This is a genomic window from Psychrobacter sp. NZS113, from assembly GCF_015864825.1.
GTDB lineage: Bacteria > Pseudomonadota > Gammaproteobacteria > Pseudomonadales > Moraxellaceae > Psychrobacter.
This window is the reverse complement of the sequence record NZ_JADYWL010000003.1, coordinates 230,686-288,356: the sequence shown is the minus strand read 5'-3', so window position 1 is coordinate 288,356 and position 57,671 is coordinate 230,686. Positions and strand designations below refer to the sequence as shown.

Here is a 57,671-nt window from a genome sequence, read left to right as displayed (position 1 = left end):
TGATGGTTTATTTTGGGAACTGGTACGCTGATTTGCTCTATAGCGCTATGCGAATGGCGACATCAGACAGTGATAATGAACAGTCAAAAAACAAAAGCTCAAAAGAGAAAAAATCGCTACCTATCGCTAAATGGCAGGCATATCTAGAGCAGCAACTCATCAAGTTACAAGCTTTTGAAAAAGACCTCGTTGCCAATCAAACCAGATTACTAAAATGCTGGTTTCATGTCGACATTGAAACCCTCCAGTCACGGCTGAATGACAAAGACGCTGATCCACATTTTCTGTATCAAATTGACTGGAACAGTCAAAAAGTTATCGAAAAATTTAACGAAGTTGCGGCAGCCTTATTACGACAGCAAGATGACTGGATCGTCATCGATGGTGATGATAAATCACAAGCAACTGATCGCTTTTGTCATGAAGTGCTACATGCGATGCAAACTGCACTAGTGAGTAGTAAAGTAAGCTCGTCTGAAACAGCTAAAAAACAAAAATCATCCGATAAATCAGAATCTAATGACCAGACAAATCAAGCCTTGGATCTGAATACATTTAAATCGGTAAAAATACCCAAGCAATTAAAGACCATTGTTGATGTAGACATAGATAAGTCTGACTACCGCAAAGAACTGGCAGAAAAGCAAGCGCGTTTCGCTGAATTGCTACGTGCGCGCAATGGTCGGCATGTGGTATTTGCCTTTGAAGGTATGGATGCTGCTGGCAAGGGTGGGGCAATTAAGAGATTGGTCGCGCCGCTCGACCCACGTGAGTATCAAGTCTATAACATTAGCGCGCCAATGCTGTATGAACTACAACACCCTTATCTATGGCGCTTTTGGACAAGGTTGCCTAACGAGCAAACCGATCATATAAGTCGTGTCGCCATCTTTGACCGGACTTGGTATGGACGTGTGTTGGTTGAGCGTATCGAAGGGTTTGCAACGCGCGATGAATGGCAGCGCGCTTATGATGAGATCAATCGTTTTGAGGCGGACTTAGTAACTGCTGGCACGATCGTTATCAAGTACTGGCTGGCTATTGATAAAAAAGAACAGCTTAAGCGTTTTGAAGAGCGTCAAGAGACGCCGCACAAACAATTTAAACTAACGGATGATGATTGGCGAAACCGTGATAAGTGGTCTGATTATGTGCAATCCGCCGCTGATATGTTGACGTACACGGATACCAAAAATGCTTCTTGGTGTGTCATCGCTACGAATGAAAAACGCCAAGCACGATTGGACGTATTAGATCATGCTATTGAACAATTATCTCTAGCATATGATAGCTAGTACTTGCTTTTATACTGACCTTTATACTTGGTTGACTTGTACTACTTTTAAATTGAATCGACTATAGTCAGCCATAAAATAATAGAGTTATATTGTTCAAATACTGGCAGTTACAAATCTCGCAATATCATCATGCATTATGCGCTCATATTTAATATAATAGAGCGCGTAATAGCTTCTGCTAAATAACAATTCTGATTTAGCAAATATCGTGTTTTGGTTATTTGATACAGATACCTTAATAATTACGACAAAAATTGTTACAATAGCCACTACTAGTAGTACCATAAATATCACTATGAAATATCTAAGCCGCAAGATGCTGTAATCAGACGATTTGGCAATATTACTTGCGGCTTTGTGACATGTTGAGGGATGTGTTTTTTGCCTTGACCATAGTTAGTTTAAGACCATTTAAAAGCATGTTGCGTGCTTTATATATGCTACAACAGGCATTATGAGTAGCAGCGCAATGTTATCAACCTCATATAATTTCAATCAGCTTACGCAGGACGTATTAACGTATGGGTATTAGCAGCAGTTCTACAGAGTCAGTCAAAACCGTTGGCTCTATGAGAATAAATCTATTTTTTGCCATTTTACTGATTGCGATGACTTCCTACTTTTTGTGGTGGGGTCTAGATTACACAATGCGTCAACAGACCACGCTATTTATTGTAGCGACTGCCTTTGGTGTCTTTATGGCATTCAATATCGGCGGTAACGATGTTGCCAACTCTTTTGGTACGTCAGTGGGTGCAGGGACGCTGACTATCCCTCAAGCATTGGGTATTGCCGCGATATTTGAAGTATCGGGGGCAGTCCTCGCAGGCGGTGAAGTCACTGACACGATTCGGAGTGGAATTGTCGATCTAGATGGTCTATCCGTGACGCCCAATCAGTTTATCTATGTCATGCTTTCCGCATTGATTGCTGCGGCATTTTGGCTGTTATTTGCGACCAAAAAGGGCTTGCCCGTCTCGACCACTCACTCCATTATTGGTGGTGTGATTGGTAGCTCCATTGTCTTAGGTATCACGTTAGGTGGTACTGATATGGCGTTATCAACGGTAGACTGGGGCACGGTTGGAACGATCGCTATTTCTTGGGTGTTATCACCGTTACTAGGTGGCATCCTGTCCTATCTCTTGTATGGGCAAATCAAGAAAAACATCATTGAATATAATGATAAAACAGAAGCTTATATTGCGACGCTAAAAGGCAATAAAAAAGTCTTAAAGCAAAATCATCGAGAGTTTCTGGATGGTTTGACAGAGTCTGAGCAGTTGGCCTATACGTCAGCTATGTTACGCGATCAAGAAATCTACAAAGATGATGATTGTGACGTTGAAGACTTAGAGACTGATTACTATAAAAAGCTTTATGATATCGAGAACGAGCGCAGTAGCCTTGATACGCTAAAAGCCCTTAAGCAATGGGTTCCTATTATTGCTGCGGCAGGTGGTGCAGTGATGAGCTCTTTGGTTGTCTTTAAAGGCTTGAAGAACGTCAATAATGGCCTGACCACCTTGCAGGGTTTCTTGATTATGGGCATGATAGCGGCGCTAGTATGGCTAGCGACCTATATCTATACCAAAAGTATCCGCGGTAAGCATAAGGAAGATTTGACCAAAGCGACATTTATTATGTTTAGTTGGATGCAGGTCTTTACGGCATCCGCATTTGCTTTCAGTCATGGCTCAAACGATATCGCCAACGCTGTCGGTCCTTTTGCGGCTATTATGGATGTGATTCGTACCAATAGCATTGCCACAGAAGCGGCAGTGCCACCTGCTGTGATGCTAACCTTTGGTGTTTCATTGATTGTCGGTCTATGGTTTATCGGTAAAGAAGTGATTCAGACAGTGGGTACGAACTTGGCAAAAATGCATCCTGCTTCTGGCTTCTCCGCTGAACTGGCTGCTGCTGCTGTTGTTATGGGTGCATCAACTATGGGTTTACCTGTATCGAGCACGCATACGCTAGTAGGTGCGGTACTGGGTATTGGTATTGTCAATAAGGATACCAACTGGAAGCTTATGAGACCGATTGGTTTGGCTTGGATCGTTACGCTTCCTGCAGCGGCCACCATGTCTGCTATCAGTTATGTCATATTGAGCAATGTTTTCTAATATTCGGCTAATCTGCTTAGTTAGTTAGTTAGTTAGTTAGTTAGTTAGTTAGTTAGTTAGTTAGTTAGTTAGTTAGTTAGTGAATGCATCTTTATGACTAAGTTCTTATAGCTAAGTTTAATACAATAAAAAACGCTTATCGGCACTATGCTGATAAGCGTTTTTTTATATAGCCAATCCTCTATAAATTGGATACGGTGTCAATCTCGCTTAGTCTACGACTTGTAGTACTTTCACTCGCCTTCCTTGTATCCAAATTATATTTAACCGACTATATCCATTTAAGATTTAATCAGTGCCAAACTGTTGGCGTTTTTTGGCAAAGAAGCGATCTAAGCGATCCATTGCGTCTTCTAATTCATGTAAATTAGGTAGGAATACTAAGCGAAAATGATCCGGTTTATCCCAGTTAAATCCAGTACCTTGTACCATTAAGACATTTTCTTCAATCAGTAAGTCCATCATAAAGTCCATATCATCTTTGATAGGGTAGACGTCAGGATCTATCTTTGGAAAACAGTAGAACGCACCTTGAGGCATGGTGCACGAAATACCTTTGATAGCGTTGAGACGTGAAACAGCCATTTCGCGCTGTTTATACAAACGACCTGTCTTGGAAGTGAGTTCTTTCATACTTTGGTGGCCACCCATCGCTGTTTGGATGGCATACTGCCCCTGAACATTAGAACACAAGCGCATGGATGCGAGCATGTCTAATCCTTCGATGAAGTCTGTTGCGTGTTGCTTGCGACCAGATACCATCATCCAGCCCGCACGGAAACCAGCGATACGGTGCGACTTTGATAAGCCATTATATGAAAGGACCAGCACGTCGTCAGTCAGCGTGCTCATTGGCGTATGTACGGTATCATCATAAAGAATACGATCATAAATCTCATCGGCCATAATGATGAGATCGTGCTCTTTAGCGACGTCGATAATTTGTAATAGCAGCTCATCGCTATAAAGCGCACCAGTCGGGTTATTGGGGTTAATAACCACGATGCCCTTTGTTTTGCTGGTAATCTTAGACTTGATGTCTTCGATATCAGGGTGCCAGTTGTCTTCTTCGTTGCAACGATAGTGCACTGCGGTACCACCAGACAGATTGGCTGCTGCTGTCCACAGCGGGTAGTCCGGCATTGGAATGAGCACTTCATCACCATCATTCATCAACGCTTGCATGGTCATGACAATCAGCTCAGACACGCCATTACCCAAATACACATCACGCACATCAACAGCTGATAACAATCCTTTTGATTGATAATATTGCAATACCGCTTTACGTGCAGAAAAAATCCCTTGAGAGTCTGAATATCCTGTCGCTTCTGCTAAGTTCATCGCCACATCACGTAAAATTTCATGCGGCGCTTCTAGACCGAACGGTGCTGGATTGCCAACATTTAGTTTTAATATGCGCTTGCCTTCCGCTTCCATTCTATTTGCAGTCTGTAGTAGGGGACCACGGATGTCATAACAAACGTTTTGTAATTTATCAGATTTTTTGATTGTATTCATAGAGTGACCACTCTTAGGGTTATTTTGTGAGTTTTTTCGAGCATTAGGTGTTGTAGAGACTGTTTTCGATTGATTTTGGTCTGTATGGTTGGGCTGCATGTCTACAGGTAAAGAAGTAGATATATCGTCATTCTTGCCTGAGCTACCTCTTGTTGATTTTATTGTCGCACTGACTTCGCTCTGAAGTTCGCCACGTAGCAGATAGCCTTCGCTACAGCCTAGGATGCGTGCTAATGTCGGCAGCTTAGACGAGACAATACCGTTCGTGCCACGCTCCCAGTTAGAGATAGCGCCACGACTTACTTTTGCTCCTGCTGCTGTCATCGCTTGTGCCAATTGTTCAGCGGTAAAACCTTTACCGCGGCGCAACTGTACAAGTCGCTCAGCTTGTGTATTTTTATTCTTATCGCTAGCCATAATCAGTTAAGCCTGTGTTCATCAATAGGTTTGTAATAAACGGATTACTTTGATTAAAGAGTAATGTTTATGTACTAATGCAAGATATTATTGCATAAATAATAGTAATGCAAGTTAACTTTGAAGTTTTTAGAAAAATGAAAGTAAATCTTGCATTTATGAATATGTGAGACAGTTTTATACTAAAATGACACATGATTACCTATTACTAATTGCTTTATCAACATAATATTATTGTAATATATACCTTGAATATTGGAGCAGTAACCAATAGATAGGGCGCATCGTTTTTATAAAGCAATAACGATAAAACTCAAATAGTAGAAACATAAAATATTAGATAAAACCTATCTAACTAAGGGTAAATTATGCAAGATAATCAACTTAGCAAAGAAGAAATTAGCCAGTTAACAGAAGCTGACTGGAAAGAGCGTTTAAGCGCTGACGAATATCATGTGCTGCGTGAGAAAGGCACAGAGCGTCCGTTCACAGGTGTTTATAATGATGCGACCGATGATGGCGTTTATCGTTGTAAAGGTTGCGGTGCCAGCTTATTTGATTCTACCAATAAATTTGATGCTAGCTGCGGTTGGCCAAGTTTTGACCAAGGAATCGATAACAGCGCGATTGAAGAGCATGTCGATAACTCGCTGGGCATGACTCGCACAGAAGTAACCTGCAGCAACTGCGGCGCGCATTTGGGTCATGTATTCCCTGATGGGCCGAGTGAGACAACAGGCATGCGTTACTGCATCAACTCAGTCTCTATTGATTTAGATAAATCTGAGAAGTAGTTGTCAGCTGGTCAGATAAGCTTAGAAGTATAAAAAGGAAGCATTTTGCTTCCTTTTTATTTGTTGGCACTCTTTTTATTTATTGGTAGTATGGTTGTGGTTGCTACTAAGGATATAGTAACGCTTAAAAAACAATTAAAATAACGATGCAATCAATTTAAGGATAGATGATGAGTACTATTTATGATTTTACGGTTGAGCGCATGGATGGTACGACACAAGAATTTTCTGACTATAAAGGTAAGGTGCTACTAATCGTCAATACCGCCAGTAAATGTGGATTTACGCCGCAGTTCGAAGGGCTAGAGTCGTTATATCAACAGTATAAAGATCAAGGACTGGTGGTTATCGGTTTTCCTTGTAATCAATTTGGTAGCCAAGATCCAGGCAGCAATGATGAGATTGGTGCGTTTTGTCAAAAAAACTATGGTGTTAGCTTTTCAATGATGGCAAAGGTTGATGTGAATGGGGAAGGTGCTCATCCGATCTACGAATGGCTCAAAGAGCAAAAGGGCGGTGTGCTCACAAATGGCATCAAATGGAATTTTACCAAGTTTTTAATTGGTAGTAATGGACAAGTCATTGACCGCTATGCACCAACGACCAAGCCAGAAGCCATTAAAAATGATATTGATCAAGCATTAGCCAATAAATAAGTATCGAACTCAAAAAACATTGGTTTTTTATAAAAATATAAAACTAATAAAAACATATGCTTGCTAGAAATTTCGATAAAAATGCAAAAAATATGCGAAAAACTCGAAAATACTGTTTGACACCCAACTGTAAATCTATATAATACACACCCACAGCAGCAGAGCTTAGTGACAAACTTAAGAGCTCAGTTGATGTTGAATAAATTGCATAGCAATTGTTCGCGGGTGATTAGCTCAGTTGGTAGAGCGTCTGCCTTACACGCAGAATGTCGGCGGTTCGAATCCGTCATCACCCACCACTACTTTAGCGAAGTGGACCTCTTCATAAAGGTGAAATGCTAAAGAGACCTAAGCAGCGGTAGTTCAGTTGGTTAGAATACCGGCCTGTCACGCCGGGGGTCGCGGGTTCGAGTCCCGTCCGCTGCGCCATATTTAAAACGAATTTAAACTCTCGAGTTTAAGCAAGTTTCGCCTCAAACATTAGATTGTTTGAGGTTTTTTTGTGTCTGTAATATCACTTAAAACTCAGATTGGTGTGGTTAGACTTCTGAATAGAGAAGAGTAGGCTATCTAAAGTATTTATGTCCTAATGCTGTCCTTATCCTGTGCCTACCTATTCTATTTTGCTACTTGAACGCATCTCGCATTTTACGATTGTTCGAAGAGAAATATTACTTCTTTTATTTCTATTTAAGGTTTGATCAGGTAATCTTTCTCATTTCTAAGTTTGAATGACGCCTAACTTTCAACATAGGCTGGCTGGCAAACAAGACAATCACACCAACTAATGAAAACACACCAAAGGCGTAGAATGCAGTAGTAGCACCATACCGATCCACAATCAAACCAGTAAAGATGACAGGCACACTAAGCCCTATATATGCCATCAAAAAATAGCCTGCACTCGCGCGTGCCTGCTCATTGCCAGCCGAGCGTGCGACTCCTAGCATACCTCCTAAATAGACAAAGCCATAACAACTACTGCTAGCTAAGAAAGCAGCCAAAAGAATCACTGGAAGATTGGCGTTCAACGTTCCCCAAGCCAATAAAGCATAAGCTGGCAGTAAGATTAAGAGGCCCAGCTTACTTGAAACTTGAGGGTCAAGTTTTCGGGCGATTGGTTGAACGATCAATCCGCAACTGATGGCTAACATAGAGGATATCCCTGCATACTTAGCGAGTCCATGCGTGGCCAGTACTGAGGGAATAACTGACAACACCAATCCTGTCGTCGCCCAACAAATCAAAATACCGCTGCCATACCAAATGACTTCACGGTTAAAATAAGGTAGCCGTAGCATAGATGTGGGCAAATTAGTGTGTTTAGGTGCTGTCTCTGGTAATTGATATAACAAAAACATAGCGAATATCCCGCTCGCTAGCAGTAAGAAAAAACTGGCTGGCTGATCGGTTTCATAAAATATCAAAGAAACTGTCGTCAATACAGGGCCAAGACCAAAACCTATCGTCGTACTGGCCGTCACCCACGCTGTCGCACGCATCGTATCTGATGAGCCAAGCAGCTCAATCATATAGGCAGTCGCCGTAGCAGCCATTAGAGCCGTTCCCACACCAAGTATGAATCGTACTACTGCTAACGCTCGTGTGTAAGGATAAAATAGCATGAGAGCCGTCGCTGTTATTGATAACGATAAAGCTATTAAAATTGTCTTGCGCCGTCCAATTCGATCAGACAATCCGCCAAAAGCCAACAATACAGGTATGACGCCTAATACATAAAAGGAAAAGGCTATCGTAGTTGCTAGTACGCCATAGCCATCATTGTGTGCGTAAACGGCATAAAGCGGCCCTTGGATATTGACGCTTGTCGTTATTACGCATAAGGCAAAGGCCAGATATTTATTATATTTTTTCGTGGTCATATATCGCTGCTTTTTGAATAATAATCGTTGAATTGACTGAGGTTAGTGCGATTCACAATAGAATCACACCTACCTCTACATCGTTTACGTTCAATGATTAAAACAAAAGCGCAGTAGGTTATCTATATACAATCCAGTACAATTAGACAGAACTGTTTGGTCTATAGAACCGATACAGTTCGAAAATCAAATCAATATATTGTCTCATCTGCAATTTTGAGACAAGACATCCATAGAAGCTGACCTACCAAAAACAGTAAAAAATATGAATAAGAAGCTAACACGTATCGAAGTTGTCATGGCTGACGTAAAAGAGAAAATAGCGACCGTTATCTATATGCCAGAATCACGTCTGCCGTCTGTACGGGCAGCCGCTAAAAGCTATGGATTCTCGCCATCTACCGTGGTTGAAGCCTACGAGCGCCTGCAAACGGAGGGAATTATCTACTCTCGACCTGGTGCAGGGTTTTATGTGGCAGAGACGACGGCACCGCTATCATTGACAGATATAGCGCCAAAAATTGACCGAGTGGTAGATCCATTGTGGGTATCACGGCAGTCGCTGGAGCCACCCGATGGTGCGCTGAAACCAGGCTGCGGTTGGCTACCAGCGGATTGGCTGTTTGAAGCAGGTATGCGCCGTGGTCTACGAAATGTGGCAAAGGCTGACGCGTCCATTATCAGTGAATATGCAACGCCGCTAGGACTGTTAGCATTGCGCCAACTACTCACGCGGCGTATGGCAGGATTGAGTATCAATGCAGAACCGTCACAGATAATACTGACGGATTCGGGCACTCAAGCGATAGATTTGATTTTTCGATTTTTACTGACACCAGGTGATACGGTCGTCGTCGATGATCCTTGTTATTTTAACTTTCGAGCACAACTGCTAGCTCATCGAGTCAAAGTGGTTGGCGTCCCTTATATGCCAAACGGGCCAGATGTAGAGGCCTTTGCAGCGATTTTAGATGAGCATAAGCCGCGCCTGTACATTACCAACGCTGCTATTCACAATCCTACTGGCGCAACGTTATCACCTGCCACGGCATACCGTGTATTACAGTTGGGCCAAGCGGCTGGTTTGTACATTATCGAAGACGATATTTTTGCAGACTTTGAAGTTAAGCCTGCAGCGAGATTGGCAGCTTTGGATGGGTTATCACGAGTATTCTATATCGGCAGTTTTTCTAAAACGTTATCCGCATCCCTACGCTGTGGTTATATTGCAGCGCCTATGGAATGGGTCGAGAGCTTGGTAGATTTAAAGATAGCGACTGGTTTTGGTGGCAGTCAGTTAGCAGCGGCGGTTGTGTTCTCAGCGTTGACTGATAGCGGCTACCGTAAGCATATGAATGATATCCATATTCGGCTGGCAAGCGCGCGTACTCATACGCTACCAAGACTGGCTAAATTAGGCATCGTACCGTGGCTGCTTCCACAAGCAGGTATGTTCCTATGGTGCCGATTGCCTGAGAATAACAATGCGACCGAATTGGCCAATCGCTGTTTATCAAAAGGTGTGGTATTGGCACCGGGCAATGTTTTTAGTCAGTCGGACAATGCTGAAAACTTTATGCGGTTCAATGTGGCACAGATGAATCATTCAAAAGTTTTCGAGGTGTTGGCTCAATCGATGACTTAGTGCGCTGCCTAAATATCAAGTGGTTAATATGAAACCTATGATAAGGGGGTATAAGTTGCCTTGTTTCTCAATATTTCAACTTTTATATGATGTTTTTTAAACGAATTTAAACTTTTGAGTTTAAGCAATTTTCGCCTCAAGTATTAGTTTGCTTGAGGTTTTTTTGTGCCTGCTGTGTCTGCTCAAATGCCTTTTTTGTATAGGCCTTTTCTTTTAATCTTCTTTACTAAAACTTCTACGCATCAAATTTCCGCCTTACGGGTGTATATCTTGTGGATGAAAATCATAGAATCAACAATATATTAGCAAGCAATCCTTTTGTAATGTTAGTAAATAAAAAAGTAAATTTTTGTTGCGATAATATTGCTGTTGCATTAGTATCTTCGAATTATACTAAACAATTGTTATTGCCGCAGTGAGTCTGTTATTAGCAATAACTTGTCGCAGATGACTACTATGCGCAGACTAATAATTTAATGATCGACCAGTTATCTTTATAACTAATACCCCTTCTCTTGAGTAAGACATATGCTTGGATTCAAAATAAAGCGAAAACTAGACTTTTACCTAAGCGTATCTCTATTTGTATTTATACTAATAAGTATGACTACAAAATATGCTGGTATAGGATTCCCTAAAGAAGTCTCCCTCTTTTACACGACAGGTATTTTAGGTCTTCATGACAATATGCGTCACACTAAACACCTAACGCTTGATAATGTCGCGGGTAAAACAGAGACTCAAGTTTTTGCATGCGGTTATTCATTTTTTGATAACGGAAGAAGTAGTAATTGTGGTAACAGTTCTTATAAACCCTATCTAAATAAAGAAGCGACCATAGGATGGTATATACAAGATAAGTTTTTAATATTCAAAAACAATGTACCTCAAGTGGTAACTGTAGAAGTCGATGATAAGGTGATTATTAGTTACACGGATACTCTCAGAAAAATAAATAGCAAGAATAAACTTTATAGATTTATGATTTTATTTGCTTTTCCATTTTCAGTGTTTATGTACTGGCTATTTAGTAAAGTGGGTAAAAAACCGATTAGTAGTTAATGAATAAACACTTCATCACATTGGGTAGCGATTAGGGAAGGGCAAATACTTAGCTCGTAAACTGTTGCAAGATCAAAAGTCATTACAACAAAGAAAAACTCATTATTTTGGGGGATTTCTCAAAATGACGTGTTAGATAACTTTTATAAGAAATAATTTATGTTCAAAAATCTCAGAAAATTTAGCGATTTATCGAAATCTCAAAAAATTCATATCGTTATTCTCTTATTAACATTATTTTTTTTCCCATCGAAACTTCTTTTAGAGTGGAGTGGTAGAAATTTTCCTTTAAAGTCCGAGCTGCATTATAGTGAAGGGATATTAGACTATGAAGGGTTTGGCGTCACTCTAAAATCTATAGAAGAACCTAGTAAAGATATTGTTTTTAGTTGCCATTATACAGCTTTCACGACTAGAGATTCTGGCAGTTGTATGGATCGTAAGAATATTGAACCTTATTTAGATAAACCTGCAAAGATAGGCTGGTATTTTCAACCCGATTTTTTAGGGTTTAGTAATGATTTCCCACAGCTAGTAACCTTGGAAGTTGAGGGGGATCAGAAAAGATATTATAAAAAAACATTAAAATTTACTAAAGATGCAAACATGATTTTTTTAGGCATAACTTTATTTATAAATATTTTTTGGTTATGGATTTTTATGAAAATTGTTTATCCAAAAGACGTAATTTACGAAGAAAAATAATTTCCAAAGCACATTAAAGTCAGATACTCATAGCTAGTTTGAATGATAGATAGCCCTATAAAAAGTAAGAAACTCATTGACGCTCATTTTTTACTTTATTTAGTGAGTATATTGTAAGAATATCATCACATTCTTAGTTGTGAACCAGTATTTACTTTGACCCGTAAAAAAACCGCCTTTAATAAAAGACGGTTTTTTTGTATTAGCTTACTATTAGACAGTCTATTTATACTAGTCTTGTAGATAGCTTAATAGGCGCATAAATTCAATGTACATCCACACTAGTGTGGCAAGTATACCAATACTGAATAGCCACTCGTAGTCTTCTGAGATGCCCATTGCCACACCGCGGTCGATATTATCGAAGTCTAATAGCAGTGTGAAAGAAGCAATAACAATAACGAATAAGCTAAAGCCAATAGCGATAACGCCACCTTCAAACAAGAAAGGTAAGCTTGAGCCAAATGCTAAAGAAAGTACCCATTGAGCTACATAAACCAACATGATGGCGATAACGGCTGAGGTCACGATTGAACGGAACTTTTGAGTAACTTTCACCAGACCCGAACGATATAGCCCTAACATAACGGCTGCTGTGACAAAGGTTGCACACATAGCAGTCACTGGCACGCTTGGATACATTCTCATAAAGAACAGTGAAATGCCGCCTAAAAATATACCTTCTAGTAGTGCATAAGGTACAGCTAAAGTTTTAGCTTTTTGTGGCTTAAAAGTGATGAAAAGAGCGAGAACGAATGCAGCAATCATGCTACCAAAGGCTGCCATCGTGATAAAACCCTGCGATAGACCTGCCATAAGGGCATAAAAGAAAAAACCCACACCAGTGATAGCTGATAGCCCAAGTAATAGACTGGTCTTTTGAATAACGCCCTTGACCGTCATTGGATTCCCGCCGATCGCAAGTTCTGCGCGACTGACAATAGGATTGGCCATATATATGTCCCTAATAATAAAATATAAATGAGTTAGATAACAGCTACTTTAGCAAATCCGCCATTATTGTCAACTGTGTTTGCGTGACGGCCATAAAGGCCTCACGACATTCTGCAGTTGCTTATAGAATTATAATAATGTGATGCTGTGTAGCTAAATAAACACGTTTAAAAGTAACGTATGATGGCTTTTATATGGGGTCGATTACGACAGTTAACAACGATAATTCATAAACATGCTAGTCTAAGCGCTCATTTATCGCTATCATTACCTAGTATTTTACCGTTATACCGAGCCGTTTTATGGAAAACTCAGCGCAGTCAGCCAGATTGCCACACTTACATGAGTCAGAGCTGTTTCACGCTATCAAAAACCCTGCTTTTAGGCGTATCGGATTGATGGGCCGTGCAGGCAAGCGTAGTGTCACCCAAAGCCTCGTGCAGATTGCCCAAACGATCAATGATATGAATCTCACATTGATTATGGATGTAAAGACAGCCAACTTACCAACATTGAATCTCACTGAGATTGAAAAAGTTAAAATCGTTAAGCGCAGTCTAATCGGTGAAATTTGCGACTTAGTCATCGTTGTCGGTGGGGATGGGTCTATATTGCATGCTGCCGAAGCTTTGGCACGTTACCGTGTTCCTGTGCTGGGCGTTAACCGTGGTCGGCTTGGGTTTTTGGCAGATGTAAAGCCTGATGAGGCGGCGTTTAAGCTACGCCAAGTCTTGATGGGTGATTACCAGCTAGATCATCGGTTCCTGTTGACCATGGAGATACGAGAAGGTCGTAAGATTATCCACGAAGACATGGCGCTCAACGACATCGTATTACATGCTGGTAAATCCGTACACATGATTGATTTTCAGATGAAAATTGACGAGCATGATGTGTACAGACAGCATAGTGATGGCTTGATAGCGGCGACACCGACTGGATCTACCGCTTACGCACTGTCAGGTGGTGGCCCTATTATTCATCCAAGTATGGATGCGATCTGTCTAGTGCCTATGCACCCGCATACGCTATCTAGCAGGCCTATTGTGGTCAGTGGCAATAGTGAGGTGTGTATTCGTATTCACGAAGACAATCGCACGCAGCCGATGGTCAGTGCAGATGGTAAGCCGAGTGTACCACTTGAACAAGAGCAGCGGCTCTATATTCGCAAGCACCCTGATAAGCTCACACTATTGCATCCACCAGGGTTTGACTTTTATGAAGCTTGTCGTACAAAGTTGCACTGGAACGTCCATGCTGAAGAATTCAGTCTGGATGTCGATGATGATATTATGGATGATGACGAATAAGTGCATCCGTTATATAAAAACGTTATATAGAATATGCTATAAAAAATAGTAGTGGAGAGTAGATAAGATGGATAAGCAAACAATATTGGCAAGTTTGACGCTAGAAGTGGCTGATAAGTTTCGTATGGCGATTGAGATAGGTAAGTGGCCTGATGGACGTAAGCTAACCGCTGAACAGCGTGAAACCTGTATGCAAGCCATCATGGTTTGGGAGCATGAGCACCTACCACCTGCTGAGCGTACTGGCTACATTCACAAACCAGTAAAAGACGATGGGTCTGTCGTTGGAGCAGAATGTGATGTTGAGCATGAGCACCATTATCCTAATATGCCGAACCCTAAAGGGGCTGTGCAACCTGTCAAGTTTCGTGATAAATAAGCATTTATTATCGATGTAGATCACAATAAAAAAGCCACGCTATATATAGCGTGGCTTTTTTATTGCTTGATGGTTTATTAAAGTGCAGTCGTATCGACGCTAGGGCGTACTGTTAGTGGGTTTTTTTGCATCAAAAACCCTTGCCAACCCCAATGTAAAAAATTACGAATATTGGCATGATCGGTACCATTAGGGGTTGCTTGAACTTTGGCATAATGCTCACCGAATAGTTTTAGCGTGTCTAATTGATCCAGACCATGGAGCTTAGCAAAGCCAAAAATCTTTGCACTGCCTTCATTTTCACCAGCTGCATTATGTACCATGCCATTAACAAAAGGGGCAGGTGCATAACGATAAAAATCATCAATAAAACTGATGACATCATTGAATCCAATGGCTTTTTTATTCAAACCATTAAGTAGAGCCGATATGTCTGATTGGCGAATACTCATAAATAAATGACCTCAGAGCAGATTAGAAAAGTGAAAATATATCGATTAGCGATTAAAATAGTCTTCGTCATCGAAAGAAGGCGCAAAACTGCCTTGCTCAAGATGTTGCATTTGCGACTGTACAGAACGCTCATGCTGAATACGTTGATAAATCTCTTCGCGGTGTACGGCAATATCTTTAGGTGCATTTACACCGATACGTACTTGATTGCCTTTGACACCTAGGACAGTCACACTGACCTCATCACCAATCATTAGCGTTTCGCCCACGCGGCGTGTCAAAATTAACATGCGTCACACTCCTTATGTCGCATCAACAAATTATTACTCATTAGATTACTTCTCAATTGCAGGACATCACCGCAGCACTAAACATACTATATATCGGCATAACTAAAATAATTAACGTAGTGCCAAGGGCGGTGATGATAGGTAGATTCATTTAGCCCAAATGAAAGCCCATTATAGGGGGCATGGCAGAGACTGTCACGAGTTTTCACAAAACTATTAGGTAACTACTAACGTCAGCAATAATAAAAAATAAAATAGGATCTCAAGAGACCCTATTTAATTGAACGTATTATTGACTGTTATTAGTAACCCATGAGTGGTAACTGCGCCAGCCAAATCTATTATTGTTAATTAAAATAATAGTCCAGTCACTATAAAGAACACATCAGGATTATAGATGGCTATTATAGCCCAGCGATTTTACTTTCGCCATCTTCGCGATCCAAACCAAATGCAGTATGTAATGATTTAACCGCTTTTTCTAAATGCTGGTCTTGAATCAGTACAGAGACTTTGATTTCACTGGTCGATATCATTTGGATATTGATGTTGTTTTCAGCGAGCGTCTGGAACATAAGACTAGCGACGCCAGCGTGCGAGCGCATGCCAACACCCACTAGTGAGACTTTGACGACTTCACTATTACCTAAGACTTCTTTTGCACCAATCTCGTCTTTGACTTCTTCATTCAGCACTTTCATGGTTTTGTCTAAATCAGAGCGATTGACGGTAAAAGTGAAGTCAGTTGTGCCATTGGTCGAGAGGTTTTGTACGATCATATCGATTTCGATATTGGCGCGTCCAATCGGGCTCAAGATAGCAGAGGCAATACCAGGGTGATCAGGTACACCGCGCACTACAATTTTTGCTTCGTCTCGGTTAAAGGCGATACCTGAGATGATTGCCTGTTCCATACTATCTCCTTCGTCTATCGTAATTAAGGTGCCGACATTGTCTTGAAATTCTTGGTCAAAGCTACCGTCTGTGTTTTCATCAAAGCTAGATAGTACACGCAAAGGCACACCATATTTACCAGCGAACTCTACGGAACGAATCTGTAGAATTTTAGAGCCAAGACTTGCCATCTCAAGCATTTCTTCAAAGGTAATTTTTTCAAGTTTCTTAGCTTTTGAGGTGACACGAGGGTCAGTGGTGTAGACGCCATCAACATCGGTATAGATTTGACATTCATCCGCGCCCAAAGCAGCCGCAATAGCGACGCCAGTAGTATCAGAGCCACCGCGCCCTAATGTGGTCGCGTTGCCTTCTTCATCAATACCTTGGAAGCCTGCGACGATGACAATATTGCCAGCATCTAACTGCTCACGAATATTTTTATCATCGATGCTTTCGATACGGGCTTTATTGTGGGCGCTATCCGTCTTAATCGCGACTTGACGGCCAGTAAATGAACGCGCACCGATACCAAGCTCTTTAATCGCCATCGCGAGCAATGAGATAGAGACCTGCTCACCTGTCGAAACCATTTGGTCGTATTCACGAGGATCAGGCTGAGTGCTAATTTGGCGAGCCAGATCGATCAAACGGTTGGTTTCGCCGCTCATGGCAGATACCACAACGACCACTTGATGACCATTGTCATGCCAGCGTTTGACTCGTTTGGCGACGTTTTTGATGCGGTCGATACTGCCCATCGAGGTGCCGCCGTATTTCTGTACTATTAACGCCATAAAAATCTACCTATTATTCATTAATGGCCTTTTGTTATCATCAATGAGAGCCAATGTCGCCATGTGACGCTCAATCAATGTTTGCATAGACAAAGCCGTATTATAAGAGTTGCGCCCTATGCCTTTCATTTATTCAATGGTGCTTTAATGGTACTTATATTCAATAGTGCTTAGCAGTTAATGAATGAACAATGTGTTCAAACGTTGACCTTTATATCATATCTACGTCACCACGTTAAGTGCTAGTGCGGCTTAGACGTATGGCGATTGGTTATAACGGTTATAACCAATCACGTATTGTACATTTTAGGATGCAGCGTTTTGCTCAGTTGGCTCTCTAGTATCTAGCCAAGCTGGTCTGCAATCCAAGCAGGTAGGGCATCGATGACTACTGCACTGTTACCAGATTTCGGTGCGCCGCCTTGAGCATAGTCAGGCTTACCGCCACCTTTACCACCAAGCTCGCCCGCCAAGTGACGAATGATATCACCCGCTTTTACTTTCGCTATGACAGATTTCGCCACACTGGCTGCTAGGGCTAACTGATCGTCTTTATCACCCACCAATACAATCACACTGTCTGGAAGTTTCGATTTGATATCATCCATCAGCGTACGGATTGACTTACCATCGATACCGCTCAACATACTGATAAGTACAGGCGTACCTGCGATAGTCTGCACGTCGTCGAGTAAGTTGGCTGCTTGGGCACTGGCGATTTTTTGTTGCAGGCGCTCTAGTTGTTTTTCTAGATCGCGTTGCTTATCTGCCATGGTACGTACACGCTGTGCAACTTCAGGGCGTTTTACTTTAAGCTGACTGGCAAGCTCGCTCAATTGTTGCTCGCTTTGCTGAATGTTTTTGACCGCATTCATGCCAGTAACGGCTTCAATACGGCGAATACCAGCAGCAATGCCTGACTCGCTCGTGATTTTCAACAGTCCAATATCACCAGTACGCTGTACATGCAAACCGCCACACAGCTCGATAGAGAAGGGCTTGCGTTGACCATCTACGATACTATCTGCACCCATGGTAAGCACGCGAACCTCACTGCCGTACTTTTCGCCAAATAGTGCCATTGCACCGTTTTTCATGGCTTCATCAATCGACATGTTCTCGATACGGGCAGGGGTGTTGGCTTGGATTTGCTCATTGACGAGACGTTCGATACGGCTGATTTCGGCAATACTAACGGGTCTATCATAGGAGAAATCAAAACGTAATACTTCGCTTGATACTAGCGAGCCTTTTTGCGTGACCGCGTCGCCCAATACTTCTCTGAGCGCTGCGTGTAATAGGTGAGTAGCCGAGTGGTTTTTGGCACTCGCCGCACGGATACTAGAAAGTACTTGTGCATCAGCCACTTGCTTAACATTAATCTCACCCATGGTGACAACACCATAGTGAATAATGGCTTGACCAGATTTTTTGGTATCTTGAACTTCAAAGACACCGGATGCGGTACGAATTTCGCCCAGCTCACCAACCTGACCACCACCTTCGGCATAAAATGGGGTACGGTCAAGTACCACCACACCTTCCATACCTTCATTTAAGCTGTCTGCTGAATTGCCGTCTTGATAAAGCGCATCAATCGTCACGCCGTCTTCTTCAAGTTGCTCATAACCAATAAAGGTCGTCGGCGTCTCTACTTGAATGACGCTGCTATAATCGACATCGAACTTACCGGCATCACGCGCACGCTCACGTTGTGCTTGCATGTGCTCATCGAACTCAGCTTCATTGATAACAATACCGCGTTCACGAGTGATGTCAGCGGTCAAATCAAGTGGGAAGCCATAAGTGTCATACAGTTTAAAGGCTGCTTCACCAGATAGCGTATCACCATCTTGCAACCCTTCAAGTTCGCTGGCAAGCAAACGTAATCCTTGCGCTAGTGTCTTGGCAAACTGTGTCTCTTCTTTTTGAATGGCATTTTCAATAGCGCTTTGCTTATCTTTTAGCTCAGGATAGGCATGGCCCATTTCGGCAACCAATGGTGCGACCATCTTATAGAAAAAGTCACCATCTGCACCCAGCTTGTTACCATGGCGCACCGCACGGCGGATTACACGGCGTAGCACATAGCCACGGCCTTCGTTACTTGGTGTGACACCATCAGCAATCAAAAAGGCAACGGCACGAATGTGATCGGCGATGACTTTCAATGATGATTGCTGTTCATTGTCAATTTCTAAAATCTCAGCTGCCGCATCCATCAAATGGATAAACAAATCGATCTCGTAGTTGCCATGGACGCCTTGCATGATGGCACTAATACGCTCAAGACCCATACCTGTATCTACGCTAGGTGCTGGTAGTGGTAATAACGTACCGTCTTTTTGACGGTTGAACTGCATAAATACACAGTTCCAAATCTCGATATAGCGGTCACCATCTTCTTCAGGCGTGCCCGGTAGGCCGCCCTCGATATCTGCACCATGATCATAGAAGACTTCGGTACAAGGACCACAAGGACCTGTGTCGCCCATCGTCCAAAAGTTATCTGACGCATACGGCGCGCCTTTATTATCACCAATACGAATGATGCGCTCACTTGGAATACCGATGTTCTTGTTCCAAATATCAAAAGCTTCATCATCGGTTTCATAAATGGTGACATAGAGACGGTCTTTATCAATCGCTAACCAGTCACTCGATGTCAAAAACTCCCAAATATACTCAATACCGGCTTGCTTAAAGTAATCGCCAAACGAGAAGTTACCCAACATTTCAAAGAACGTATGATGCCGGGCAGTGTAGCCAACATTATCTAAGTCATTGTGTTTACCGCCAGCACGTACGCACTTTTGCGAGGACACAGCACGTGTATAGTCACGTGGCTCCATGCCCAAAAACGTCTCTTTAAACTGATTCATACCGGCATTGGTGAATAGCAATGTCGGATCGTTATGCGGAATCAGACTAGATGATGGGACTGTAGTATGCTGCTTGCTTATGAAAAAATCGATAAAGGCTTGGCGAATATCGGCTGAGCGAAATGGCTGGCTCACAGCGGCTCCTTACTGACGGATAGAATTGAGTAGATTAAGTAAAATAATTTTGCAAGCGATTTTAGCACAAACGCCCAAGCTCTTGGTACAAGAGTTACAACTGCAAGGTTATTCTGTGCATATATAGGCAATACTATATAGTCGATTCAATTTAAAAGTAGTACAAGGCAACCGAGTGTAGATGTATATGTGATACTTCAAGCGAGGTTAACGCTGTAATACCTTTATAGTGGAATGGCTATATCAGCCAAATAGCGTGTCAGGATTGTTAATTCTGCTATTGGTAGTGCTTTCACTTGCCTCCATGATTGTATTAAAATTATCTTGAGCTGACTATAGCCAGTATTTTAAAGCATTACAAAATCTGGCTCGCAAATGAATTAGTTGGTCAAAATTGCTGCATCAGTCTCGTCTAATTTATCTTGTATGAGTGGATTGGACTCGATTACTTGTACTGGTAAGTAGCGCAGTTGTAGTTTAATGGGTAAGTATTTGGGAAAGTTTGTCGCCATATCTTGGGTAATTGCTAATTCGATTTGACGGACATCGTATGAGCTAGGCGTTGTCTCCCCGCGAATAACAGCACGTACGACTTGGTTGTCATCGACGGTGTCGAATTGGGTGTTGGTTAGCACGTTGCCCTTATCAATAAAATAGCTATTGATGGTCTCTTTGACATTACTCTCAAATACTTGCTGCTTAGCATTGGTCTGTAGATTGATGGTCAAATAAGTACCCAAGCCACCTAACAATAATAAAGTCACGGCATTACGTCGCAAAAAAGTTAAGTAGGTTTTTGATTTATAGTCGTCATCAACCAAACGTCGAAACCCTAGCAGCCAAAGCACCAATGCATTGGTAAATTGAATCGCAATAATGTTGGTGATGGCTAATAAAAATGCACCGAGTCCGAGCTGTAGCTCACCATTAGCCAATAAAATACCACTAGCAGCAAGTGGTGGCACCAGTGCTGTGGCAACGGCTACGCCCACAACGGCAACCGAGAGATGCGGCGAAACCATCGCATAAGCACCAGCAGTACCACCTGCTAGAGCAATCATTAAGTCCATGGATGTTGGCTGAGTACGCGATAGTATTTCTGCTGTTAAAGGCTGATCTTTGTGTAGCCAGCCCACGATAAAGCCAACCAATATCACCAATGATACACCAATTAGCATGGTAATAAGCGACCTACGCAGTAGCGGCATACGGTGGTCAATAATGGCCAATGCGACACCAGTAATCGGTCCTAGCATCATGGCAACCAGCATGGCGCCAATGACTACCGCTGCTGAGTTGGTCACCAGCCCATAACTGGCAATGATGGCAGACAGTATATTCATGATGAAATACATTTTACTAGGCAGTGCGTTTGCTTCAATCCTGACACGTACTTCTGGATAATCTACCTTTTGATTGCTAAATTGTTCAGCAACAAACTGCTTATAAGACTCCAGTTTGGCTTCTTTTTGTTCTTTAACTTCTTCCTCTTGCGCTTCTTGATCGTTCGCCTCATCTTTGACAGCGTCTTTTACAGTATCCTCTATATTTTTCTGACCGTCTGGTTTTGTGCCAGTTTCAGGCTTATTTGCAATAGTGTTTGTTGATTCGTTGACGGATTGCTCTATATTCGTATTATTTTTTATTGAGCTGTCTTCTATATCACTATCAGAAACCGTTACTTCAGCGTCGGCTTCCTCTTGAGAGGTTTGCTTAGTGCTGTCAGTATCATCCTGAATTTGCTTTGTCGCTTCAGGATTTTCTAGGTGGGTATGTTCAATATCGGTATTATTTGAAACTGCTTCAGTCTCTGGTGTTAAGTTTTCAGTAGAGGATTGTATTTTATCTTCAGACGTTTCAGACTCGGATATTGTGGTATCAGGTGTCTCTAATGTCGCAACTGCTATGTCTGGGCTGACCGACTCTATGATTACTTTTGCTTCAGGATTTTGTGTATCTGCCATCTCCTTATCTAATTCATTTTCATCATGATGCTCTGATTTCTCTGAATTCTCTGAATGCTCTGAATGCTCTGAAGATTCAGCATCTTTTGGGATACTGTCTGGCTCAGAGTTATCAGTCTCATTTTCGACCATAGCTTGTTCTTTTGTAGATTTAGTCATCGCTAATGAGTCTTTGGTAGTACTCGTGTTATTAGACGGTTTTTCTTTAGATGAGGTCATAGCAGGTAACTTTCTTAAAAAGTAAAAGAAAGTCGTTATTGTAATGATAAATAGAGGAAGGTATAGGAGTTTTTTGCGAACAAGAAGGGAAGTTAGTCGGTAACTGATAACAACTGAAAGATAATGTTTATGATATTGAGACTACTAGAATAAAACCTTAATATTAACATGGCTTTTGTTCTAGATCATCTGTTATGGCTACTCTGCGGGTCTATATTAAATACTTACTTTTTTTGTGGGTTTGGTGTATAAAGGTAATATATCCACAATAAAAGTAAGGAGTATCTTATGAACTGGCCATTATTTTCTGTAATTTATTCAATAGCTGCAACGGTTACTATTGGTGTGTTTATAGTTGCCACGCTAGTCACAGGTTTTAATGAGATAGGGCATGTGCAAATAGCAGTCGCATTAGGGATTTTGGTATCTATCCCAGCAGGATTATTCTTTACCAAAAAAGTCGGTAGTATCACTGGCAATGAGCAAGGGTATAAAGTGTAAGATATATTCAGGACGTTCAACTATCATTGATAGTCAGACATAAAAAAAGACCTTGAACTATATCAAGGTCTTTTTTGGTCACTATATTGGTCATTACAATAGAGAGTTATTGAAGTTCGACCACTGCGCCATTCTCAACATTGGCATAAACCTCTAGCACATCCCAGTTGGTCAAACGAACACAACCTGCTGACCCTTGGCGACTGATGCCTTCAGGTACTGGTGAACCATGTAAACCATAAGAAGGTTTAGACAGTCCCATCCAAACAACGCCTACTGGGTTATTTGGTCCTGGTGCGATCATATGTACTTTCTTCTGAGCACCTTCACCGACTGTTGACTTATACCAAGGCATTTTTACTTTATTGATAATCTTAAACGTACCTTTTGGTGAAGGTGTAGCAGCACTACCGACAGTCGTCGGATAGGTAGCAACCAGCTTGTCACCATTGTATGCATACAGGGTTTGGTCTGCTTTGTTAGCAACAATACGGTTGATACGTTGGTTAAGCTCGCCACGGTTGTTCAATACAGTGATAGTTTCACCGACCTTGTACTCTTTGTTCTTATTCAACTTATCAAGGTAGCGTACGTCCATGTGGAAACGTTCGCCGAGCATCTCTTTGATGTCTTGATAATAAAGACCTTTCATTTTTGACTTGGCTTCTGAACCAGAAGGGGTAGTCGCAAAGTTGGTATCAAGATCTGCTTTAGTTAGCGTATAGGTGACCAGTACGGGCTTATTAGCAGGAATGTTTTTGATCAAAGCATCCCATGTTTTTTGGTCCATTTTACCGTTAGCAGTCAAACCTTTCATGGTTTGAAAGTTGACAAGAGCTTTTTTACTGTTCATACCCCAACCACCATCGATAGGACCAGGAGATGCATGGTTCCAATCCAGTAATGCCTGCATCTTGATAGTCATCGCCGAGTTGACTTTCATATTTGGTGACCAGACAGCACTATTCACTTGCTTGGCATAGTTTGATAGGTTCAGAGTAGTGTGTTTTTTACCATCTTTGTCTTCGATATTTTTGATGGTAGGATCATCACTGAAGTCTTGACGTTTTTCGTTCTCAGGCAATTCAAAAGAAAGTGGGTCAGATGAATCGATCGATGAGAGATCGCTAGGAGCAGCAACCGCTTGACCTTCACTTATATCGTCAGTACGATCAGCCTGCTCATCTTTACGCATCAGCTCAGCTGCGCTCATATTATCAGGCGCCGCTGCTTCTGTCTGTGCTTCCTTTGAATCGATTAGCTGCGTCATGTTGTCAGTCGCTGTACGACTGTCTAACGAGTTGCTGCGATTTTCTTGCACATTAAGGCTAACTTTTTTCGCAAGCGAATCCGCTGTACGTACTGGCAATGTGCGAGTCGTATCGGCAGTGGCAGCAATGGCACTAACGCTAACAGCAGCGATAGAAAGGGCGGTAATAATAGGCTTTATTTTCATCATGTTGAATCACTTGTAGTTGGTACTAATGTGGCTATTATGCGCATAATTTGAATGCTTCGCAAACTTTAGACACATCTTTTTTCATTTAATGCTTGCTAAACGTCAACTGCTGACGTATTCACTACAGTTGGGTAATAACTTAGCGAGAGTTTATATAGGGTGATAGCCCATTATAGGACTCAAGCCTCTTACATTTTTCATTATTTCTATAAACACAAAAATGCAAATATTGGCGCTACTTAGTGTTTATGGCTATAATGTATAATTAGAATACTAATTAATAGATTGGCTTTTATTAGAAGCGATTTAACCCACCCACATGTCGTCAACGAACATGTAATCAGCAAGGTATGATATGTCAGAAGACCAAACAATGAGCGCAGAAGAGTTTCAAAACCAGTACTTCAATGACGATAGTCTAGAAGAGGATATGGCGTTTGATTTGGAGTCTGGGCTTCTCGGTGAGGACGATCAATTTGCCAATTTGCATGCAGAGCTAGAAGAAGCGAGAGAGCAGCTCGTCAGTATTCGCGATTTCATTCGTTTTTCAGTCACTCAACTACGCAATTATGATGTGGTTGTCGCCCAAGGTACTACCGATGAATTCGCAGAGGCATCCGCCATTGTATTGCATTCATTATCGCTAGACTGGTCAGCAAATGAGCAGATTCTTGACTGTCGCTTGACGACGTCAGAGAAGCAGTTGGTGCTAAGTTTGCTAGAAGAGCGCATCGCTGAACGTAAGCCACTCAGTTACTTGATTAACTTATCATACTTCTGTGATTTGCCTTTTTATGTCGATGAGCGTGTTTTGATTCCACGTTCACCGATAGCAGAGTTGATTCGTCAGCAGTTTCATCCTTACTTTGAGGTGACTGAATTGGCTAAGCCTCTGGGTACTAGCCCTAATGAGCAAGGCGCAGCATTTTATGATCATGGTCTAGACGTCAAGCAACTGTCACAGCCTGAGCGTATTTTGGATATGTGTACTGGTTCTGGCTGTATCGCTATCGCGCTTGCGACCCGTTTCGTCGATGCATTGGTTGATGCTGTCGATATCGATAAAGGTGCGCTAGAAGTAGCAATGGTCAACGTTGATCATCATGACCTTGGTCATCAAGTGAATGTGATTGAGTCTAATCTATTTGCGAAGATACCTGCTGAAAACCAGTATGAGCTCATCGTGACCAACCCGCCGTATGTCGATGCAGCTATCATGGCTGACTTGCCACCTGAGTTTTTATATGAGCCTGAGCATGCACTAGCTGCTGGTCAAGATGGACTAGATTTGGTACATCGTATCTTGTTTGAAGCACCTGACTATCTAAGCCCAGAAGGTCTGCTAATCTGCGAAGTGGGCGATAGCGAATGGGCATTAAAACAAGCCTATCCTGAAATCCAGCTTGACTGGTTGAAATTTGCCCACGGCGGTCATGGTGTTTTTGCGATTACCTATGACGAGCTTATGACCCATCGTCAGTTGTTTGCTTCTTATGTACAGCTATTAGACAGCATTCAATAGTCAAATATGGGTCGTGATTGGGTACGGATTATCATAACAATCCGCCACTTTCGTTACAGTCACAAACGATGAATAAAATAAGCATAAGTTGCGTTTACTTATTTAAGGATAGATATGGCAGGCAATAGTATCGGACAGGTTTTCACTGTCACTACGTGTGGAGAGTCGCATGGCGCAGGCCTTATGGCTATCGTCGATGGCGTGCCACCTGGTTTGGTTTTATCTGAAGAAGATTTGCAAGTAGATTTAGATCGTCGCAAACCAGGCACGTCTAAGTATTCGACTCAGCGCCGTGAATCTGATGAAGTTGAAATTATCTCTGGCGTATTTGAAGGTAAAACGACCGGTACGTCTATTGGCCTACTGATTCGTAATACCAATCAAAAATCCAAAGACTATAGCGAGATTAAAGATACTTTTCGTCCAGGTCATGCTGACTATACTTATAGTATGAAATATGGCTTTCGCGATTATCGTGGCGGTGGTCGTTCATCAGCACGCGAGACGGCGATGCGCGTCGCGGCTGGTGCTATTGCAAAGAAATATCTACAAGACCGTCTAGGCGTGCAAGTCCGTGGTCATGTGACCCAGATTGGCAATGAATATAGTAACGTCACAGATGCTAGCCAAATTGATTGGGAATTCGTAAATAGCAATCCATTCTTTTGTGCTGACAAAGAAGCGGTGACTCGTTTTGAGTCATTAATCGATAACTTGCGCCGTGAAGGCACTAGTTGCGGTGCGCGTCTAGAAGTTATCGCAAGCGGAGTCCCTGTAGGACTTGGTGAGCCAGTATTTGATCGATTAGATGCAGATATTGCTCATGCCATGATGAGTATCAATGCGGTAAAAGGCGTTGAAGTTGGTGACGGTATGGCAGTGGCTGGGCAGTTCGGTCATAGCTCTCGTGATGAGCTAACGCCAGACGGTTTCACTGCCAATCATGCTGGCGGTATTTTGGGCGGCATCTCATCCGGGCAAGACATTCGTGTCAGTATTGCCCTGAAGCCAACGTCTAGTATTACCACCGCTGGCAAGAGTATCAACACGCAAGGTGAGTCGATCGATATGCTGACCAAGGGTCGTCATGATCCGTGTGTTGGTGTCCGTGCCACGCCTATCGCAGAAGCTATGCTAGCGATTGTGTTGCTTGATCATTATTTGCGTCATCGTGGTCAAAACGGCGATGTAAAGCAGCCGGTAGAGTCGATTACATAGCTTTAGTGTTAGTAGCAACACTAGCACCAGCACCAGTAGCAGTATTTTTATCGTAATGTGATTGAAAAAGTCCTGCGCTGGCTCTAATGATTTCTGATTAGAGTTAGCACAGGGCTTTTTTATGGATGAGTATAAAGTTCTTAAATTGGTGGGTTGCTATCTGATGTAGAGTTGAATAAGTGCTTAAGCTGCTATTTGATAAGCATCAATTGCCACACACCGTTGATGGCGAAACACCAATAACACCTGCTGACTGGGAATAGCGAGCCAGTATCCAAATTCAATACTATCAATGCTTTGATTTGACAAAATCTGTGCGCAATGATGACGACTATATCCTAGCAAGCTCTCAATCAATTGACTTTCGATAAGCTTGTTATTAACAATATGGTTGGTAATAAGTGTGTGTTGCATCGTATTTCTATCCTTAATCTGTCTTACGAATTTGAATAACGCTATCGTAAGACAATGAGATAGAAAACCTGTGTAGGAATGATGGAAGTTTAATGAATTATATTTATCTGAATTTTATTCGCGAGCTAAAGGCAGCGTAATGCTAACCATCACACCAGAGTGTGGATATTTAACAGCGCTACTCTCGCCATTTTCAGAACCTTCATTACTATGCACGTTTTTAATCGCAACATGGCCTCCATGATGTTCAATCACTTGTTTTACTAACGTTAAACCAAGGCCAGTGCCTTTTTTGAGAGTGTTGCCAGAGGTGCTAGGCTGTTGTTGTTTAGCTTCTGTGATTAAGTCTTTATTGAGTGGTGTCTCTGATGACTGGTTGGGCTGGCTTGCTGCGTTATAAGTGGCTTGGCTCTGATGCGATAAACTAAAATAGCGGTCGAAGGCTTTTTTCACGGCATAGTCGGGTAGTAATTTGCCATCGTTAAATATATCAATAGTCACTGTCTGCACTGTATTGTGGATATAAATATTGACCGTGCTTTCAGCAAAATGAATGGCATTATCCAATACGTTCTGTAGCACTTGTACCAACCAGAACTGATCAGCAAAGACACTGGTATTTGCCAATATATTCGGCTGCAAACTTGTGGTGTCAGTGAAGCGTGCATCATCGATATAGATTTCAATAGGTGCTAAAAGCTGCTGCTGCAATTTAGCGGTATTATTTTTTGCAAGGGTTTGTAGTAACGGTAATAGAGGCGTCAGCTGTTGGTTTAGCTTAAAAGTTGGTTGCTCAATTTTGGCAAGTAACAGTAATCGATCGATGAGCTGCTGCATTTTTATGCTCTGTTCACCGATAGTTTGGATAAGCATCTGCCGATCTTCAATGTCTAATGCGCTACTATCAAGACCATCATCCTCTAACAATTCACTGCTGGCACGAATTGCGGTCAACGGGCTTTTCAACTCATGGGTGAGGGTATGGACATAGTCAGTCACATAAGATCGGTTTTCCAATCGATGTTTCATGGATTCAATCGTATCTGTCAGGCTATTGAGCTCATGTCCTAAGTAAAAATAGGGTTTTTTGGTATCCTCAGCCAGCGCACTGGTATATTGGGTAACTAACGTGATGCTTTGCTTAAGCCACCACGCTACCAGTCCTGCCAATATCAGGGCAGCGATACTCATGAACAGTGCCGTGATGAGCATACGATTGCGCGTATCATCCAAATAAGGCAATACGCTAGCGACAGGCTTACCGACGCTGACGATGCCAATCAGATTGCCAGCAGCATCTTTTATAGGCTGCGCCACATACATAATAGTGCCATCGCGCTGATGATGGTCTCGCGTCGTACTTCTTGCGCCATATTGACCTTGTAGGGTCAAGTAGACATCGTTCCAACGACTATAGTCTTGCCCCTCATCGTTGTCAGGGTAAGGCAGAGAGTCATATATAACCTTGCCAGAGCGGTCTGTGACGTATATTCGAAAACTGCTATAGCTTTTATTTTTATAGTCGGGCTCTCTGGTTTTATTCGTCGCTGGCGTGCCAATAAATGCTGAATCCAGTCTTGCTTGATAAGCCTCCTCATATAGCTGCCCAGACGATAATGGCACCTGCAAGCTGACCGCGAGCAATTTACTGGTATCTAATAGCGTGTCTTCGATGACTTGCTGCGCTGTCGGTTTGACGTAGCCAAATAGTTGAGTAAATACAACCACACCGCAAATGGTTAATACCAAAGCAACGGCCAACCAAATTCTAAAAAATATACTCAGATTTAGTAGTCGTTTTGGCTCAGTCGTTTGCTGCGCGGTGCCAATAGGATGTAACTTTGCATACCAGTTACTTTGATTAGCATGAGTATGGTGGTTAACGCTATTATTAGCGTGGTTATCAACGATATCATTCGCTTTATTGGTCATATTTTTATCAGTGTTGCTTGCAGTTATAGAAAGTCAGTACTAAGTAAAATATAGCTAAGCGGGACATAACGCATAACCCAATCCACGGTGCGTATGGATGACATCGATGCTAGCGTCTACCGTAGCCAGCTGCTTACGAATCGATTTGATATGGCTGTCTATCGTTCTTGCCAAGCGATGATCTGGATAGTCACTGACCGCATTTAACAGTTGCTCACGACTGAAGACTTGATTGGGTGCTTGTAATAAGGTCAATAAGATTTTGCGCTCGGTATTGCTCAGCTCTAGCTTTTGCTCTTGCCACATCAATGAGTAATTGAGTGGTTGGTAATGCCAGATGCCAGACTGACATTCAAATGTTAATGCTTGCCCAGACATATTATTAGACGGGTTTTCACTATCTACTGAGGTGGTAGGAGCGGGAGACTGTTGAGACAATAATTGCTCGCGTCGCCAAATGGCTTTTAGGCGAGCGACCAACTCTCGCGGGCTAAAGGGTTTGGCACAGTAATCATCGCCGCCCATCTCCAAGCCCAAAATACGATCGACCTCATCACTGCGTGCGGTCAAAAACACGATAGGAATGTCTTTTAAGGCATCAATATCAGGTGTATGGCGTATTTGTTGACACAAGCTAAGACCATCGCCATCTGGTAAGCCAACATCCAAAATAATAGCTGATAGATCGCTTGCTGCTTTACTATGTAGCATCGGCAGTACGCTACTGGCATTGTCTAGCCATGTAATTTGCCAGCCTTCACGCTTGCAAGTGACCTTGAGCGACATCGCGATGGCGGGGTCATCTTCTACCAGTAAAATATGAGTCATGACGGTATACTTATTTTAGAGAAATGTGTAAAAAATGGCTGCTTGACGTGATGGTTAATAGATAACAATCGCATAGATACTGTCAGTGTCCACTTTGCTAAATACAGTTTGTATTTGAAGGTATGGAAAGACTCCAAAGTTGTTGGGATTATCCTAGCATAAAAGTCCCAGGGCATTTTGTGAATGCTCGTCAAAAGCGATGAAAAATTGATGGAAAAAATGAGAGATGAACTGTTTTTATGTTTCGCGGTGCTGATATGACAGTCGTTGATTAACTGAATGAGTCAAAGCAGACGTTGAACCAATCTATGAACTAATCTTTGTATCAATACTTCAGCATACAAAAAAGCCAACCAAGTTGCGACTCAGTTGGCCTTTTGATTATTAGCAGGACTTGTTTATAAATGTATTATAGGGTGTGTCCTCATTTCAAAAATGGAGGTAAAAATGAGATAAATTGCCGTCAAACGAGAAAATAGTGTAGATAATATCGAGATATTAACCAGCTATTTGACGCTATTTGACGCTATTTGACGCTGTTTGGCAAAATTCAGCCATTTTTAGCCCAGTTAGAGGACTATCGCTTGAATTGAGGACATACCCTAATACCGCCTAGCTCAAACCTTTGCAATTTGCGTAGTACGTAACGGTTGCGGGCCAGTCTGAAAAAATGCCTTTGACCCCAACATCCTGAGCCAGTACATCGATATAAGTCATCATATCACCATCATTATTAATGGCTTTACCTAAGTCAGTATAATACCAGTCGCCACCTGCTGCTAACGGCCCTGAACGCTCAATTGACCAAGTAATAATATCTAAATTAAGTGCTTTGGCTTGTTTGGCATAAGCGGAAGGTATCATTTTACCTGTTGCGTCAGTGGTTACCAGTATCCAAGGTGGTGGGGCAATGGTTTTAATGCCACGTGCTTTTATGTTGGCTAGTGAGTGCTTCCACGTGCTAGGATCATTTTTATCAAATGTTTTGCCGTCTGCGGTCTCATTACTATCATCAATCAAGTAGATAGCATTGGCACCAAAATCAGGCTCGTTTTTAATCCAGTAATCTACATCTTCGATATTAAACGACTGTGCAAACACGTCACTGGCAGCCACGCCTGCATTTTTATAAGTGTCAATCAGCTGCTGACGATAAGCATCTATGCTATAGCCGTTAAATGGCATCGTGACTGCTGGTGCTTTTAGCTCTGGCGTGTGTTTCATACCGAGGCTTTGAGCAAGCTTAATATGTTCTTTTAATATGAGCACTTGACCATTTTGTGAATATAAATCAGTTCGCCATGCAGCCGTTGCATTCATATAATCATTGAGATTGGTAGCTGTTTTATCTGCGGCATCCATTTTGCCTGTGAGGGTCTTGAACTCATTCGCGCTAATGTCTGAAGTTCGGCATTCAATACTATCGGCATTGGTCAGTAGGCCGTTGGCGTCTATCATTGGCGGTATGGTGCACTGTTTGGATAGCGGGGTCGCAAGAATATTAGTAGTGGTATGTAGATCATCTTGTGCATGGCGGCAGACCAGCTCTCCGTCATTGGTAAAAGCCACATCGCATTCTAAGATACCTGCGCCCATTTGCGCTGAGGCAACATAGCTATCATAAGTATGTTCAGGCAATTGCAGCGGTGCACCGCGATGGGCGATAGAAAAGTTCGTTTGGCTAGGTGTTTGCGCACTACAAGCCATTAGCTCATCTTTTAATGGTCCTGCATCCATGTCATTGACCAAATAGAAGGGCCGCACACCATAGGTATAAGCTTGAGGCTTGGCAGGCAAGTTATTTGACAACTGTTTGAGTGATGGCTTAATGGTCTGGTTGGATGTTTGAGTCAATGTGGTACTGCGTATATCATCTGCGGCCATTGACAGGGTGCAAGTGGTCCCTAGTGCTATGGCTATACTGACTGTCTTAACGGTTTTAAATGGCGTTTTTTTTAGTTGATTGAGCCTAGCCACTGAATTATCTAATATTGTCATGTAAACTGTCCCTACAAAAAGTGAAAATAATAAGTACAACATTGCGGTCATTGATTCATCCTTTAAGTTACCCGATAATCTTTAAAAGATGATGACAGGCAAGCAATTGTTACAAAAATATTTCACTCCCAATTTTTAAAACTAAACTATCAAAACTAAGCTATCAAAACTACATTAAGGATCAGTCATGACTGACTATTTAGACACTGTTATCGTTGAGCATAACCCTAGCCAAAAAACCATCAACCGTGCTGTCATTTGGCTTCATGGCTTAGGTGCCAGTGGTCACGATTTTGAGCCTGTGGTACCGCAGCTAGGCTTGGCTGATGATATGGCTGTACGATTTATTTTCCCACATGCACCAAAGCGTGCAGTGACGGTGAATGGCGGTATGGTCATGCCAGCATGGTACGATATTTTAGAGATGAGTCTAGAACGTAAAATCGATGTCGCACAAATTGAAGAGTCTGCCCAACAAATCAATGATTTGATCAGCCGTGAGGTTGAGCGCGGTGTCTCGCCTGAGCATATCGTCATTGCAGGGTTTTCGCAGGGCGGGGCAGTGGCTTATCACGTAGCGCTTGGTTATCCAGAGCGTTTGGCAGGATTGATGACACTCTCGACCTATTTGGCGACGAACGATAACATCGACTATAGTGCTGCTAACAAAGACATGCCTATTTTAATCGAACATGGTAGTCATGATCCGGTAGTTCCTGTTGTTTTGGGTGAGCAAGCACAGCAATTATTGTCTGATAAAGGCTATAACGTGGCATATCATACTTATCCAATGGCACATCAAGTATGTATGCCGCAGATTCAAGCGATTGGTACATGGTTGAACGCAGTACTTGCTTAGACAGTTGAGCTGTAACGTAATGTAATACAGGCCTTATAAAGGTTGAAACCTACCCACAACCTACTATATAATAGTCGACCTTATTGGGGATGTTCTGGCTTCGACGCTGGTAATGAAACTCAATGATGCATGTCGAGAGTATATGTCCTCTCGTTAATCCAACATATATTGTTATAGTCGCAAACGACGAAAATTACGCTCTAGCAGCTTAAACCCTGCTTACTAAGTTGCTGATCACCTACAGTTGGTCAACTAAGTTGAAGCGTCCGCATGTAGGCTCGCCACAAGGGATTGTCTCAATCGCTTGGGTTCAAAAGTAGAGAATCGGCTAATCCATCCTGACTGTCGGATCGGTGCAGACTAAAATTAAAGACAGAAACTAAACATGTAGATTCATGAGCGTAATGCTGGCGGACGCGGGTTCAACTCCCGCCATCTCCACCAAACAACGATACAGGGCTGACCGTCATAGACGGTTAGCCCTTTATTTTGGGCGTTTTTCAGGTATTAAGTTCTATCCCGTCCTATGGCGTTCCATATAGAATGTTGGTATTATTGTTGGTATTGAGCAATACCAACATGGACAATACCAACAAAGGATAGACCCATGCCCCTAACCCATACCGCTATCAATAAGCTACAGCCTAGTAGTATTTCCATTGATACTAAGCGACCTGACAAACACAGTGACGGTAACGGGCTGCAATTATGGGTTCGTTATACAGGTGTTAAGTCATGGATCAGTGCTTACCGCTGGCAAGGTAAGCAGCAAACTCTCACTATTGGCACCTATCCAGTAATGAGCCTTCAAAATGCACGCCAGCGCAATATTGAGATTAAACGTTTAATAGCTGATGGTGTGAATCCGAAAGACCACAAGAAAGAGCAGCAAGCCAGCCAAGACGGTAAAAAGATATTTGATACAGTCGCACAAGATTGGTATGCCGAACGTAAAACCTACCTAGCAGAAAGTACCTTCTCCCGTAATTACTCCGCATACATGCGTGATATTAAGCCTTCTATTGGCCAAAAGAATATAGATGACATAACCGCACCTGATGTCTTAGCTATTGGTAAGGCAGTAGAGGCACGTGGCGCTGGCGAAATGGCGAAGCGTACTATTAGGGAGGTGGGTCAAATATTCAAACACGCTATACGTAACGGACTTGCAATTCATAATCCCGCTACCGACCTTGCAGAAGCTATCAAACCTCGTAAAACTGTGCACCACAGCCGTGTAACCTCTCAACAGCTACCTAAGCTACTTCAGGACATTAACGCCTATGAGGGTGATTTACTGGTCAAGTTGGGCTTATGGTTCATGTGCTATACGTTTGTACGTACCAGTGAGCTCCGCTTTATGGAGTGGTCAGAGATTGACTATAAACACGGTCTATGGCGAATACCTGCTGAGAAGATGAAAGCTAATCGTTTGCATATTGTGCCATTGGCGCCACAAGCAATGGCTATATTGGAGCAGATCAAAGAGTTAGGATTTTCGAATCAATACGTTTTCTTTAATACCTCAACACGTAAGCCTTACAGTCAAAATGCGTTCATTACTGCCTTATGGAGAATGGGCTATAAAGGTCGCATGACTGGTCATGGCTTCCGTGGTCTTGCCAGCACTACATTACATGAAAAAGAATTTATGCACGAAGCGATAGAGCTGCAGCTGGCACATGATAGGGAAAATAAAATCAGCGCAGCCTACAACGGTGCTCAGCACCTACCATACAGAATAGACATGATGCACCAATGGGCAAACTTCATTGATGATGCTTATGCAGGCAAGTTAGATAACGTCATTCATGCCAGCTTCAAACAACAAACACAAAAGCATGGCTAACATCATGCTTTAACTACTATGCAAGGCTAGGACTAATTACCCGAACGCCAGCCGTTTTACACACCCTCAGGCTGGCACTGCCTTGCACCTTCTTCTATTTTTAAGGGTGTGTGTGAGGGTGTAAGTATGCGTTTAAAGGATCTAGTTTCGAAGCTAACAAAGAGTCACATTGTCTTTCCTGACCTTCTATATGGTTTATCTAGTGCTAATAACGAGCCACTTTATGACGTTATTGAGTACCTAGTCAGCACAGGTTTTGACACTCTAAATATATTTTCACTAGGTTCGAGATGTGAGATGTTGCCTAATAAAGATTCCCGAGAGACTATTTATTTTTTCTTAGAGAGTGTTAGGTCTGCAATACCACAAGATAATCTTGATTGGGTTCTTACGGACAAAGATAGCCTTGATGCGCTAACCACCGAGGCAGAGCAGAATTTAATGAGGTTGTTTAGCACAGGATCTCTTATACACTTTAAGGTATCAGAGCTTTTAAGTTTTGCACCTTTAGATGGTTATTTGGGATTTTTGGAGCCTGATGCAGCAAGCGAGGAAGCCACAAGTCCACAAGGAAACAACAGTCTTGCCAGCTATGTTGCGGAGTACACCTTACCCCAAGTGGCTGCCTTGATTCTTCATATCGATTTGGCTGACATAACCACCACTGCAAACAATAGCTATATTCACAATAAAAACGATTATGACGAAAGTGTTTGCGGTAAATTTGAAACCTTACTGCAGTATTTTTCAGCAGAAGCGCTTAATAACAAGATTGAAGAAATGGACTTGCATACTCGGACAGTAACCACATACGGTGGTGACACTAAGACTCATGTTGATCTTGAAAATACTAGTATTAGCGCTCACGAACTTGGCGACTACCTAGGTAGCATAGGGCATGAACTAGGCGACCTGATAGGTACGCAGGGTTCAAGTCATACTCAACTCCCCCCGTATTATAGCCTCCCGTTTTTTGATAACCCTCAACAACAAGACTCTGAGCAGGTTTTAATCCTACAGCAGCAAGTTGCAGACCTGCAAAAAGAACTTATAGCTGTAGAAAGCATGCAAAACAGCTCAGTTATTGAAAATACAACGTCTCCTATAGAGCTAGGAAAGTATCGGAAATTACTAATTGGCTATCCGTTATTGACAGCCCACCATATCGCTTGTCTGATTTCAAACCATAACCCAGTAGGGGAGAATTATCATACTGATGACGATTATAAGCTATATAAGGAAATGGTAGACACCGCAATAGATGCTCGTTTGCTAACAGTCTTCAATGATAAAGGACAAATCCCATCTGGAGAGGTTAAGTGCTGGCTAGCACGCTCTAATTTTATCTACGAAGGTTTTAATGATGATCTAGTTGAATATCTTGATGACGAGGATGATCCACTAGATAGGATTAGAGATGAGATAATGGGAGTTGTGTCCGTTGTCTTTGACGAGAATAAAGAAAAAGATAAAGAGATTGAGCAGCTTGCAGAGGACTATGAAGAGCTGAGGTTGGAGTATGAAATACTATCTAAACAACCAAGAGGAACTGAAAAACCAAGTCAGAAAAGTAACGTTAGAGTAAATCAATCTAATCAGAAAGCTTACTTAGTGACCATAGGATTATTATTAGAATTATTAACTAGCAAGCCAAGAGGTTATATTAAAGAGAATGGGGTTGATGTAGATAAAAAGCCCCCTTTTTCAAGCCAGAACGACATTATCAATGAGATAGTGAATTACTCGATATGGGGGCAGGCAAAAACCAAAGTCGCACAACGCCTTAAAGAAGGAAAGGATGGCTTGCAAGAAAATATAAACGAAATAGAAACAGAATTAAAAGAGTGCTTTGAAACTGCTGGTAAGGTATTTAAAGACGCAAAAAAAGCGTAATTAGATAGCAAATCAAGCATGCTATTTTAAAATAAAATTAGCATCCCAACTGGTATAAACCTGCATATCAGCTGGGATGCTGGCCCCTAGTGCTTACAACATAATGATAACTCTAATTAACAGTACAGCTCAGGAGTTATCAAAATGGCAGGTGATTTAGATTTCAGCGTACAGTTGCGATTACTTAACGAGAATTTCAATGCTGGTGTTAACCAGGCGCGTGATCGATTCAGTCAGTTCACAGAGTCAGTAGAACGCAATCTGGCGCAACTGGCAACCGACACAGACCGCGCGCAAGGTTTATTAACTGGCCTTGGCAACGTGAGTGCAGACAGGCTCACAAGTGAGATAAAAACAGCGGCAGACCAATTAAGACAGATGGGTGCTGGCGCGAACCTTACCCGTGAACAAATTGATACTGCTATGCAAAGCGCAGCACAGCATGTCGCACGTCTTGAAACCAATCTACAAGAAGCACGCCTTGAAGCCACACGCCTAGCTCAGACAGGCGCAAGCCCAAGAGACTTGGAAACAGCGGCACAGAGCGTTAACCGCTTAGAAGCTGAGCTTAACCAAGCACGATCAGCCAGTACATCGCTATCCAATGAGTTAGCAGGTGCGATGAATCGTGCCAGCACCAGTGCAGACAATGCACGTAACGCGCTATATCGAATGGCAAACATCCGAGTACCTGAAACGATACGTGGTGAGATTGAGCAAATCAACCGTACACTGGTTAACTTTCAGCAGAACAGCGGAAGGCCAGCAGCAGAGATTGAAAGGGCTACACGAGCAGCTGAGGAGCAAATCAGACGGCTTGAGCGCGAGCTCAATGGTGTTGATGACACAATAAGAAGGACAGACACAAGTGCAAACAACTTTAGCAGCAACGTTGGTAAGCTTAGAGCTGCTATGGGGGGATTGGCAGGACTACTGGCTGCTGCTGGTATCGGTATCGGTGCCGCTGAAATCATCGAGATGTCAGATGCTTTTGTCACATTGGAAGCAAAGGTAAAACTTGCTACAGGTGAAGGGGCAGCTTTTGTCACAGGCTTTCAAGGTGTAACCGATATTGCAAAGGAAACCTTTACTAGTATTGAAAACACAGGGGAGCTCTTTTCACGTATCACCCAAGCATCTGAGTCACTGGGCTTGGCACAAAGCGAGATACTGTCGGTCACTAAGACCATCAACGAGGCAATCAAGTTATCAGGTGGTAGTGCTGCCAGTGCTGATGCTGCAATCATTCAGCTTGTGCAGGGCTTACAATCAGGCGTAGTGCGTGGTGAAGAATTCAACTCAATCATGGAGCAAGCGCCGCGATTAGCTACAGCAATGGCTGACGGTCTAGGCGTGACCAAAGGCGAACTGCGAGCAATGGCGGCCGCAGGCAAGTTAACAAGTGAAGTCGTCATTGAAGCTGTTAGATCACAAACTAAAACCATCAATGATGAGTTTGCGACACTGCCAACGACTTTTGCAAACTCCGTTCAGAATATGAAAACGACTGTGTTTGAACTCGTTGGTAGCTTAAACGAAACAGTCAACCAATCAGGACGGTTGGCGCAGGGCATACAGTACATTAGTGACGCTATTGATAATATCGACCCCGCGACAATGGCCGCTATCGGACAGTCATTTGACTTTGTATTAGATCAGACCTCTGCTTTATTCACTCTCGTTAAAGACATTTACGGCGCGTTTAGTGACTTAACCTCTATCATCAGTGGCACGGTAGCAGCTGGTAATGATGTAGGCTTAATCACAAAGCTTATGCAGCAGTTTGCAGTAACTACAGGCGTAGTTATTGACGGCATACGTGGGCTATCAATCGCAGCTGACAGTGTTTTTGGCACAATCAGCGGTATTATTGGTAGCGTGTTGATCGGTATTGCTAAGCTCAACGGTGAAACCTCGACAATGGGCGAAGCATTAATTGCCAAGCAGGAAGAGCTATACGCACGCTCAGAACAAAAGATGATGGACTTTCAATCCAAGTCTGCTGCTGCATGGGCTGAAATGAATAAGACAGCTCAAGATAGACTTGATGAGACAGTGGTCCAGGTCGTTAAAAACTACGATGAAATGGTTGCTAAAGGTAGCTATGCCGCTGAAGCGATGGAAGAGCAATATATCAAAGTAGCTGAAGCCAAGATTGCCGCTAACGATATGATTATCACTGATGATATGCGGCTTGAGTTAGCAGGGCAAGATCTGCAAGCATCAATCAGCGAGACAGGTGAGTTAATTATTAAGTCATCAAAAGGCGTGCAAGCTGCCTATCTTGGTGTTGGGCAAAGCTTTGCTGAAGTGGCAATCAAAGCGGAGGAGTCTGGCACATCAATGCGTGAGTCGTTGACCGATGCGGTACCAAAAGCGCAGACTATCGGTGCTGTTGATGACATCATATCTTCTCTTAGTGCGTTAAGCTCACAAGGTAAAATATCGGGTGAGGATTTGGCTTATGGTATCAATTTAGCCAATGAGCGTTACAAAGAGATTGAGGCGAACTTTGCGAGATATGCGGCCAAGAGTATTGCTGACAATGACGGTATTATCACCTCCGAGCTTGAGAAGGCAGCAGCATTGCAAGGCTTGGCGGTACAAGCAACCGAGACAGGCGGCATATTGGTCACACAGGCTGATAAGTCTACTTTAGCAAGCGATCGCACCAAAGAGCAGATTGACGAGCTGGCAGGTGCGGTCGGTATCGGTTTATCTAAAGAGTTTGTAAAGTCTAGCGCCAGTCTTAACGAGCTTGTCAGTGGCTTTGACGACCTAGAAAAGGCAGGTTATGACGCAGGCGGGGCACTCGTTGACTCGCTTATTGCAATGTCAGATAAAGCTAGCAATACGGTTGAAATTGAAGCATTGATTGTTAAATGGAATGAACTCTACAAAGAAGGGAAAATCACTGGTCAGGAGCTTGCTGATGGCTTAGAGGGCATAGAAAGAAGGGCCAATATACTTAAAGATGGTATCAATGGTGTGACTGAGGCATATGGCTTCTTAGGATTAAAAACCCGTGAGGAGCTCGCTAAAGATGCAGGTGCTTACACCGATGCTTATAACATTGTCAAAAAAGACGGACAAGCGACAGCTCAGCAGTTAGAAGAGGTGTTTGAGAAAACAGCAAAAGCCAATATTGCAGCCAACAAAGGTGTTATCGATTCAGTTACGGCGAAAATGGCCGCTGAGCGTGGTGTTACTGTTGCCATTGATGAACAAGGGCGCATCACGTTTGAAAAGGCAGGGCAAGCAGTTACGGCAAATGATCGTATTAGAACGTCAGTAGATAGAGTGGCCACATCACATAGAAGTCTAGCCAGCAGCGCAGGAGCTGCGGGAACGGAAATGGTTAAGGCTGCAAGCAGAACCTTTACCGCTTATGAACAGTTACAGGAGAAAATTAAAGGCGTTAAAGAGGCAATGGCACTTGAAAGTGGTGATGAAACGCTTAGAAACTTGCGGATTTATGGCACTGAAGATATACCAACGCAAGGCAACCAGTTCGGCAGTAAGACGGCTGTTGAGAACTTTCTGAAGTCAGCAGGTCTTAGTGACGATCAGGCAATGGAGGAGGTTAGAAAGCTGTACAACAAGCAAGGAATTCGCAGTGGCGCTCTAAACTTTGGCGAGCTGCAAGGTTATACGGACGGAGAGAAGTTAACCACCGCCGAGCTAACTAAGTTCAAGTCGGCATCCTCTTACCTCTTAGAGCTTGCTGAGAATATACGTTACAGTCAGACCAATAGCAGTTCTAGCAAGATACCCGAATCAGCCTTACAAGCACAGAGTAGCTTGAACAACAAAAACTATGATACGAGCGCAACTGCTGTTAGTGGCCCAATCAAAACAATAGCAGTGCAATTGCAATCGGCGACTGGCACCGTTGATGCAACAATACCGGCAACGCAAGAATCAATGTTTAATATGTTCTTGAAACAGCTAGGTGAAAGCAAGGCAATATCAGGACAGTAATACATTCAACATGCCAGCATAAGAAATGACAAAGAGGTGAGCTTAATAGCTCGCCTTTTTTATTGTCAAAAAAACCATACCAAAATAAAACTGGCATACCAGTTGGGATGCCAGTTCATACCAGTTGGGATGCTGGTAAACCTCCCAGTAGCTAATATTGATAACACTTAATAACGCCAATCAACGGCATTAAACAGGAGATATCAAAATGCTGAATATATCAAACAATCCTCAAAACCCATCGCAATTACACCCACAAGGGCAGACGCGCATTAAGACAGCGGCATCCTTAATAGGTGTTCATCATCAGACACTCCGCCGATGGTGGAAGGTCGAAAAGTTCCCAAGACCGATTGATATCAACGGAATTTTATTATTTAGAAATGCTGACTTATTATCATGGATTGAACGTCAACACTCAGCTAGCAAGGGAGTTTAGTCATGACTACTACAGACATTCCGGTTATTCCTTTCACTGCTAATAACAAGGGCAGCACCAAACTGAAGGCGCAAGAAAACCATTTTAAACATTTACCACCACAAGGCATGAGCCGCGCAAGCCAGCTTTTGCCATTTGTGCCTTTTAGTAAAACTACACTTTTCGAATGGTCAAAAGATGGACGTTTCCCAGCACCAGTGAGACTATCTCCCACCATGACTGCGTGGCGTAATAATGAAGTTATTGCATGGTTGGAAGGACAATCAGCAGAAGTAGAGGGAGCATAACAATGACTACTCCACGGCAAACAGTAACAGCGACCCAGACAGCCACTATCAAAGCGCACCTTATGACTGGCGCGCCCATATCAAAGTGGGATTCTTACGAGCGCTATCAAATCACATGCCTTGCTCAGCGCGTCCATGAATTACGGAGAGCTGGCGTAAAAATACAAGGTAAGTCTGTCACTAAAAATGGTAAGCGCTTTGAGCTTTATTGGATTGAGGAGAAGGACCGTGTCTAAAGTTAATAAGAATAAGAATAAGAATGAAGAACGCAACCAATACGGTCAGGTCAATACACCTAACGATGTTCGCGGAACTGGCAGCGATGAAGCCGATCAAGATATCAGTATTCTTGCCAGCATAAACGAGGTGACGAAAGGCCACCAGGCTAACCATGCTGCTTTAGCTGCCGTTAATGCTGACGATGGCGTATGGCTACCAAACGACTATATTGACAACCTATTAAACGCCCTCACCACGAATGCTAAGGCTATTAATCTACTGGCGCAGCTTGCCGACATGGAAGGCACCGCAGAAGCTGATCAGATTAATGATTATTCAATGGAAGTGTTAGATATTGCTATGAGCGTTACGCTGGCTACTAACAATGCCAAGCCACACCCTGATAGAGCGGACATTAGCGGCACATGGCTTGCTCATGACTATATTAAGCAGATAAAGCAATCGATTGATGGTAATGCTAATGGTTTGGGAACAATGGCCATATTAGCGCGGCTTACTACTGCTGGCATGAACGAAGGCGTCAGTGAGGCATCAATGCGACTGGCTGAGATAAGCGCAAGCATAGGGGAGTTAATCACCAATGACTAATTACATTAAAATTGATATAAAACCTAACCATGGCTCAAATTATAGCTATAAACACTCAAATTTGAGTGTTTATGATATGAATTTGAGTTTTATAAGTAGTATTTCGAGCCCAATTAATCAGATGAAAGACTTTGCTTCAGCAAGCATAACTTTAGGGTTCTTATTTTCTGATGTAACACCGGTTATTACCCATTTTTTGACCAATTGTTTGAAAGTGATTGCACCATTTTCGCAAATGTTTGCATTTGCTAGTCATGGATTAAATGCCAATAGTTTTAGTATTAACAGCTTTACAACAGATTATAAAAAGCGTTATTATGGAGTCCTCTCAAAAAACGTTAGCGGACAAGCCAGCCGTTATTTATTGGCTTTTTTTGTGCCTGATAATAGCCCAGCCTCTCAAGCTGTCACTATACGATCAAGCACCATCCTAAGAGCGCACTTAAGCGACTCAAGGGAGTACTCCCTCATATCTAAGGTGAACACTTCACCGACCGACTATGACGGGTTGACGCTGCAAAATAAAATAGCCGAAAGGCGAATATGCAGGGCGGTTACTAACGTTACCGAGAGTAAGACCCGTCACCCTATATCTTTATTGTATAGCGTGGCATTCACTCAAAAAACGTTAGGAGCTATCCATCATGGGTAATTCAATTCGCACGACCTCAAATACCCAAGCCACTATCAACAGCACACCAGCCCTATTCAAGGCAGGTGACAGCGTTCTATGCCCGTCATTGAGTAATAGCCCTTTTGTGCTAACGAATGATCCACATGGCAAGCGTAATAATTTGACGCTAGAATTTGAAGGTAGTTATTTTTACTATGATGGCAACGGTTACTTTATTAGAGCCAGCGACCATGAAACAGGCGATTTTCAACCAAGCCTATACCACAACACCCCTGCTAATCAGCAAGCAATAAACACCTTGTATGGTAGTTCCCCCAGTACCCAAATCAAACAACGCACAGTAATAGACATAACCGAAGCAGACGACAACGAAGTTATCATCATGTCGTCGCATGAGTTATCAGATATTGCTTGTGACATTGAAAGTGCAGCTATTGTCATAAATGACATCGGCAAGCTATTAGCACTCATTCACTATGAAAAAATAGAAACTTCCACCGCTATATCGATGGCACGCTTAACGCATGATGCCACTGTAACGTGGTGCGAGCTATTAAACAGCCAGTTAGGTTCAATCAAAGAAACTCTAGCAATGACTCGTTACGGCAAGGAGGGTAAATAATGAAAACTTACCCACCGAAGCAAAGCCGTAAGCACGCCAAGCGCAAGAACCACTACCAAAAGTATCACTCTGCGCGCCAACCTTCCAGCCAATGCCGCAAGAAAATAAGCAAGCATGGAGGGAGCCATGACTACCACATTGCGTAAAAAGTACAGCCACAAAAAAGCCCGAGCGATTAGCTCAGGCTTCTTGGAACTGATAAATACTTTCGTGCTTACTCCACGGCAAGGAATAGCAGATAAGCGAACATCATTCAGATCAGTGGTTAAACGTCACGAGAATGATAATAGCACAACTGTCTGCGATATTGAATCCTTCTGGGCTCATAAATCTATGTCAGCATGGTGTATGCAGTGCAGACCTATTGGAGGTGTGCCATGCACTACTACCCACACCATATAGCAGATTTCAATAATGCTACACGGCACTTGGGACGCTTAGAGCGGTCTATCTATCGTGATTGTATTGAAATGTACTACGACACAGAAAGCCCTTTAGATGGAACGGACTTGGAACGTCTCCAGAGACGCTTACTTTGTCACAGCGACGCGGAAAAAGTCGCACTTGATTTTATCCTTAATGAATTCTTTGAGGAAGAAGGTGGTATTTATATGAATGGCCGCTGCGATAGGGAGATTGCCACCTATAAAGCTAGGGATAAAGAGGCAGCCAAGAAGCAAGATGCAGCCAATGAGCGTAAGCGCCGATATAGAGATGATAGGCGTGATATGTTTGCAGGGCTACGTGCTGTAGGCGTTGTACCTGATTTTAATATAAAGATGGATGATTTGCGGGCCCTTTATTCTGAACATTGTCAGGTAGGTGAAAGCTCCCCAAAAGATGACGCAAATGGAACGTCTCGGGAACGTCTCGCGGACGCAAGTGGCACGACTAAAATAGAACCAATAACCAAGAACCAAGAACCATTAACTAATACTAATGGCGATGATGAAAAAGCCCTTAACATTCCTTTTGATGTTTTCTGGAAGACTTACGCTAAGTCAGCAGCTAAAGAGAAGTGCGAGGCCAAGTGGAAATCTCTTAGCAACAAGGTACGTGAGCAGATCATGCAGCACTTGCCAGCATACGTTGCTTCAACACCAACTAAGAAGTTTCGCAAAGACCCTTATACCTATCTGAACGACAAAGGCTGGCTAGACGACATCATTGTTGACGAATCAAGCAGCAATCAGCAGTCAAAGCCGTCTTATAGCAGTATGAATGTAAATGCCAAGTATGAAGATCCAGATTATGACCCTTTGGATGGACTATCGAGCAGAGCAGGAGCACTTCATGAAAATCATTAAAGAGTTATCGCGGATTGAGTTAGGAACGACGGTTATGCGTGAGATATTGGCTGACTGTGACATACATGGCCAGACAGCTCATAGAGATATAGCAGGTAAAGTTAACTGCTGCCAGTGTAACGAAGATAAGCGTGTACGTGACAACGAGGAGCGCCTTAAAACAGACCGTGGCATCATGAGAGCGTTAATGCTAGCTAAAATGAAAAGCAAAGGCGTGAGCGCGAATATGGGGCGATTCAGCGAATGGCGGTATGACTCAGTAAAGGGTGATGACCAGCGTGCCAAGATTGCCCAGCTGCAGCAATATAGTAAGACTATCGACGGTCGCTCGCGCAACATCGTTATTCTTGGGCCTACTGGCACGGGCAAGACGATGTTGGCCAATGCAATAGCGGTCAATCATTACTTGGTCAAAGAGCAGGCGCTACCGAGCGAGTTTAAGAGCTATAACCAACAAGATTTTTATGATCACACTTGTGAGTTGATAACGTCTTTTGATATTGGCGCACAGGCAAGAGGTCATTGGGGTAATTACCAGGTGAGTGAATATAATTACCTTCAGGAGCTTGCTGCAAATGAATTGTTGATTATTGACGACTTGGGAGCGGGCGACGGTCACGAAAAAGACCGCGCGCGCATTGCTCAGATAATCGCCTTACGCTACAACCGAGCGCCGACAGTCATAACCACCAATATGGACATTAAGGGCCTACGTGAGTTCTTAGGCGATAGAGCATGGGATAGATTGCAGCAAAACCTATTGGTGATGCATTGCGACTGGGGTAGCTATAGAACTCAAACGTCAGACATTCAAATTGCAGGAGCTGCCCAATGATTAGCGATCAAAAGAGATTTATCCAAGTTGAGCAGTGCGTACTTAATCAATTGCTTGGTAGAGACGGCGCATTTGATATGGTCAGCGACGTTATTATTGCTCAGGATTTTGACGCACTAAGGCATCAAATCATCTATCAAGCAGTCAGTGATTTGGCGATGAATGGCAAGCCTTACGATCAGGTCATGGTGACGGACCTACTTGAAGAGCGTAACCAACTCAATGAAGGTTGCTGCCCATCGGATTACTTTGCCCAAATGAGTTTGGTGCCGAGTATTACGTTCAGTAGCTTGCGCCACCATGCCCAGTTGGTCAAGAGCCGTTCAATTCGTAGGCAGTCTATTGCTCAGATGATGTACGGCATACAGAAGCTTGAAGAGGGCGATAATCAGACTATTGAGGTTAATAACGAGGTTATGAGTGCTATTGCCAACCTTGAAGTGGGTGATACTGATAACAGCTGCTCTCGAGTAGGTGACTTGATGGGCGGAATGATTGAACGTATCGCAGCTGCTAGGGATGGTGTTAACAATTTCATCTCTACCGGCTTTCCAGAGCTTGATAACCTGATGATGATTGCTGCTGGTAACTTAGTCGTGGTCGCCGCTCGCCCTTCAATGGGTAAGACTGCCTTAGTCATGAACTGGCTTGCACATATCGCCAAGTACCGAGAAGGTGAAGCGGTATTCTTTAGCGTAGAGATGCCACAGGAGCAGGTCATGGACAGACTTGCCAGCGCTGAAGCTAAAGTTGAGCTTACTTCTATCAGGAAAGGTCAGCTAAGTGTGGATGAGTGGGCACGAATGCAGCGCTTTGTCTCAGACCAAGAGAGCATGCCTTTAACCATCGTAGATGAAAAAGACATTAGCATTGCGAAGATACGCACCCACTTGAACCGTATCAAGCGTGAGGCTGGCGGTAAGCTATCTGCGATTGGTATTGATTACCTGCAGATAATGGGCGGGCTTGATGGCCAGTACAAGATTGATAATATCGGCAAAGTCACTCGCACACTAAAAGCATTGGGGCATGAGTTTGGTTGCCCCGTGTTTTTACTGTCACAGTTGAGCCGTGATGTTGAGAAGCGCCCAAATAAGCGCCCTATAATGTCTGATCTACGCGATTCAGGCACGATTGAGCAAGACGCTGACCTTATTACTTTCATTTACCGCAATGACTACTACGAGCAAAAAGAGAAAGGCGGCAGCGCCAAACTTGATGGTTCGGCAGAGGTTATCTTGGCCAAAAGCAGAAATGGACCAACTGGAACCGTAAGATTGGGCTTTGAGGGGCAATATGCACGCTTTGCTAATTACATGCCAATGATGAATGATTTGGATGATATACCAGAGTATGGAGGTTAGTGGTATGGGTGTTATCAAGTTTCAAAAGAAAGAATACGAAGTTGTTACCTCATGTGAGCACAACATCATAAGTATCGACAGGTCTAACAAGTCAATAACCTGTAGAGATTGCAAGGAGGTGCTAGACCCTTTTAATGCAATTATGGATTATTCAGACGCATTGGATGATTATAAAAAGCGGTTAGATAAATATGCGGATGAAGCAGAGAAGCGAGTGGCTAGAAATAATATAGTTGCTCGCAGATTGGAAAGTCGCAAACGAACCAAGTGCCACCATTGTAACAAGATAACTGAAATCAACATCAAAGAGCCAACGCTTTTTGATGTTCATGCAGAGATGCAGGGCAGATAGCGCCGTGATTAATCGTACAGTCGACCAAACTCAATGGCTAAAAATGCGTGATGATGCTAAGGCTGGCAAGCCCAATACGGCAATCAGGTTTAACAATTCAGCATTAACGGTAGATGGCCAGTTGGGATTTGGAAGGAGGGACGCTTGATGGGCTAAGCGATCTAAATTTAGGAACCGTTCAAGAGGGAGTTAGGACAATATAAGTTCTAACCCTCAAAGAGTGTTTAAATTGAGACACGCCACGCTATGCCATATCGCCAATTTAAGCCCGAATAGCTCTTGTAAGGCATACATAGCATAATTAAAAAATACATACCTTAGAACGTCACACAGAGCGTTAAGTTTTAGCAGGAGCAACTATAGACAGAGTATAGACAAATCAATGAGGCGCAATAGCGTGCAGGCAGACGCAAACCTTTATAACTAATGATTGCAGCTACTTGCAACCAGTTGTAGCTACTCGATGCTATCAATAATTTATGACTGAGTTAAGGTGGATTTTTAGGCGGCTTACGTAAGCCATTGGAATGAGTTCGATAGTGAGCAGGATTATAAAGACTTTGCCGATAAACCTTCTTTATCACCACCAAAACCGCAGCACAACCCAAATATATGAAGCATAAGGGTCATGAGCATGTCATATCAAAAACCTACTATAGCGAACTACAAATTACTGATCAGAAACTTACGATCGCAAAAGCATGAAAAGGTTGTTTTTAGAATAGCCGATGATAGCTACCAAGCTAAAAGAATCTGCAAATCAACTTACGTTTCAGGATTGGAGTCGGGTGCAGATTCGTTACCGGTAACGCGTAAAAAACACAAAATGATGTGAAGAGGATGGAATTATGATTAATCAGGACAGACAAGATGACGTACAAGCCAGCAGCCAAAATTTTGACGCCATTATGGCCAAAGTTGGTATTGGAAGCACACCCACTGCCGATATGCCGTTGTTCGATGAAAAGATGGATGCTTATTGCGCTGAGCTCCTGCAGAAGATTACCGGCTGGCAAGAACAGAATAATGAAGATCGACTTCTCTACGCCGATGCCACCAAGACTTATGGGTATGCTATGCGTGAAGCGCTGATAAAGGTGGCTGAGATAAAGCTCTACAATGCTTTGCACGTAGGTGACAGTATCAACGAAGATATGGCATAGAGCTACGTTCACCCACTGAGTGAACGTGCAAACAACGACAAAGCGAGCGACGATATGACTATAGGAAACCCACAAGGCAGCGACTTCACTAAGATGCTGTTTAAACACGACTTCAAAGACATTCTTTGTTCAGTTAGCACTACCAGTGATAACGATGCTATGCGTGACATTTGTAGTAAGCGAATAGTATCTTATGATGGCAATGCTTTCACAGATCAGGATGGTCGCAAGTGGAAGTACGCAGTGCCAATAAAAGTAAGCCGGTTAACTCAGCAAGATTTATAAATGAGTTGTGATGAAATAAGGTTCATCATAGTGATGAACCTGCAAACAGATTATTAAGCGAGGTGACAGGTGATTGAGAAAAATGAACAAACCGAAGGGTTGAACCCAGATGGATTTACCACCCTGGCAGGTGTCGCAAAACTGTACGATGTAAGTACAAGCACATTGAGGCGCTATTGGGATAAAGGAGAGTTTCCAAAGCCGGTCATCTTATTTAGTAAGAATTATTTTAAGAATAGTGATTTGCTGGAATTTAACAGAAGACTTAGCAATAACCCTTGAATGAGATGTGTGAAATAACCGCCATGTATAAATCAGATCAAGCAAGATACGCAATCAAAGATATTGACCCTAGCATCAATACTGACTGGTTGGAGATGCTTACAGTCGATACGGACAGGGTGGAGCTGACCAAAGATGATAATGCACAGATGACCAAGTCATTCATTAGAGGGTTGATGGCAGCCAAGGCAGTTGGTATTGAGTTGCTGGACGACTTAAATCTGTAGCAGTTGCCTTCATCCATCATCATACGCTTAGATTATTGACAGGACATTGACGGATTAGCAAGGCGCAATAGCGTGCAGGCAGGTGAAAGCCCTTACGCCTAACGATTGCAGCCACTTGCGACCAGTTTCAGCTACTCTATGCTGTCAATAAAAAGAACTGTTAAAACACAAGGTAGATGGGCTCAAAATTGAGCGAATCAGGACGTAAAGTTATAGGTATAACGGAAATCGTGACACCCATTACAGCATGTTGGAAATGTTGAGGTTGGCATAAGTTGCTGATACTGAGAATTGTTGAAGAAAGTTGAACCGTGAATTACTAAAAAATACTAATTTTACACTTGAGGATGTTATCAAATGTTATGGTTCAAATGCTTTCTGCAGCAAGCTAAAAGAGTATAGAAAAGTATATCGATGTTTATAAATGTTTATCGGGAAATGGGTTTTGATTTGCTGACACGTTGGATGGCTTAAGATAGCCATCACCATTTTGATCACAGTTGATATGCAAAATATTTTTGCGCTCAACCTGTTATTAATTGTTATGGTTGGAAATAATTTAAAGCCAGCCAAAAAAGTATAATAAAGCACAACAATGAATGTAAGCTAAGCGCCATTTAGGTTTACTTAGAGATACGAGGAGGCATTATGGCAGCACTGAGTACTAAGGTTAAAGCCTATATCGTGAGAGGGCTCGCCACCTATATGACTCCCTCCGAAGTTGTTGATGCCGTCAATCAAGAATTTGACGGATTGAAAGTTACAAGACAGCAGGTTGCAAAGTATGATCCTGAGAAAGCGTCCGGAGTTAATTTGTCTGATAAGTGGCAACAGCTATTCGTAAAGCATCGCAAAGACTTCAACGATGAAATCAACTCTATACCAATTGCCAATAAGGCTTACAGGTTAAAGATGCTTGATAATATGGCGCGAGGGGCACTGGAGTCTAAAAACAGGCCGTTAGCAGCGAAACTATTAGAACAGGCAGCCAAGGAAGTAGGCGAGGCGTTCACCAACAAGCATAAGGTTAACCACGCTTTACAGGGCATCGTAAACCCAACGACACCCAAGCCAACAGTGGTTAGATTTACTGCCCCTGCATTATCTCGCCACGTTGCTAGGGCTATTAGCAAATCTTAGTCCTAGTACTTGGCACTCCCCGAGTTTGGGGGGTGGGTCTTGCTTGGATTTCAAATCTGACCAAGGTGCAACTATCTAGATTAGAAGGCATAAACTACGGGGTTTACGACATGATGGCGAATACCTAGGTCGTTAGGAGGTATTAGCGGCGCAGTCCACCTTTCATCGCCGTGGTAAGGGTTTACCGCTACAGTAAACTTCAGGTTACAACTTCTTATAAAACCTTATACTCAAATCATTAACAATCATTAACATTGAAAGGTTTTATCCAATGTCTACCAGTGATGGAAGTTAAATAAATCAATCACTTAGACCAAACCACCACTGGTGAATGGGATTAAGTCAGCTAACGGCGTAGCAACTCAGCTCTATTTATTCTCAGGTAAGCAAGATTGCCTGTTGTTAAATGTTGTTATTCAAAACCCTTGCAGCTCGCGGAATTACTGAACAATCCCCATTGGGGGGTGTGCTAAAAAATAGCATACCCCAAACCTACGGCAGCTTTTGTACTCAGTGGCAGAAGCAACGACTTTTGATAAGGCAAGAAGTAGAATGATCTTGCCAGCATTTTAAATGTCACCAAGATTTTGATACCTTTCATCTGCATTAGTCGTTTGCATATCAAACCGAGATGCTCAAAAGGTATTACAATTTAACTGACCTAGGAACCATTCACATGAAAGGTATTTATTACACGACTCAAGATATTAAGCAGATATTCCAATGGCGATCAGATGACACATTGGCCCAACGTAGAAAATCAGGTTTTTTACCTGAGCCGGATATTAAGGGCCGGCCTAATAAATGGCTTAAAGTTAAAATTGACGCTATCGTTGGTATTGATACTGATCCGAAAATAAAAGGTGAATGACATACAGGAGGAATACGCGCCATCTTGCCTGCATTTGAAATGCTAGCAAGGGAGGTATTTAGAATGCGGCCCTTGGTTTGGTAGAAATGTCCCATGAAGGCTGGCACGTTACACGGTAACGCCGATATAAGCCCTTTATTATCAGGGTTCCGCATTTGAAATGCGGAATAGGTACGTCCATCCTCACATTGAGGATAGATAAACAACTTCCACCAATGGCGGAAGTTAATTTAAATCAATAACTTACCTTTACCCCTGCTCAAATTTGGGTAGGGGTAATCGCTTCCAAGCTATCAGCAATAAATTAGCCTAGGCAAACTTATTGCGGCTGTAATAGATGATAGACGAGCAAATCCGACCCTTCCTCAAAAGTCGGGAGGGTTCACCATGATGGTTAATGGTAACTTAACCCCCTCAAATTGAGGATGTCTGAAGCGACTAAGCCATGCTCAAAGTTGAGCAAGGGTGGCAAGTTGATAGCACTGTCCAACTTTGGATAGTGATACCAGGCTCATCATGACGATGAACGCTTTAGTTAATTGGCCAATAAAAAACCCACCGGCTAAATGGTGGGTTTTGTTTAACCTCTATAACCTCGCACTGTGCAACGGCAACCTTCTATAGGCTCAAGGAAATGCTGATCAAAGGCGCGGTCCAAATCGCCATTTAATATTTTAAACCCTTTATTGTTGATATCTAAGCAGGTCTGAGTGGTAAAGTTATCGTCAACCACATCAAACTGACCATCAGTAAAGTAGTTATCGGCTTTTAATTTATTGAGAGCGTCAATCCTATATTTCATAAGTGAAAACCATGATTTATAGTATTTTTCGTTATCCCATCTCTTATTATCAATTTTACAGAACTTGCCAGCTTCTATTTTGTACTGTTCATCTACCAACTTATAGATATCGCTGAATTTTTGCGACTTAAGTTTCTCTTCTAGATCATAAAGAAATTGCAACACATCCACATTGGCAAACTTAAAGCGCACTGGACCTGAAGCTAGTTTGTTGCCAGACACTGTGCCAAATAGCTCTTCCAATCTATGCTTTTGCTCATCGTTAAAAGTAGCTTGGTACCACCCCTGTAACCCAAAGAACTCAATCAAGCCGCCAGTGATGTTTTTATCGATTGCATATGTTTCAGTTGGCGGTAACTCAGGCGGTAGTTTAGGTTCTATTTTAGGTTGCTGCTTCCAGTAATCCGACTCATCCATTAAAGACCCACTACTTTTTTTATCTTGTTGTCTTAGCGACTCTTCTTGGCGCTTTATTGCTTGCTGAGCTGCCGGTGAGCTTAATGGCATAATAGATGGACTACTGCAAGTTCGGCATCTTTTATTTTTCCCGCGCCAGATTTCATAAATGACAGCTGGGAAAAAGGCGAACCAAACTAATATTAACGTAATAATTATACTGCCAGCTCTTTTGGGGGCCGTTGTTGATCCGCAGTTACTGCAATAAACTTGTTGTGCCATATTATTCACCAGAAGTTGATTCAATCAATGAAAGTAATTCAAGCTAATCAGTACACTTTTTAATTATTAGGTAATACTGTTCTTGAGCTTTATAAACCTCCATCATATCTCCTGAAATATCAGCTTTAGAGTCAGACATAAACTTTAAATACATGGTTATTTCAGATTCCATAGCTGCCATCAGGTTGGCTTGTGCTCTTGTGAGGCAAGGTGTAACACTGAGTTTATCTACTTCACGCTTTATCGATTGCATGTCCTTAACCACTGCTGGCAAAGCTATTCTAGATGTTCTGCTTGCAATGGCGCTAGCGTCAGTCCATCTACCCATAATCTCATCAAGCTTAGCCCTATCTTCTTTCTCAAAATTAATATTTTGGTATTCAATATCTGGCTGTGGTTCAGATTCTTTAGCTGCGATTATCTGCTGTGCTTTTTCAGGCATTGCTTCAAACTCTAACTGCTGCTGCTGGATTTTTGCCTGTTTTACCTTGTCATTTTCGGCTTGAGCAAGATCGGCACGCAAAGCCTCGGTTTCAGAAGTTCGATCCGCTATCTTTCTAGCAGATTGGGCGCTATTGTAATAGTTAAAGCCAATAATGCTTAAAAGCAATATGACAGCTATAATTATTATTTTCTTAATTTCCATTACACACCATCAGCCAATTTTATATTTACCCAACTTTAACCGATTAGTGAGATTTGAGCAACATCGTTGAGCACCTATAAGCTACGTCAAGCTATTAAGTGTCAATGCAGTTTTTTATATTTATAGTTGGTAATATATTGGAGTCATAATATGGAATGCTTGACGTACATAGCCACCACAGATGCAAGTATAGTAGATGGGTATTAATAATAGAGAATGAACTTGAATTTGAGCGAGTAGGGTAAAATGCTCATATTTAATTACAAAATATTATTGAGCTGATACGGTAGAGTTAGAGGTATTCGATGACGAAAAACGATTGTTGGTATTATGGTTGGTATCGTCTGTTTTAATTTTATTAATAACGTTTGTTATCAATAACTTGAATTGATAGTTTAGTTTCCGCCATCTCCACCAAATATTAAAAATTCGATCACTCAATGTGGTCGGATTTTTTTTGTCTAAATTTTATGTGTTTCTATCTAAAATGACAATGAGCTACCGTTGAGAGCTGGAGTCTAGGAGAGCAAACATTATTTTTTCATCAATTGAGGTCATAATATTCGCTTGTTTTAACCAATAATTCTGATTATTCTTAATTGTGGCCTATTCGGAGTATCAGATGATATACCAATAAGAGTAAGCTGACGTTCAAACAACTACAGGGAATGTATTATGTTAGGAAAAATGATGTATCAGCCATTGCTGATCAGTGGTCTTATTGAACATGCTGCACGCTATCATGGTGATACAGCAGTCGTCTCCAAAGAAGTAGATGGACAGATAACGCATACTGACTGGCTTAGCGTGTCAAACAATTCAAAACGTTTGGCCAATGCGCTGGCTACACTTGGATTAAGGTCCTCAGAACGAATCGCTACGCTGGCTTGGAATAATCATCGTCACTTAGAAGCGTGGTATGCGATTTCGGGTAGTGGTATGGTTTGCCACACCATTAATCCTCGCTTATTCCCCGAACAGCTCAGCTATATTATCAACGATGCTGACGACCGCGTATTGTTCTTTGATGTGACCTTTTTGCCGTTGATTATGGCAATTAAGGAAGACATCAAAGGTGTTGAGCATTTTATTTGCTTGAGCGCTAGAAATGAGAAGGTCGTAGAGCAGTTACCGAATGTACTGTTCTTTGACGAGTTGCTAGCAGCGCATTCTCCTGATTTTGAGTGGCCTCAACTTGATGAGGCTACTGCCAGCTCCTTATGTTATACCTCAGGCACGACAGGCAATCCTAAAGGTATTTTATACACTCATCGCTCTTCTGTACTTCACGCAATGGCATTATGTATGCCTGACGTCTCAGCACTATCTGCGCAAGATGTTTTATTACCAGTAGTACCTATGTTTCATGTCAATGCATGGGGCACTCCTTATGCTGCTGCATTAACAGGTTGCTCTCTCATATTGCCTGGCCCCAATCTAGACGGTGACAGTCTGGTCTCTCTCATTGATGATTATCAGGTAACAGTTGCCTTAGGCGTTCCGACGATTTGGCAAAGCCTATTGACTGCCGCAAAGTCTAAAGGCAGTAAGCTTGAAAGTATGACGCGCACTATCGTTGGTGGCGCAGCGTGTCCACCGTCAGTTATCAAAACATTTAGAGAAGATTTCAACTGCGATGCGGTACATGGCTGGGGCATGACTGAAACCAGTCCGCTTGGGACGATGAATCAAATAAAAGCCAAGCATAAATCACTGAGTAAAGAAGAGATTAATGATTTACGCAAGTCTCAGGGTCGTCCGCCTTATGGCGTTCAGCTACGTCTGATAGACACTGACGAGCCATCCAAGCTTGTAAAAGAAGATGGTCTGTCTCAGGGTCGTTTGCAGATTAAGGGGCACTGGATTATCAATGATTATTACACAGAGAACCCGGACGCCATTACTGAAGACGGTTGGTTCGATACAGGTGATATTGCCACCATTGACGCAGATGGTTATATGAATATCCGTGATCGCTCAAAAGACTTGATAAAATCTGGTGGCGAATGGATATCTTCGGTAGAACTTGAGAACATCGCCGTCGCGCATCCGGAAATAAAAATCGCGGCGGCCATTGCGGCAAAGCATAAAAAGTGGGGCGAGCGTCCAATATTGATCGTTGTAAAAGAAGAAGATTCAGAAATCGATGAAGTGCAAGTACTGAGCTTTTATGAGGATAAAATAGCCAGTTGGCAGATACCAGATAAAGTTATTTTTGTAGAGAGTATATTGCTTAACGGTGCTGGAAAAATGGTGAAAAAGGATTTACGTGATGATCATGGCGATGCCTTATTGAATATATCGTAGTATATTTTGACGGCATAAATATATAAGGTGTTTAGTCAGTGAATTGGTATTGAGAAATGAATGTAATGATAAAGGGCTGACAGTCATAGACTGTTAGCCTTTTGTTTTTTTCAGGTATTGAATAATAAATAAGTTGATGTAAAGACACTATTTTAAGGTTTAGTATTCATCGACGGAAGTAGATTAAATAAAGATTGATAAAAGAACGTCACAGTAATATAGTTCGAATTTATATTATTCATTTTTTGAGGCTTCTATTTATGAAAACTTGGTCAGCATTTTTTATCTCTATATTTATGTTAGCGCCTGTCATGCAGGCAAATGCAAAGAATACGCCTTGTTCTGGCAAGATGGGTGGCATATCGCATTGCCAAGGTGCTAAGTTTGTCTGTAAAAACGGAAAAATCAGTCAGTCTAAAAAATCATGTAGCTAATAAATATTAGGGTCTGTTGAACATTCAAACATTAGGGCTGCTGATCGCTAAAAATGCACCAAACTAGGCGAAAATTGACGATAATGTCGAGACCTTAGCTAGGTTTTCAACAACGTTTGGGGTGGTTTTAGCATCAGCCTTTCAGGGCAGTACTCTTTTTTGCCAATAGATGGCGAAATTGTTTAACCTAGAATGACTAGGCATCAAAAATTTCACTGCATATTGTCTAAAAAATAGTGACTGCCAGCACCACGTTTGAATGTTCAACAGACCCTAATAGCTTAAAAAGATGATTGATATATAGATTGTTCTCTACAAATAAACTAAAAGCTGTTTAATGTAAGTGTTAACGATAAAAACTGCCATAACCTTTATTTTTCAATATCTTGAGACCATAAAAAATCCGATCACTGTATGTGGTCGGATTTTTTTATGGTGTAGTTCATTATCCCAAAGTTTTTCAATAATTAGTTTGTTATAGAAGTCAGGAACTGGTATTTCGACTTTATAGTTGATTCAGTCTAAAAGAGGTACAAGACAACCGAGTGCAGACGTATATGTGATACTTCAAGCGAGGTTAACGCTGTCACTCTTTTATAGAGAATTGACTATAGATAATAAAACTACTTACCTTGATAAACTGGCTTACGCTTTTCTACAAAGGCCGTGACACCTTCAATAAAGTCATCCGTTTTTGCCATCATAGTTTGTTGTTCAACTTCCATATCTAAGGCTTCATTTAACCCCATAAAAGCATGCACGTTGAGCATATGTTTCATTGAAGCCAATGCTTTACCTGGCAACTGACTTAAGCGGTTTGCTAATGCCTGTACGCTCGCGTCTAACTCATCGGCACCAACCACGCTATTTACTAGATTTAAGCGCGCCATATCTTCGGCTTTAAGCTTATCACCCAACATAACCAGTTCAGTAGTTTTAGCTGCGCCAACCAGCTGGTTTAGCAAATAGATACCGCCCGCATCTGGAATCAGGCCAATATTGACAAAGGCTTGTACAAATTTGGCATTATCAGCCGCAATACGGAAATCACAAGTTAAGGCTAAGTTCATGCCTGCGCCAGCTACTGCACCTTCTAACTTGGCAATAATAGGTTTATGAATATTACGCAACTTTAAGCTGACTTCTCCAGCACCTTCTACCATACCTTTTAGCTTGCTTGAAATAATGTCTTTATCTAGACCTTCAGACAGCATTTCTTTGATATCGCCGCCGCTAGAAAAATTGCCACCTGCACCTTGTAAGATAATGACACGCACTTGGTCATCGGCATCGGCCTCACCAAGCGCTTTCAACACACCATTTTTTA

General features: G+C 42.4%; 48 protein-coding genes, 2 tRNA genes, 1 other RNA gene and 1 pseudogene (2 of these 52 only partly in view). 36 read left to right on the top strand and 16 right to left on the bottom strand.

Features of this window, described 5'->3' with window-relative positions; translation table 11 throughout:
• On the top strand, positions 1–1,295 hold the 3' portion of the coding sequence (locus I6E61_RS06225) for an ATPase (protein ID WP_197131556.1). It extends 388 nt beyond the left edge of the window; 1,295 of the gene's 1,683 nt are visible here — the last part of the coding sequence; its start codon lies beyond the left edge, outside the window; it ends in the stop codon at positions 1,293–1,295.
• 524 nt (positions 1,296–1,819) lie between these two features.
• Complete coding sequence (locus I6E61_RS06220; protein ID WP_197131553.1) at positions 1,820–3,427, top strand: inorganic phosphate transporter; 1,608 nt, start codon at positions 1,820–1,822, stop codon at positions 3,425–3,427.
• Positions 3,428–3,715: 288 nt separating this feature from the next.
• On the opposite strand, the gene I6E61_RS06215 is transcribed toward I6E61_RS06220, so the two are convergent.
• Positions 3,716–5,365: an aminotransferase class I/II-fold pyridoxal phosphate-dependent enzyme gene (locus tag I6E61_RS06215; RefSeq protein WP_227685705.1), complete on the bottom strand. Its 1,650-nt coding sequence runs from the start codon at positions 5,363–5,365 to the stop codon at positions 3,716–3,718.
• 368 nt (positions 5,366–5,733) lie between these two features.
• Here I6E61_RS06215 and msrB point away from each other — a divergent pair, with 368 nt between their 5' ends.
• From msrB to I6E61_RS06195, 4 genes are all read left to right on the top strand, one after another.
• Positions 5,734–6,159 (top strand): peptide-methionine (R)-S-oxide reductase MsrB, encoded by a 426-nt coding sequence (gene msrB, locus I6E61_RS06210; RefSeq protein WP_010199314.1) that lies wholly within the window; start codon positions 5,734–5,736, stop codon positions 6,157–6,159.
• 170 nt (positions 6,160–6,329) lie between these two features.
• Positions 6,330–6,815 (top strand): glutathione peroxidase, encoded by a 486-nt coding sequence (locus tag I6E61_RS06205; RefSeq protein ID WP_197131550.1) that lies wholly within the window; start codon positions 6,330–6,332, stop codon positions 6,813–6,815.
• Positions 6,816–7,038: 223 nt separating this feature from the next.
• A tRNA-Val gene (locus I6E61_RS06200) sits at positions 7,039–7,114 on the top strand.
• A gap of 53 nt (positions 7,115–7,167) precedes the next feature.
• Positions 7,168–7,244 (top strand) — tRNA-Asp (locus I6E61_RS06195).
• A 272-nt stretch (positions 7,245–7,516) separates the two neighbouring features.
• Here the strand turns inward: I6E61_RS06195 and I6E61_RS06190 are convergent.
• Positions 7,517–8,698 carry an MFS transporter gene (locus I6E61_RS06190; RefSeq protein ID WP_197131538.1) on the bottom strand — a complete coding sequence of 394 codons (1,182 nt, stop codon included), beginning with the start codon at positions 8,696–8,698 and terminating at the stop codon, positions 7,517–7,519.
• Positions 8,699–8,963: 265 nt separating this feature from the next.
• Between I6E61_RS06190 and I6E61_RS06185 the strand changes: the two genes are divergently transcribed.
• From I6E61_RS06185 to I6E61_RS06175, 3 genes are all read left to right on the top strand, one after another.
• A complete protein-coding gene (locus tag I6E61_RS06185; protein WP_197131536.1) occupies positions 8,964–10,343 on the top strand; it encodes a PLP-dependent aminotransferase family protein in 1,380 nt (459 codons plus the stop codon).
• Positions 10,344–10,946: 603 nt separating this feature from the next.
• A complete protein-coding gene (locus I6E61_RS06180) occupies positions 10,947–11,405 on the top strand; it encodes a hypothetical protein (RefSeq protein ID WP_197131534.1) in 459 nt (152 codons plus the stop codon).
• 159 nt (positions 11,406–11,564) lie between these two features.
• Positions 11,565–12,110: a hypothetical protein gene (locus I6E61_RS06175; RefSeq protein WP_197131532.1), complete on the top strand. Its 546-nt coding sequence runs from the start codon at positions 11,565–11,567 to the stop codon at positions 12,108–12,110.
• Between the two features lie 231 nt (positions 12,111–12,341).
• Here I6E61_RS06175 and I6E61_RS06170 read toward each other — a convergent pair whose 3' ends face one another.
• Positions 12,342–13,064, bottom strand: a complete 723-nt coding sequence (locus I6E61_RS06170) for a Bax inhibitor-1/YccA family protein (protein ID WP_110922643.1) — start codon at positions 13,062–13,064, stop codon at positions 12,342–12,344.
• Positions 13,065–13,366: 302 nt separating this feature from the next.
• Between I6E61_RS06170 and I6E61_RS06165 the strand changes: the two genes are divergently transcribed.
• Both I6E61_RS06165 and I6E61_RS06160 read left to right on the top strand, forming a co-directional pair.
• A complete protein-coding gene (locus tag I6E61_RS06165; protein ID WP_181416247.1) occupies positions 13,367–14,374 on the top strand; it encodes an NAD(+) kinase in 1,008 nt (335 codons plus the stop codon).
• A 67-nt stretch (positions 14,375–14,441) separates the two neighbouring features.
• The gene (locus tag I6E61_RS06160) at positions 14,442–14,753 is read left to right on the top strand and encodes a YeaC family protein (RefSeq protein ID WP_197131530.1); all 312 of its coding nucleotides are present in this window, start codon (positions 14,442–14,444) and stop codon (positions 14,751–14,753) included.
• 77 nt (positions 14,754–14,830) lie between these two features.
• Here the strand turns inward: I6E61_RS06160 and I6E61_RS06155 are convergent, their stop codons facing one another.
• The 5 genes and pseudogenes from I6E61_RS06155 to I6E61_RS06135 all read right to left on the bottom strand — a co-directional run bounded on the left by I6E61_RS06155 (position 14,831) and on the right by I6E61_RS06135 (position 22,387).
• Positions 14,831–15,205 carry a HopJ type III effector protein gene (locus I6E61_RS06155; protein WP_110922646.1) on the bottom strand — a complete coding sequence of 125 codons (375 nt, stop codon included), beginning with the start codon at positions 15,203–15,205 and terminating at the stop codon, positions 14,831–14,833.
• A gap of 123 nt (positions 15,206–15,328) precedes the next feature.
• Positions 15,329–15,496 (bottom strand): annotated as a pseudogene (csrA, locus tag I6E61_RS06150) (carbon storage regulator CsrA); the annotation flags it as partial.
• A gap of 404 nt (positions 15,497–15,900) precedes the next feature.
• A complete protein-coding gene (locus I6E61_RS06145; RefSeq protein WP_110922647.1) occupies positions 15,901–17,187 on the bottom strand; it encodes an aspartate kinase in 1,287 nt (428 codons plus the stop codon).
• Positions 17,188–17,531: 344 nt separating this feature from the next.
• Entirely contained in the window at positions 17,532–20,204 is a 2,673-nt protein-coding gene (gene alaS, locus I6E61_RS06140) for an alanine--tRNA ligase (RefSeq protein WP_197131528.1), read from the bottom strand.
• Between the two features lie 380 nt (positions 20,205–20,584).
• A complete protein-coding gene (locus tag I6E61_RS06135) occupies positions 20,585–22,387 on the bottom strand; it encodes a TIGR00341 family protein (RefSeq protein ID WP_197131525.1) in 1,803 nt (600 codons plus the stop codon).
• A gap of 288 nt (positions 22,388–22,675) precedes the next feature.
• Here I6E61_RS06135 and I6E61_RS06130 point away from each other — a divergent pair, with 288 nt between their 5' ends.
• A complete protein-coding gene (locus I6E61_RS06130) occupies positions 22,676–22,888 on the top strand; it encodes a hypothetical protein (protein WP_197131522.1) in 213 nt (70 codons plus the stop codon).
• Between the two features lie 106 nt (positions 22,889–22,994).
• On the opposite strand, the gene I6E61_RS06125 is transcribed toward I6E61_RS06130, so the two are convergent.
• Positions 22,995–24,347 (bottom strand): L,D-transpeptidase family protein, encoded by a 1,353-nt coding sequence (locus I6E61_RS06125; RefSeq protein WP_227685704.1) that lies wholly within the window; start codon positions 24,345–24,347, stop codon positions 22,995–22,997.
• Positions 24,348–24,702: 355 nt separating this feature from the next.
• Here I6E61_RS06125 and prmB point away from each other — a divergent pair, with 355 nt between their 5' ends.
• On the top strand, positions 24,703–25,869 hold the full coding sequence (prmB, locus tag I6E61_RS06120; RefSeq protein WP_197131519.1) for a 50S ribosomal protein L3 N(5)-glutamine methyltransferase: 1,167 nt from the start codon (positions 24,703–24,705) through the stop codon (positions 25,867–25,869).
• A gap of 114 nt (positions 25,870–25,983) precedes the next feature.
• Positions 25,984–27,087 carry a chorismate synthase gene (gene aroC, locus I6E61_RS06115; RefSeq protein ID WP_197131516.1) on the top strand — a complete coding sequence of 368 codons (1,104 nt, stop codon included), beginning with the start codon at positions 25,984–25,986 and terminating at the stop codon, positions 27,085–27,087.
• 183 nt (positions 27,088–27,270) lie between these two features.
• Here the strand turns inward: aroC and I6E61_RS06110 are convergent, their stop codons facing one another.
• From I6E61_RS06110 to I6E61_RS06095, 4 genes are all read right to left on the bottom strand, one after another.
• The gene (locus tag I6E61_RS06110) at positions 27,271–27,501 is read right to left on the bottom strand and encodes a hypothetical protein (protein ID WP_197131500.1); all 231 of its coding nucleotides are present in this window, start codon (positions 27,499–27,501) and stop codon (positions 27,271–27,273) included.
• A gap of 114 nt (positions 27,502–27,615) precedes the next feature.
• Positions 27,616–29,433: a two-component system sensor histidine kinase CreC gene (creC, locus tag I6E61_RS06105; protein ID WP_197131497.1), complete on the bottom strand. Its 1,818-nt coding sequence runs from the start codon at positions 29,431–29,433 to the stop codon at positions 27,616–27,618.
• Positions 29,434–29,487: 54 nt separating this feature from the next.
• Positions 29,488–30,261 carry a response regulator gene (locus I6E61_RS06100; protein ID WP_197131494.1) on the bottom strand — a complete coding sequence of 258 codons (774 nt, stop codon included), beginning with the start codon at positions 30,259–30,261 and terminating at the stop codon, positions 29,488–29,490.
• A gap of 612 nt (positions 30,262–30,873) precedes the next feature.
• The gene (locus I6E61_RS06095) at positions 30,874–32,259 is read right to left on the bottom strand and encodes a glycerophosphodiester phosphodiesterase family protein (protein ID WP_197131491.1); all 1,386 of its coding nucleotides are present in this window, start codon (positions 32,257–32,259) and stop codon (positions 30,874–30,876) included.
• A gap of 187 nt (positions 32,260–32,446) precedes the next feature.
• On the opposite strand from I6E61_RS06095, the gene I6E61_RS06090 reads away from it, so the two are divergent.
• The 20 genes from I6E61_RS06090 (at position 32,447) to I6E61_RS05995 (ending at position 51,477) form a co-directional block, all read left to right on the top strand.
• Positions 32,447–33,118, top strand: coding sequence for an alpha/beta hydrolase (locus tag I6E61_RS06090; RefSeq protein WP_197131488.1), 672 nt, complete (start codon positions 32,447–32,449; stop codon positions 33,116–33,118).
• A gap of 85 nt (positions 33,119–33,203) precedes the next feature.
• Positions 33,204–33,562, top strand: a transfer-messenger RNA (tmRNA) gene (gene ssrA, locus I6E61_RS06085).
• Positions 33,563–33,725: 163 nt separating this feature from the next.
• Positions 33,726–34,967: an integrase arm-type DNA-binding domain-containing protein gene (locus tag I6E61_RS06080; RefSeq protein WP_197131484.1), complete on the top strand. Its 1,242-nt coding sequence runs from the start codon at positions 33,726–33,728 to the stop codon at positions 34,965–34,967.
• 126 nt (positions 34,968–35,093) lie between these two features.
• A complete protein-coding gene (locus tag I6E61_RS06075) occupies positions 35,094–36,860 on the top strand; it encodes a hypothetical protein (RefSeq protein ID WP_197131482.1) in 1,767 nt (588 codons plus the stop codon).
• Between the two features lie 144 nt (positions 36,861–37,004).
• Positions 37,005–40,841, top strand: a complete 3,837-nt coding sequence (locus tag I6E61_RS06070; RefSeq protein ID WP_197131479.1) for a tape measure protein — start codon at positions 37,005–37,007, stop codon at positions 40,839–40,841.
• 441 nt (positions 40,842–41,282) lie between these two features.
• Positions 41,283–41,567 carry an AlpA family transcriptional regulator gene (locus I6E61_RS06065; protein ID WP_197131462.1) on the top strand — a complete coding sequence of 95 codons (285 nt, stop codon included), beginning with the start codon at positions 41,283–41,285 and terminating at the stop codon, positions 41,565–41,567.
• A gap of 2 nt (positions 41,568–41,569) precedes the next feature.
• Positions 41,570–41,803: a helix-turn-helix domain-containing protein gene (locus I6E61_RS06060; RefSeq protein WP_197131447.1), complete on the top strand. Its 234-nt coding sequence runs from the start codon at positions 41,570–41,572 to the stop codon at positions 41,801–41,803.
• Complete coding sequence (locus I6E61_RS06055; RefSeq protein WP_197131445.1) at positions 41,796–42,395, top strand: hypothetical protein; 600 nt, start codon at positions 41,796–41,798, stop codon at positions 42,393–42,395. Before I6E61_RS06060 ends, I6E61_RS06055 begins: the two co-directional genes overlap by 8 nt.
• Positions 42,388–43,047: a hypothetical protein gene (locus I6E61_RS06050; RefSeq protein ID WP_197131443.1), complete on the top strand. Its 660-nt coding sequence runs from the start codon at positions 42,388–42,390 to the stop codon at positions 43,045–43,047. The genes I6E61_RS06055 and I6E61_RS06050 overlap by 8 nt, the downstream gene beginning before the upstream one ends.
• Positions 43,040–43,651 (top strand): hypothetical protein, encoded by a 612-nt coding sequence (locus I6E61_RS06045; protein WP_197131441.1) that lies wholly within the window; start codon positions 43,040–43,042, stop codon positions 43,649–43,651. The genes I6E61_RS06050 and I6E61_RS06045 overlap by 8 nt, the downstream gene beginning before the upstream one ends.
• Positions 43,652–44,028: 377 nt before the next feature.
• Positions 44,029–44,958, top strand: coding sequence for a YdaU family protein (locus tag I6E61_RS06040; protein WP_197131439.1), 930 nt, complete (start codon positions 44,029–44,031; stop codon positions 44,956–44,958).
• On the top strand, positions 44,945–45,793 hold the full coding sequence (locus I6E61_RS06035; protein WP_197131436.1) for an ATP-binding protein: 849 nt from the start codon (positions 44,945–44,947) through the stop codon (positions 45,791–45,793). Before I6E61_RS06040 ends, I6E61_RS06035 begins: the two co-directional genes overlap by 14 nt.
• Positions 45,790–47,157 carry a replicative DNA helicase gene (locus tag I6E61_RS06030; protein ID WP_197131433.1) on the top strand — a complete coding sequence of 456 codons (1,368 nt, stop codon included), beginning with the start codon at positions 45,790–45,792 and terminating at the stop codon, positions 47,155–47,157. Before I6E61_RS06035 ends, I6E61_RS06030 begins: the two co-directional genes overlap by 4 nt.
• 4 nt (positions 47,158–47,161) lie before the next feature.
• Positions 47,162–47,509, top strand: a complete 348-nt coding sequence (locus I6E61_RS06025; RefSeq protein ID WP_197131431.1) for a hypothetical protein — start codon at positions 47,162–47,164, stop codon at positions 47,507–47,509.
• Between the two features lie 848 nt (positions 47,510–48,357).
• On the top strand, positions 48,358–48,672 hold the full coding sequence (locus I6E61_RS06020; protein WP_197131428.1) for a hypothetical protein: 315 nt from the start codon (positions 48,358–48,360) through the stop codon (positions 48,670–48,672).
• A gap of 54 nt (positions 48,673–48,726) precedes the next feature.
• Positions 48,727–48,957: a hypothetical protein gene (locus tag I6E61_RS06015; RefSeq protein WP_197131425.1), complete on the top strand. Its 231-nt coding sequence runs from the start codon at positions 48,727–48,729 to the stop codon at positions 48,955–48,957.
• A gap of 69 nt (positions 48,958–49,026) precedes the next feature.
• A complete protein-coding gene (locus I6E61_RS06010; RefSeq protein ID WP_197131422.1) occupies positions 49,027–49,239 on the top strand; it encodes an AlpA family transcriptional regulator in 213 nt (70 codons plus the stop codon).
• Between the two features lie 23 nt (positions 49,240–49,262).
• Positions 49,263–49,466, top strand: coding sequence for a hypothetical protein (locus tag I6E61_RS06005; RefSeq protein WP_197131419.1), 204 nt, complete (start codon positions 49,263–49,265; stop codon positions 49,464–49,466).
• Between the two features lie 648 nt (positions 49,467–50,114).
• Entirely contained in the window at positions 50,115–50,606 is a 492-nt protein-coding gene (locus tag I6E61_RS06000; protein ID WP_197131415.1) for a DUF2280 domain-containing protein, read from the top strand.
• A gap of 676 nt (positions 50,607–51,282) precedes the next feature.
• On the top strand, positions 51,283–51,477 hold the full coding sequence (locus I6E61_RS05995; RefSeq protein WP_197131412.1) for a hypothetical protein: 195 nt from the start codon (positions 51,283–51,285) through the stop codon (positions 51,475–51,477).
• Between the two features lie 580 nt (positions 51,478–52,057).
• Here I6E61_RS05995 and I6E61_RS05990 read toward each other — a convergent pair.
• Together I6E61_RS05990 and I6E61_RS05985 are read right to left on the bottom strand one after the other, a co-directional pair.
• Positions 52,058–52,957, bottom strand: coding sequence for a hypothetical protein (locus I6E61_RS05990; protein ID WP_197131409.1), 900 nt, complete (start codon positions 52,955–52,957; stop codon positions 52,058–52,060).
• A gap of 43 nt (positions 52,958–53,000) precedes the next feature.
• Positions 53,001–53,603, bottom strand: coding sequence for a hypothetical protein (locus I6E61_RS05985; RefSeq protein WP_197131406.1), 603 nt, complete (start codon positions 53,601–53,603; stop codon positions 53,001–53,003).
• Positions 53,604–54,278: 675 nt separating this feature from the next.
• On the opposite strand from I6E61_RS05985, the gene I6E61_RS05980 reads away from it, so the two are divergent.
• A complete protein-coding gene (locus I6E61_RS05980) occupies positions 54,279–55,910 on the top strand; it encodes a long-chain fatty acid--CoA ligase (RefSeq protein WP_197131403.1) in 1,632 nt (543 codons plus the stop codon).
• Between the two features lie 260 nt (positions 55,911–56,170).
• Complete coding sequence (locus I6E61_RS05975; protein WP_197131400.1) at positions 56,171–56,344, top strand: hypothetical protein; 174 nt, start codon at positions 56,171–56,173, stop codon at positions 56,342–56,344.
• A gap of 623 nt (positions 56,345–56,967) precedes the next feature.
• Here I6E61_RS05975 and I6E61_RS05970 read toward each other — a convergent pair.
• Positions 56,968–57,671, bottom strand: the 3' portion of a protein-coding gene (locus tag I6E61_RS05970; protein ID WP_197131398.1) for an enoyl-CoA hydratase/isomerase family protein. It continues 94 nt past the right edge of the window; the window shows 704 of its 798 coding nt (coding positions 95–798); the start codon falls outside the window, past its right edge; its stop codon occupies positions 56,968–56,970.

Excerpts from the sequence above, each read along its gene's own strand:
- I6E61_RS06220 (WP_197131553.1), top strand. The coding sequence starts at position 1,820 with ATGGGTATTAGCAGCAGTTCTACAGAGTCAGTCAAAACCGTTGGCTCT.
- I6E61_RS06215 (WP_227685705.1), bottom strand. The coding sequence starts at position 5,365 with ATGGCTAGCGATAAGAATAAAAATACACAAGCTGAGCGACTTGTACAG.
- msrB (WP_010199314.1), top strand. The coding sequence starts at position 5,734 with ATGCAAGATAATCAACTTAGCAAAGAAGAAATTAGCCAGTTAACAGAA.
- I6E61_RS06205 (WP_197131550.1), top strand. The coding sequence starts at position 6,330 with ATGAGTACTATTTATGATTTTACGGTTGAGCGCATGGATGGTACGACA.
- I6E61_RS06190 (WP_197131538.1), bottom strand. The coding sequence starts at position 8,698 with ATGACCACGAAAAAATATAATAAATATCTGGCCTTTGCCTTATGCGTA.
- I6E61_RS06185 (WP_197131536.1), top strand. The coding sequence starts at position 8,964 with ATGAATAAGAAGCTAACACGTATCGAAGTTGTCATGGCTGACGTAAAA.
- I6E61_RS06180 (WP_197131534.1), top strand. The coding sequence starts at position 10,947 with ATGACTACAAAATATGCTGGTATAGGATTCCCTAAAGAAGTCTCCCTC.
- I6E61_RS06175 (WP_197131532.1), top strand. The coding sequence starts at position 11,565 with ATGTTCAAAAATCTCAGAAAATTTAGCGATTTATCGAAATCTCAAAAA.
- I6E61_RS06170 (WP_110922643.1), bottom strand. The coding sequence starts at position 13,064 with ATGGCCAATCCTATTGTCAGTCGCGCAGAACTTGCGATCGGCGGGAAT.
- I6E61_RS06165 (WP_181416247.1), top strand. The coding sequence starts at position 13,367 with ATGGAAAACTCAGCGCAGTCAGCCAGATTGCCACACTTACATGAGTCA.
- I6E61_RS06160 (WP_197131530.1), top strand. The coding sequence starts at position 14,442 with ATGGATAAGCAAACAATATTGGCAAGTTTGACGCTAGAAGTGGCTGAT.
- I6E61_RS06155 (WP_110922646.1), bottom strand. The coding sequence starts at position 15,205 with ATGAGTATTCGCCAATCAGACATATCGGCTCTACTTAATGGTTTGAAT.
- I6E61_RS06145 (WP_110922647.1), bottom strand. The coding sequence starts at position 17,187 with ATGGCGTTAATAGTACAGAAATACGGCGGCACCTCGATGGGCAGTATC.
- I6E61_RS06135 (WP_197131525.1), bottom strand. The coding sequence starts at position 22,387 with ATGACCTCATCTAAAGAAAAACCGTCTAATAACACGAGTACTACCAAA.
- I6E61_RS06130 (WP_197131522.1), top strand. The coding sequence starts at position 22,676 with ATGAACTGGCCATTATTTTCTGTAATTTATTCAATAGCTGCAACGGTT.
- I6E61_RS06125 (WP_227685704.1), bottom strand. The coding sequence starts at position 24,347 with ATGATGAAAATAAAGCCTATTATTACCGCCCTTTCTATCGCTGCTGTT.
- prmB (WP_197131519.1), top strand. The coding sequence starts at position 24,703 with ATGTCAGAAGACCAAACAATGAGCGCAGAAGAGTTTCAAAACCAGTAC.
- aroC (WP_197131516.1), top strand. The coding sequence starts at position 25,984 with ATGGCAGGCAATAGTATCGGACAGGTTTTCACTGTCACTACGTGTGGA.
- I6E61_RS06110 (WP_197131500.1), bottom strand. The coding sequence starts at position 27,501 with ATGCAACACACACTTATTACCAACCATATTGTTAATAACAAGCTTATC.
- creC (WP_197131497.1), bottom strand. The coding sequence starts at position 29,433 with ATGACCAATAAAGCGAATGATATCGTTGATAACCACGCTAATAATAGC.
- I6E61_RS06100 (WP_197131494.1), bottom strand. The coding sequence starts at position 30,261 with ATGACTCATATTTTACTGGTAGAAGATGACCCCGCCATCGCGATGTCG.
- I6E61_RS06095 (WP_197131491.1), bottom strand. The coding sequence starts at position 32,259 with ATGACAATATTAGATAATTCAGTGGCTAGGCTCAATCAACTAAAAAAA.
- I6E61_RS06090 (WP_197131488.1), top strand. The coding sequence starts at position 32,447 with ATGACTGACTATTTAGACACTGTTATCGTTGAGCATAACCCTAGCCAA.
- I6E61_RS06080 (WP_197131484.1), top strand. The coding sequence starts at position 33,726 with ATGCCCCTAACCCATACCGCTATCAATAAGCTACAGCCTAGTAGTATT.
- I6E61_RS06075 (WP_197131482.1), top strand. The coding sequence starts at position 35,094 with ATGCGTTTAAAGGATCTAGTTTCGAAGCTAACAAAGAGTCACATTGTC.
- I6E61_RS06070 (WP_197131479.1), top strand. The coding sequence starts at position 37,005 with ATGGCAGGTGATTTAGATTTCAGCGTACAGTTGCGATTACTTAACGAG.
- I6E61_RS06065 (WP_197131462.1), top strand. The coding sequence starts at position 41,283 with ATGACTACTACAGACATTCCGGTTATTCCTTTCACTGCTAATAACAAG.
- I6E61_RS06060 (WP_197131447.1), top strand. The coding sequence starts at position 41,570 with ATGACTACTCCACGGCAAACAGTAACAGCGACCCAGACAGCCACTATC.
- I6E61_RS06050 (WP_197131443.1), top strand. The coding sequence starts at position 42,388 with ATGACTAATTACATTAAAATTGATATAAAACCTAACCATGGCTCAAAT.
- I6E61_RS06045 (WP_197131441.1), top strand. The coding sequence starts at position 43,040 with ATGGGTAATTCAATTCGCACGACCTCAAATACCCAAGCCACTATCAAC.
- I6E61_RS06040 (WP_197131439.1), top strand. The coding sequence starts at position 44,029 with ATGCACTACTACCCACACCATATAGCAGATTTCAATAATGCTACACGG.
- I6E61_RS06035 (WP_197131436.1), top strand. The coding sequence starts at position 44,945 with ATGAAAATCATTAAAGAGTTATCGCGGATTGAGTTAGGAACGACGGTT.
- I6E61_RS06030 (WP_197131433.1), top strand. The coding sequence starts at position 45,790 with ATGATTAGCGATCAAAAGAGATTTATCCAAGTTGAGCAGTGCGTACTT.
- I6E61_RS06025 (WP_197131431.1), top strand. The coding sequence starts at position 47,162 with ATGGGTGTTATCAAGTTTCAAAAGAAAGAATACGAAGTTGTTACCTCA.
- I6E61_RS06020 (WP_197131428.1), top strand. The coding sequence starts at position 48,358 with ATGATTAATCAGGACAGACAAGATGACGTACAAGCCAGCAGCCAAAAT.
- I6E61_RS06015 (WP_197131425.1), top strand. The coding sequence starts at position 48,727 with ATGACTATAGGAAACCCACAAGGCAGCGACTTCACTAAGATGCTGTTT.
- I6E61_RS06005 (WP_197131419.1), top strand. The coding sequence starts at position 49,263 with ATGTATAAATCAGATCAAGCAAGATACGCAATCAAAGATATTGACCCT.
- I6E61_RS06000 (WP_197131415.1), top strand. The coding sequence starts at position 50,115 with ATGGCAGCACTGAGTACTAAGGTTAAAGCCTATATCGTGAGAGGGCTC.
- I6E61_RS05995 (WP_197131412.1), top strand. The coding sequence starts at position 51,283 with ATGAAAGGTATTTATTACACGACTCAAGATATTAAGCAGATATTCCAA.
- I6E61_RS05990 (WP_197131409.1), bottom strand. The coding sequence starts at position 52,957 with ATGGCACAACAAGTTTATTGCAGTAACTGCGGATCAACAACGGCCCCC.
- I6E61_RS05985 (WP_197131406.1), bottom strand. The coding sequence starts at position 53,603 with ATGGAAATTAAGAAAATAATAATTATAGCTGTCATATTGCTTTTAAGC.
- I6E61_RS05980 (WP_197131403.1), top strand. The coding sequence starts at position 54,279 with ATGTTAGGAAAAATGATGTATCAGCCATTGCTGATCAGTGGTCTTATT.
- I6E61_RS05975 (WP_197131400.1), top strand. The coding sequence starts at position 56,171 with ATGAAAACTTGGTCAGCATTTTTTATCTCTATATTTATGTTAGCGCCT.